This is a genomic window from Leucobacter massiliensis, assembly GCF_002982315.1.
Taxonomy (GTDB): domain Bacteria; phylum Actinomycetota; class Actinomycetes; order Actinomycetales; family Microbacteriaceae; genus Leucobacter; species Leucobacter massiliensis.
Genome location: NZ_MWZD01000019.1, coordinates 1 through 56512, shown reverse-complemented (window position 1 = coordinate 56512; position 56512 = coordinate 1). Strand labels below are relative to the sequence as shown.

57 protein-coding genes, 1 tRNA gene, 4 pseudogenes and 1 other annotated feature (1 of these 63 cut by a window edge) are annotated in these 56512 nt (G+C 64.9%); of the genes and pseudogenes, 43 read left to right on the top strand and 19 right to left on the bottom strand.

Annotated elements, in window-relative coordinates:
- The 4 genes and pseudogenes from B4915_RS11860 to B4915_RS11845 all read left to right on the top strand — a co-directional run.
- Positions 1 to 515: pseudogene (locus B4915_RS11860) on the top strand (alpha/beta fold hydrolase); it begins 343 nt to the left of the window's first position.
- Between the two features lie 30 nt (positions 516 to 545).
- Entirely contained in the window at positions 546 to 1343 is a 798-nt protein-coding gene (locus B4915_RS11855; protein ID WP_105806026.1) for a strictosidine synthase, read from the top strand.
- A gap of 53 nt (positions 1344 to 1396) precedes the next feature.
- The gene (locus B4915_RS11850) at positions 1397 to 2377 is read left to right on the top strand and encodes an MDR family oxidoreductase (RefSeq protein WP_105806025.1); all 981 of its coding nucleotides are present in this window, start codon (positions 1397 to 1399) and stop codon (positions 2375 to 2377) included.
- A 26-nt stretch (positions 2378 to 2403) separates the two neighbouring features.
- Positions 2404 to 3573, top strand: a complete 1170-nt coding sequence (locus B4915_RS11845; protein WP_105806024.1) for a thiolase family protein — start codon at positions 2404 to 2406, stop codon at positions 3571 to 3573.
- Between the two features lie 182 nt (positions 3574 to 3755).
- Here B4915_RS11845 and B4915_RS14730 read toward each other — a convergent pair whose 3' ends face one another.
- From B4915_RS14730 to B4915_RS11825, 4 genes and pseudogenes are all read right to left on the bottom strand, one after another.
- The gene (locus tag B4915_RS14730) at positions 3756 to 4196 is read right to left on the bottom strand and encodes a PhzF family phenazine biosynthesis protein (protein ID WP_181158576.1); all 441 of its coding nucleotides are present in this window, start codon (positions 4194 to 4196) and stop codon (positions 3756 to 3758) included.
- 94 nt (positions 4197 to 4290) lie between these two features.
- Positions 4291 to 4986 (bottom strand): annotated as a pseudogene (locus tag B4915_RS11835) (AAA family ATPase); the annotation flags it as partial.
- 214 nt (positions 4987 to 5200) lie between these two features.
- Entirely contained in the window at positions 5201 to 6637 is a 1437-nt protein-coding gene (locus B4915_RS11830) for a Mu transposase C-terminal domain-containing protein (RefSeq protein WP_105806023.1), read from the bottom strand.
- Between the two features lie 9 nt (positions 6638 to 6646).
- Positions 6647 to 7213, bottom strand: a complete 567-nt coding sequence (locus tag B4915_RS11825; protein ID WP_105806022.1) for a recombinase family protein — start codon at positions 7211 to 7213, stop codon at positions 6647 to 6649.
- A gap of 476 nt (positions 7214 to 7689) precedes the next feature.
- Here B4915_RS11825 and B4915_RS11820 point away from each other — a divergent pair, with 476 nt between their 5' ends.
- The 7 genes from B4915_RS11820 to B4915_RS11790 all read left to right on the top strand — a co-directional run bounded on the left by B4915_RS11820 (position 7690) and on the right by B4915_RS11790 (position 14133).
- Positions 7690 to 8658, top strand: coding sequence for an iron-siderophore ABC transporter substrate-binding protein (locus B4915_RS11820; protein ID WP_181158575.1), 969 nt, complete (start codon positions 7690 to 7692; stop codon positions 8656 to 8658).
- Positions 8655 to 9719, top strand: a complete 1065-nt coding sequence (locus B4915_RS11815; protein WP_181158574.1) for a FecCD family ABC transporter permease — start codon at positions 8655 to 8657, stop codon at positions 9717 to 9719. The genes B4915_RS11820 and B4915_RS11815 overlap by 4 nt, the downstream gene beginning before the upstream one ends.
- Positions 9716 to 10762 carry a FecCD family ABC transporter permease gene (locus B4915_RS11810; RefSeq protein ID WP_105806019.1) on the top strand — a complete coding sequence of 349 codons (1047 nt, stop codon included), beginning with the start codon at positions 9716 to 9718 and terminating at the stop codon, positions 10760 to 10762. The genes B4915_RS11815 and B4915_RS11810 overlap by 4 nt, the downstream gene beginning before the upstream one ends.
- Positions 10759 to 11583, top strand: a complete 825-nt coding sequence (locus B4915_RS11805) for an ABC transporter ATP-binding protein (RefSeq protein ID WP_105806018.1) — start codon at positions 10759 to 10761, stop codon at positions 11581 to 11583. Before B4915_RS11810 ends, B4915_RS11805 begins: the two co-directional genes overlap by 4 nt.
- Positions 11580 to 12827 carry an MFS transporter gene (locus tag B4915_RS11800; protein WP_105806017.1) on the top strand — a complete coding sequence of 416 codons (1248 nt, stop codon included), beginning with the start codon at positions 11580 to 11582 and terminating at the stop codon, positions 12825 to 12827. Before B4915_RS11805 ends, B4915_RS11800 begins: the two co-directional genes overlap by 4 nt.
- Positions 12828 to 13042: 215 nt before the next feature.
- Positions 13043 to 13678: a Type 1 glutamine amidotransferase-like domain-containing protein gene (locus B4915_RS11795; protein ID WP_105806016.1), complete on the top strand. Its 636-nt coding sequence runs from the start codon at positions 13043 to 13045 to the stop codon at positions 13676 to 13678.
- Positions 13675 to 14133: a GNAT family N-acetyltransferase gene (locus B4915_RS11790; protein ID WP_245907482.1), complete on the top strand. Its 459-nt coding sequence runs from the start codon at positions 13675 to 13677 to the stop codon at positions 14131 to 14133. The genes B4915_RS11795 and B4915_RS11790 overlap by 4 nt, the downstream gene beginning before the upstream one ends.
- A 151-nt stretch (positions 14134 to 14284) precedes the next feature.
- On the opposite strand, the pseudogene B4915_RS11785 reads toward B4915_RS11790, so the two are convergent.
- The 4 genes and pseudogenes from B4915_RS11785 to B4915_RS11770 all read right to left on the bottom strand — a co-directional run.
- Positions 14285 to 14617, bottom strand: a pseudogene (locus B4915_RS11785) (PhzF family phenazine biosynthesis protein); the annotation flags it as partial.
- Between the two features lie 80 nt (positions 14618 to 14697).
- Positions 14698 to 15780, bottom strand: a complete 1083-nt coding sequence (locus B4915_RS11780) for an MFS transporter (RefSeq protein WP_105806014.1) — start codon at positions 15778 to 15780, stop codon at positions 14698 to 14700.
- A gap of 167 nt (positions 15781 to 15947) precedes the next feature.
- On the bottom strand, positions 15948 to 16478 hold the full coding sequence (locus B4915_RS11775; protein ID WP_105806013.1) for a PaaI family thioesterase: 531 nt from the start codon (positions 16476 to 16478) through the stop codon (positions 15948 to 15950).
- A gap of 10 nt (positions 16479 to 16488) precedes the next feature.
- Entirely contained in the window at positions 16489 to 17544 is a 1056-nt protein-coding gene (locus tag B4915_RS11770) for an aldo/keto reductase (protein ID WP_105806012.1), read from the bottom strand.
- A 153-nt stretch (positions 17545 to 17697) separates the two neighbouring features.
- Between B4915_RS11770 and B4915_RS11765 the strand changes: the two genes are divergently transcribed.
- The 3 genes from B4915_RS11765 to B4915_RS11755 all read left to right on the top strand — a co-directional run bounded on the left by B4915_RS11765 (position 17698) and on the right by B4915_RS11755 (position 19886).
- Entirely contained in the window at positions 17698 to 18105 is a 408-nt protein-coding gene (locus B4915_RS11765; RefSeq protein ID WP_105806011.1) for a tautomerase family protein, read from the top strand.
- Positions 18106 to 18195: 90 nt separating this feature from the next.
- A complete protein-coding gene (locus tag B4915_RS11760; RefSeq protein WP_105806010.1) occupies positions 18196 to 19338 on the top strand; it encodes an NADH:flavin oxidoreductase in 1143 nt (380 codons plus the stop codon).
- Between the two features lie 62 nt (positions 19339 to 19400).
- Positions 19401 to 19886 (top strand): winged helix-turn-helix transcriptional regulator, encoded by a 486-nt coding sequence (locus B4915_RS11755; protein ID WP_105806009.1) that lies wholly within the window; start codon positions 19401 to 19403, stop codon positions 19884 to 19886.
- Positions 19887 to 19971: 85 nt separating this feature from the next.
- Here B4915_RS11755 and B4915_RS11750 read toward each other — a convergent pair whose 3' ends face one another.
- On the bottom strand, positions 19972 to 20574 hold the full coding sequence (locus B4915_RS11750) for a TetR/AcrR family transcriptional regulator (protein ID WP_105806008.1): 603 nt from the start codon (positions 20572 to 20574) through the stop codon (positions 19972 to 19974).
- A 166-nt stretch (positions 20575 to 20740) separates the two neighbouring features.
- On the opposite strand from B4915_RS11750, the gene B4915_RS11745 reads away from it, so the two are divergent.
- The 13 genes from B4915_RS11745 to B4915_RS11685 all read left to right on the top strand — a co-directional run bounded on the left by B4915_RS11745 (position 20741) and on the right by B4915_RS11685 (position 34075).
- Complete coding sequence (locus B4915_RS11745; RefSeq protein ID WP_105806007.1) at positions 20741 to 21820, top strand: alkene reductase; 1080 nt, start codon at positions 20741 to 20743, stop codon at positions 21818 to 21820.
- 90 nt (positions 21821 to 21910) lie between these two features.
- Positions 21911 to 22624, top strand: coding sequence for an SDR family oxidoreductase (locus B4915_RS11740; protein ID WP_105806006.1), 714 nt, complete (start codon positions 21911 to 21913; stop codon positions 22622 to 22624).
- Positions 22625 to 22715: 91 nt separating this feature from the next.
- Positions 22716 to 23390 carry an organomercurial lyase gene (gene merB, locus B4915_RS11735; RefSeq protein ID WP_105806005.1) on the top strand — a complete coding sequence of 225 codons (675 nt, stop codon included), beginning with the start codon at positions 22716 to 22718 and terminating at the stop codon, positions 23388 to 23390.
- Between the two features lie 15 nt (positions 23391 to 23405).
- Complete coding sequence (locus B4915_RS15130) at positions 23406 to 24287, top strand: helix-turn-helix domain-containing protein (RefSeq protein WP_105806004.1); 882 nt, start codon at positions 23406 to 23408, stop codon at positions 24285 to 24287.
- Between the two features lie 292 nt (positions 24288 to 24579).
- Complete coding sequence (locus B4915_RS11725) at positions 24580 to 25662, top strand: DNA-methyltransferase (protein ID WP_105806003.1); 1083 nt, start codon at positions 24580 to 24582, stop codon at positions 25660 to 25662.
- 72 nt (positions 25663 to 25734) lie between these two features.
- A complete protein-coding gene (locus tag B4915_RS11720; protein ID WP_146120100.1) occupies positions 25735 to 26196 on the top strand; it encodes a hypothetical protein in 462 nt (153 codons plus the stop codon).
- A 400-nt stretch (positions 26197 to 26596) separates the two neighbouring features.
- Positions 26597 to 27556, top strand: a complete 960-nt coding sequence (locus tag B4915_RS14545) for a hypothetical protein (RefSeq protein WP_146120099.1) — start codon at positions 26597 to 26599, stop codon at positions 27554 to 27556.
- Between the two features lie 268 nt (positions 27557 to 27824).
- Positions 27825 to 28706: a bifunctional DNA primase/polymerase gene (locus B4915_RS11710; RefSeq protein WP_105806000.1), complete on the top strand. Its 882-nt coding sequence runs from the start codon at positions 27825 to 27827 to the stop codon at positions 28704 to 28706.
- A 2-nt stretch (positions 28707 to 28708) separates the two neighbouring features.
- A complete protein-coding gene (locus B4915_RS11705; protein WP_245907481.1) occupies positions 28709 to 29440 on the top strand; it encodes a DUF2637 domain-containing protein in 732 nt (243 codons plus the stop codon).
- Between the two features lie 690 nt (positions 29441 to 30130).
- Positions 30131 to 30976, top strand: a complete 846-nt coding sequence (locus B4915_RS11700; protein WP_146120098.1) for a hypothetical protein — start codon at positions 30131 to 30133, stop codon at positions 30974 to 30976.
- Positions 30973 to 32118, top strand: a complete 1146-nt coding sequence (locus B4915_RS11695) for a ParB N-terminal domain-containing protein (protein WP_105805998.1) — start codon at positions 30973 to 30975, stop codon at positions 32116 to 32118. The genes B4915_RS11700 and B4915_RS11695 overlap by 4 nt, the downstream gene beginning before the upstream one ends.
- Positions 32119 to 32215: 97 nt before the next feature.
- Positions 32216 to 32890, top strand: a complete 675-nt coding sequence (locus B4915_RS11690) for a hypothetical protein (RefSeq protein ID WP_245907480.1) — start codon at positions 32216 to 32218, stop codon at positions 32888 to 32890.
- Positions 32891 to 32905: 15 nt separating this feature from the next.
- Positions 32906 to 34075, top strand: coding sequence for a M23 family metallopeptidase (locus B4915_RS11685; protein WP_342747305.1), 1170 nt, complete (start codon positions 32906 to 32908; stop codon positions 34073 to 34075).
- Between the two features lie 27 nt (positions 34076 to 34102).
- Here the strand turns inward: B4915_RS11685 and B4915_RS11680 are convergent, their stop codons facing one another.
- Positions 34103 to 35719 carry an endonuclease NucS domain-containing protein gene (locus B4915_RS11680; protein ID WP_181158572.1) on the bottom strand — a complete coding sequence of 539 codons (1617 nt, stop codon included), beginning with the start codon at positions 35717 to 35719 and terminating at the stop codon, positions 34103 to 34105.
- Between the two features lie 114 nt (positions 35720 to 35833).
- Between B4915_RS11680 and B4915_RS11675 the strand changes: the two genes are divergently transcribed.
- The 9 genes from B4915_RS11675 (at position 35834) to B4915_RS11640 (ending at position 43166) form a co-directional block, all read left to right on the top strand.
- Positions 35834 to 36100: a DUF6112 family protein gene (locus B4915_RS11675; RefSeq protein WP_105806049.1), complete on the top strand. Its 267-nt coding sequence runs from the start codon at positions 35834 to 35836 to the stop codon at positions 36098 to 36100.
- Positions 36101 to 36204: 104 nt separating this feature from the next.
- Positions 36205 to 36528, top strand: a complete 324-nt coding sequence (locus B4915_RS11670) for a DUF6112 family protein (protein WP_105805995.1) — start codon at positions 36205 to 36207, stop codon at positions 36526 to 36528.
- Positions 36529 to 36564: 36 nt separating this feature from the next.
- Positions 36565 to 38013, top strand: coding sequence for a TrbL/VirB6 family protein (locus B4915_RS11665; RefSeq protein ID WP_105805994.1), 1449 nt, complete (start codon positions 36565 to 36567; stop codon positions 38011 to 38013).
- Positions 38014 to 38147: 134 nt separating this feature from the next.
- The gene (locus B4915_RS11660; protein ID WP_105805993.1) at positions 38148 to 39608 is read left to right on the top strand and encodes an SCO6880 family protein; all 1461 of its coding nucleotides are present in this window, start codon (positions 38148 to 38150) and stop codon (positions 39606 to 39608) included.
- A 57-nt stretch (positions 39609 to 39665) separates the two neighbouring features.
- Positions 39666 to 41183 carry an ATP-binding protein gene (locus tag B4915_RS11655; RefSeq protein ID WP_105805992.1) on the top strand — a complete coding sequence of 506 codons (1518 nt, stop codon included), beginning with the start codon at positions 39666 to 39668 and terminating at the stop codon, positions 41181 to 41183.
- A 2-nt stretch (positions 41184 to 41185) separates the two neighbouring features.
- Positions 41186 to 41707: a hypothetical protein gene (locus B4915_RS11650; protein ID WP_146120097.1), complete on the top strand. Its 522-nt coding sequence runs from the start codon at positions 41186 to 41188 to the stop codon at positions 41705 to 41707.
- Entirely contained in the window at positions 41704 to 42252 is a 549-nt protein-coding gene (locus B4915_RS14540) for a hypothetical protein (RefSeq protein ID WP_146120096.1), read from the top strand. Before B4915_RS11650 ends, B4915_RS14540 begins: the two co-directional genes overlap by 4 nt.
- A gap of 48 nt (positions 42253 to 42300) precedes the next feature.
- Positions 42301 to 42594 (top strand): transposase, encoded by a 294-nt coding sequence (locus tag B4915_RS11645; RefSeq protein WP_181158571.1) that lies wholly within the window; start codon positions 42301 to 42303, stop codon positions 42592 to 42594.
- Between the two features lie 38 nt (positions 42595 to 42632).
- Positions 42633 to 43166, top strand: a complete 534-nt coding sequence (locus B4915_RS11640) for a hypothetical protein (RefSeq protein ID WP_105805989.1) — start codon at positions 42633 to 42635, stop codon at positions 43164 to 43166.
- 9 nt (positions 43167 to 43175) lie between these two features.
- On the opposite strand, the pseudogene B4915_RS11635 reads toward B4915_RS11640, so the two are convergent.
- Positions 43176 to 44043: pseudogene (locus tag B4915_RS11635) on the bottom strand (IS5 family transposase).
- Positions 44044 to 44161: 118 nt separating this feature from the next.
- On the opposite strand from B4915_RS11635, the gene B4915_RS11630 reads away from it, so the two are divergent.
- Entirely contained in the window at positions 44162 to 45928 is a 1767-nt protein-coding gene (locus tag B4915_RS11630; RefSeq protein WP_181158569.1) for a TraM recognition domain-containing protein, read from the top strand.
- Between the two features lie 22 nt (positions 45929 to 45950).
- Here B4915_RS11630 and B4915_RS11625 read toward each other — a convergent pair whose 3' ends face one another.
- From B4915_RS11625 to B4915_RS11600, 5 genes are all read right to left on the bottom strand, one after another.
- Entirely contained in the window at positions 45951 to 46628 is a 678-nt protein-coding gene (locus tag B4915_RS11625) for a histidine phosphatase family protein (protein ID WP_105806048.1), read from the bottom strand.
- Positions 46561 to 47861, bottom strand: a protein-coding gene (locus B4915_RS11620; protein ID WP_425436327.1) for an IS3 family transposase whose coding sequence is annotated in 2 segments (ribosomal slippage) — positions 46561 to 47579 and positions 47579 to 47861 — 1302 coding nt in all. Because the reading frame shifts where the segments join, the coding sequence is not laid out codon by codon here. Before B4915_RS11620 ends, B4915_RS11625 begins: the two co-directional genes overlap by 68 nt.
- Positions 47431 to 47583 (bottom strand) — a sequence feature (AL1L pseudoknot). Its footprint overlaps the gene before it by 153 nt.
- A gap of 95 nt (positions 47862 to 47956) precedes the next feature.
- Entirely contained in the window at positions 47957 to 48943 is a 987-nt protein-coding gene (locus tag B4915_RS14795; RefSeq protein ID WP_219845116.1) for a GNAT family N-acetyltransferase, read from the bottom strand.
- Positions 48940 to 49356 (bottom strand): transcriptional regulator, encoded by a 417-nt coding sequence (locus tag B4915_RS11605; RefSeq protein ID WP_105806046.1) that lies wholly within the window; start codon positions 49354 to 49356, stop codon positions 48940 to 48942. The genes B4915_RS14795 and B4915_RS11605 overlap by 4 nt, the downstream gene beginning before the upstream one ends.
- Entirely contained in the window at positions 49353 to 49778 is a 426-nt protein-coding gene (locus B4915_RS11600) for a hypothetical protein (protein ID WP_105805987.1), read from the bottom strand. Before B4915_RS11600 ends, B4915_RS11605 begins: the two co-directional genes overlap by 4 nt.
- A 116-nt stretch (positions 49779 to 49894) precedes the next feature.
- Between B4915_RS11600 and B4915_RS11595 the strand changes: the two genes are divergently transcribed.
- The 4 genes from B4915_RS11595 to B4915_RS11580 all read left to right on the top strand — a co-directional run bounded on the left by B4915_RS11595 (position 49895) and on the right by B4915_RS11580 (position 52570).
- On the top strand, positions 49895 to 50386 hold the full coding sequence (locus B4915_RS11595) for a single-stranded DNA-binding protein (protein ID WP_105805986.1): 492 nt from the start codon (positions 49895 to 49897) through the stop codon (positions 50384 to 50386).
- A gap of 120 nt (positions 50387 to 50506) precedes the next feature.
- Positions 50507 to 51154: a hypothetical protein gene (locus tag B4915_RS11590; RefSeq protein WP_146120095.1), complete on the top strand. Its 648-nt coding sequence runs from the start codon at positions 50507 to 50509 to the stop codon at positions 51152 to 51154.
- A complete protein-coding gene (locus B4915_RS11585) occupies positions 51151 to 51360 on the top strand; it encodes a helix-turn-helix transcriptional regulator (protein WP_059062910.1) in 210 nt (69 codons plus the stop codon). The genes B4915_RS11590 and B4915_RS11585 overlap by 4 nt, the downstream gene beginning before the upstream one ends.
- 34 nt (positions 51361 to 51394) lie before the next feature.
- Positions 51395 to 52570: a tyrosine-type recombinase/integrase gene (locus B4915_RS11580; protein ID WP_245907478.1), complete on the top strand. Its 1176-nt coding sequence runs from the start codon at positions 51395 to 51397 to the stop codon at positions 52568 to 52570.
- Positions 52571 to 52761: 191 nt separating this feature from the next.
- On the opposite strand, the gene B4915_RS11575 is transcribed toward B4915_RS11580, so the two are convergent.
- Positions 52762 to 52835, bottom strand: a tRNA-Pro gene (locus B4915_RS11575).
- Positions 52836 to 53464: 629 nt separating this feature from the next.
- Positions 53465 to 53902: a pyridoxamine 5'-phosphate oxidase family protein gene (locus tag B4915_RS11570; RefSeq protein ID WP_105805983.1), complete on the bottom strand. Its 438-nt coding sequence runs from the start codon at positions 53900 to 53902 to the stop codon at positions 53465 to 53467.
- A gap of 106 nt (positions 53903 to 54008) precedes the next feature.
- Between B4915_RS11570 and B4915_RS11565 the strand changes: the two genes are divergently transcribed.
- Positions 54009 to 54902: an NUDIX domain-containing protein gene (locus B4915_RS11565; RefSeq protein WP_105805982.1), complete on the top strand. Its 894-nt coding sequence runs from the start codon at positions 54009 to 54011 to the stop codon at positions 54900 to 54902.
- A gap of 83 nt (positions 54903 to 54985) precedes the next feature.
- Here B4915_RS11565 and rraA read toward each other — a convergent pair whose 3' ends face one another.
- Entirely contained in the window at positions 54986 to 55456 is a 471-nt protein-coding gene (gene rraA / locus B4915_RS11560) for a ribonuclease E activity regulator RraA (protein WP_105805981.1), read from the bottom strand.
- A gap of 197 nt (positions 55457 to 55653) precedes the next feature.
- Between rraA and B4915_RS11555 the strand changes: the two genes are divergently transcribed.
- Positions 55654 to 56364, top strand: coding sequence for a TetR/AcrR family transcriptional regulator (locus B4915_RS11555; RefSeq protein ID WP_245907477.1), 711 nt, complete (start codon positions 55654 to 55656; stop codon positions 56362 to 56364).
- Positions 56365 to 56512: the final 148 nt, after the last annotated feature.

The window sequence follows — 56512 nt, the reverse complement described above, 5'->3', positions numbered from 1 at the left end:
TGATCGCCCAGGACCTCGTCGTCGCGCACCCCGACCTGGTTCGCAAGCTCGTCCTGACCGGCACCGGCCCGCGCGGCGGGAAGGACATCGACAAGGTCGTGGGCACCACCTACTGGGACATCCTCCGTTCCGTGGTCGCCCGTTCCGACCCGAAGGAGTTCCTCTTCTTCAACCGCGACAAGGTCGGCAAGCAGGCAGGGAAGGCGTTCGTGGAGCGGCTCAAGGAGCGCACCGTGGATCGCGACAAGCCGATGAGCAACAAGGGCTTCAGCCGTCAGTTGAAGGCCATTCAGCGCTATGGGCGTTCTGGCCCGTCCGACCTGTCGGTCATCACCGTCCCGACGCTGATCGCTAACGGCGACAACGATCGCATGGTCCCCTCCGTGCTTTCCGAGGACCTGCACCAGCGCATCACCGGCAGTGAACTGATCATCTACCCGAACTCCGGCCACGGCGGCGTCTTCCAGTACTGGGAGAAGTTCGCCCCCATCGCCGCGAAGTTCCTGACCAACTGACCCCGAGCACTGACCACGAAGGCAGCCATCATGAGCGACACCACGCCAACGAAGCCCAACGTCTCCAAGCACTTCACCTCCTCGATCCTGCTGTGGATGCGAACCGACAAGCCCCGCCAAGACGGCATGGACCGGTGGAAGGGACCGCACTCCGCGATCATCGCCGCCACCCCCGGACAGCTGGAGTATCGGCAGATCCATCTCGCCGAACACAACCCCGGCCGCTGGCCCGCCACCCCCGGCGTGGAGACCGCAATCCCCGCCGATCGCAAGATCGACGGGATCGCGGAAGTCACCTTCGAGAACGCACTGTCACCGCTGGCAGGACGCAAGCAGACCGCGCTGGCGTTCGAGGACGAGGTCAACATCTTCCGCAGTACCCTCCTCCACGCCGGCCCTCCCGGCACCTCCCGCTGGTACGACGTCGCCCCCGGCGAAAAGCCCGGGTCACGGGCGATCATCTACCTTCGCCGCGGCACAGAGGAAGGCACGGTCGCGTTCCACAAGTTCGTCAAGAAGCAGCTCACCCCCGCCCTCATCGCCACCGGTCAGCTCACAGAGCTGCGAACGCAGGTGTTCCTGCCGTGGAACGAGAAGACCTGGGACACCCCAAACGTCGCCCACGACAACCCCGCAGATCAGCACCTGCACGCCTCGATCATCCTCGGGTTCACCGACGACACCGCCCGCGACCGCTTCTACACCGATCACGCCCCGGCGCTTTCGACACTGCTGGCCCCGCACGTCGCCGCGATCCACGCCTACGACGTCACCGACGCCCTCACCTACGTCAAAGATAGCCAGATCCTGCCGCATTACGAGAGCTGATCCCTCACCTCAACTGTTGTCTCCTCTGTCTGTCCTCGAAAGGAAACCGTCTGATGCGTGCCATCATTGCCCCTGCCCCGAATGAGCCCGCCGTGCTCACCGACATCGATGCTCCCCGTCCCGGCGACGGGGAGGTACTGATCGAGGTGTCGCACTCCAGCGTGAACTACAAAGACGGCAGCACCGTGCTCGGGCGTCCCGGATTCGTGAGAACGTGGCCGCTGACCGTCGGCATCGACATTGTCGGCACTGTTGTCGAAACCACCACGGACGCGTTCACGTCCGGCGACCGGGTGACCCTGAACGGTGCCGGTGCCGGGGAGAACCGGCCCGGCGGGTATGCCGAGTACGCCACTGCTCCCGCGGCGTCGCTGGTGAAGGTGCCCGAGAGCATCACCTCGGCGCAGGCCGCAGCGATCGGCACCGCCGGGTTCACCGCGGCCCTCGCCGTGCTCGCGATCGAGGATCACGGTTTGAAGGCCGGAGACGGCGAAGTCCTCGTCACCGGTGCCGCCGGTGGGGTGGGGTCGGTCGCGATCAACCTCCTCGCCCGTCGCGGCTACTCCGTGACCGCCTCCACCGGCCGCAAGGCCCAGGAGCACGCCTACCTCACAGGGCTCGGTGCGTCGAGGGTCATCGACCGTCAGGACCTGGCTGAGCCGGCCTCCGCACCGTTGCAGGAGCAACGCTGGGCGGCGGTGGTGGACGGGGTGGGTTCCCATACTCTCGCGAACGCTCTCGCGCAGACCCGGTACGGCGGGATCGCGGTCGCCTACGGTCTCGCCCAGGGAGCGGACCTGCCGGTCACGGTGCTGCCGTTCATCCTGCGTGCGGTCACCCTCACCGGCGCGAACTCAGTCGACGCACCCCTGCCGCTGCGGCAGCGCGCCTGGGATCTGCTCAGCCACGAGCTCGACCTGGACGCCCTGGACCGGATGAGCACCACGATCGGCCTCGCCGATGTTCTCGACACCGCGCCGCGTATCCTCGCCGGGCAGGTCCGCGGCCGCACGATCGTCGATCTCACCCGCTAGCCGCACCACATTTTGAAGGAGCCATCATGACCGAAGCCGTCATCGTCGACGCCGTCCGCACCCCGCTCGCCAAAGGGAAGCCTGGCGGCGGCGCCTACTCCGAGATCCATCCCGTCGATCTGCACGCTGTCCCGCTGCGCGCCCTCGTGGAACGCACCGGCATCGACCCTGCCGTCATCGACGACGTCATCAGCGGCGCGGTCGGGCAGGTCGGCGAACAGTCCGGGAACACCGCCCGCTGGGCGCTCCTGGCCGCCGGATACCCCGAAAGCGTCCCCGGAGTGACCGTGGACCGGCAATGCGGGTCCAGTCAACAGGCGCTGCACTTCGCCGCGCAGGGCGTCATCGCCGGCGCATACGACATCGCCGTCGCCTCCGGGGTGGAATCCATGTCCCGCATCCCCATCGGCTCGCAGTTCGCCGGGAAGAACTTCGCCGGCCCCACCGTGACCGAACGCTACAGTCCGGGCCTCATCCCACAGGGCATCTCCGCGGAACTGATCGCGACGAAGTGGGGATTCTCCCGCTCCCAGCTCGACGACTACGCCGCCGAATCCCACCAACGCGCCGCACGCGCCTGGAACGACGGCCTCTTCACCGCAGAGACCGTCGCCGTGAACCACCTCGACACCGACGAGACCATCCGCCCCGACACCACCACAGAGACACTCGCCGGCCTTCGACTGGCATTCCAGGACGACGCGTGGGAAGGCCGGTTCCCACAGATCGATTGGAAGATCACCGCCGGCAATAGCTCGCCCGTCAACGACGGTGCCGCCGCCCTGCTCATCACCTCGCGAGAAGCCGCCGAACAGCACGGCCTGCGTCCCCGCGCCCGCGTGCACTCCTTCGCCGTCGCCGGAGACGACCCGATCATGATGCTCACCGGCATCATCCCCGCCACCCACAAGGTCCTCGCTCGCGCGGGTCTCAGCATCGACGACATCGATGTGTTCGAGGTCAACGAAGCCTTCGCTTCCGTGGTCCTCGCTTGGCAGGCCGAGACCGGCGCGCCTTTGTCGAAGGTGAACATCAACGGTGGGGCGATCGCGATCGGACACCCCCTCGGCGGTTCCGGCGCACGCCTGGCAACCACCCTCCTCAACACCCTGGAACAGACCGGAGGCCGATACGGGCTCCAGGTTATGTGCGAAGCCGGAGGCCAAGCCAACGCCACCATCATCGAACGGATTTAGTGTCGTGAGCGTGAAGTCCCGCCGCATTGCGCGGCGGGACTTCACGCCTTCAGGACGTCGCCACAACAGACGTCTCCCATTGAGAGGCCAGAGATCATCCGACTTCCGACACTGGCGACGGTCGTCATCGGCTCCTTGGACGGGGCGTCTTCATTGACCGTGCTCTTGCGTGTAACGTTGGGCTAAAGGCTGATCACTCCGCTCACCACAGTCTGGCTTCGTCCGCCCACCCAGATTCCTTGACTGTCGGTCGTGATCGACACCTCTCCTTGTCGACCGAGCGCGGTGCCTTGACGGACGGTGTAATTGGCGGGCAGATACCCCTCGCGAGTGAGCCAGACAGCGAAAGCGGCATTGAGACTTCCAGTGACGGGATCTTCACCGATCGACGGGGCGAAGGCACGAACCTCGACATCGGTGGAACCCGTGGCGTCGATACCGAGGACCCCCACCGCTAGGCCCGCCATTGCCTCGTAGTTCGGTGTGAGGCTGCGCACCGTGTCCACGGAGTCAAGAACGAGCCCGATCCATCCAGGCCCGTTATCGATCCATTCCGCTCGGAGCACCTGCGCCGGCGTCACACCGATCGACGCGCACGCCCGAGCAAAGATGCTGTCATCCACAGGCCCGGCCCGGAGGAGTTCCGGGGCGCGAAACGCGAGCGCATCACCGGCCGGTTGTGACTTGCGGCGATAAATGTCGTGTTTCCCGCATCGCTTATCGTCCGATGAGGAGTGCTTCTTGGGCGGCGTCGACGGCCTCTGGGATGAGGTGTGTCTGCTTGTTGATGGTGAGTATGCGGTTGACCTGGGTGACGAGCCTGTCGGAGAGGCGAAAGTTGCCGTTGGTGGCGCGAACGATTGCAGCGAGAGCTGCGGTATGTGCGAGACCGGAGTCGTCTGGGTCGGGTGCCGGGAGTCGTTGCGCGATGACGGCGGTGAGCTCGTCGCTTCGCAGCGCTCGGTATTCGTGGGCGAAGCCAATGCGACTGTAGAGCTGGGGGTAGCGGGCGAGGCGTTTCTCGATGCCGGGCATGCCGATGAGGATCACGCCCATCCGGTGGCGGTCGTAGAAGTCACGAATTTGTTCTAAGCCGGCGGTTTTGAGTCGGTCGGCTTCGTCGATGATGAGCAGTTCGGTGTTTCCGCTGTGTTGCGACTCCGCGTGCACGAAAGGATCAACGTGGCCGTGCTGGGCGTAGTCGATCGCCCAGGAGATCTGCTGGCATGCCCGGGGCAGGCCTTGATCGATCTGCTTGATGGTCGCAGCGACGGTAGGTGTGAAGAACGCCGTGCGACTTCGTTGCACCGCTTCGGGCACGGGCGGCAGTGCGCCTTCGCTGCGGGAGAGCGGGTACCACTGCTCCCACTCGTCGGTGCCAGCGTAGTTGCGTGCGGAGCGTGTCTTGCCAACGCCGGGTGGCCCTTAGCCGAGGCCGATGTAGCGATGTGATCGGACGGTGTCTGCGAACTCGGCGAACCGTCGGTGTTCACGGGTGGTTACGAACGCGGGCAAGGTGTCCGCGTGGGGCGGAGGCGCATCGGTGAACTCATCGAAATGACCACCGAGGAATCGGCGTCCGTCGTCGTCAGGCGTGAAGAGAAGAGACTGGGGCGTGCCGTCTGGATCAGTCACTGGCATAGGTTCTCAATCCGTGTCGCGCGGGAGGTGTCGCGAGCTGGTCGGGGGTGCTGTCGGGGGTCGTTGTGATCTCGGGGTGGTGGCGAGTGTCTTCGGGAAGGGACCCTGCGTGAGTGGTGAGCTCGCGGAGTTGCTTTTTCAGGGCACGACGTCGCGCGTTCCTCGCAGTTTGCAGATCAGCGAAGGAGACAGTCTCGGAGGAGCGTTCGGGGGCGATTGCGCAGCAGAGGAATGCGTTGTCGTGGAAGATTCGTACCTCCCCAAGGTCACGAGGGTCATACCGCACCGTGACGTCTTCGCCGACGTATGCGGCGAGGACCGGCGAGATGTACCGGGTCGACGCGAACCGGATCCCGTCACGCTGCACACGGCGGGTCGTCGCTGCGGTGAGTAGAAGCAGATCGATATCTTCAGGGCGGTCAGGTGTTCGAGGGATGAAAGTGTCACTGCGCCATCGCTCGTGCGGGGCAGCACCCGTCGACGAGTGGATGCGTTCGTTGTATTCGTCGACGATGAATCCCTCGAGAACGTCATCGAGCTGGTGCAAGGTCAACGCGGGTTCGTTGATGGGCGATCCGCCGGTGCCGTGCGGTATGAAGCCGGGCAGGTGCGGCAGCAGTTCGGTCGTGATCGTTCGGTAGAACCGTTCGATCTTGCCGCGCCCCTGCGGGACTCCGATCCGTGAGTGAATCAAGCGCACGTGCACGTCGAGGCACACGTGCTCGATCCTGGTCGAGGTGAAGTCGGACCCGTGGTCACTGTAAAGGATGTCCGGGAGACCCGACACCACCCACTTCGGGTTTCGTTTCCGGGCAATGGCCTGGTGGAACGCCAGCGCGGAATGCTCGGCTGTGGGTGTTGCGACGCTGACGGCGTAGCCTGCGATCGCTCGCGAGTAGTCGTCGAGCACGATCGTGAGCCACGGACGGACGGGCTGCTGCCGGTCATCGAGGATCATCACATCCAGCAGAGTGTGGTCCATCTGCCACTGCTCATTCGGCGCGGCGGTTGTGCGGCGGTAGACCAGCTCGAACTTGTCTCGGTAGGCCGCGTCCCCGCCGTCCGCGAGGGCCCTCAGGCCCGGGTCGAGCCCGTGCACGATATCGCGGACCGTGGTGTATCCCGGGGCGGATAGTCCTCGGCCCCTGGCGATATCACCGACACGGCGGTGGATATACGCGATCGTCGGAGCGGGACGCCGCACAGCAAGCGCCTCAACCGCCTTCACCAGCTCGGCGTCGAGGCGTGTCGAACCCTTATCGCGGCGAGGTGCCCGCGAGAGCTGTCCCATTTCCATCCGGGCTGCCCAGCGTTGCAAGGTCCGTACTGCAACGCCGGAGTGTTCCGCAAGGCGCGTCCACGGCACCCCGTCCTGGTGTTGGCGCACAAGCTCGGCTTTCTGCCGGTTGCTGAGGTGCGCCATGATTCCTCGTCAGGCCCTCTCGACGTGCTCGGCCAGGTGCCGGTAAATCGTGGGCCGGGACACCCCGAACGTGTCGGCGATCTCCTGCACGGTGTGGCCGCCCTCGTCGTACATCGCCCGGGCCTGCCGGATCTTCGTCGGCGTCATCTTGAACTTCGGGCCGCCCTTCCGCCCACGGGCGCGGGCGGCCGCGAGGCCGTCGTGGGTGCGTTCGACGATGAGGTCGTGTTCGAACTCCGCGATTGCAGCGAGCATGTGAAAGAACAGGCGGCCTCCCGGCGTTGTCGTGTCGATGCCCTGCGAGAGTGCTTTCAGACCAACTCCGCGCTGTTGAAGCTCGTCCGCGACCTGTTTGAGGTTTCTCACCGACCGGCCGAGCCGGTCAAGTTTCGTCACGACGAGCGAGTCTCCCTCGCGCAGATACCCGAGGGCTTCCGTCAGTGCCGGCCGCTTCGACAGGGTGCCGGATGCGTGCTCGACGAAAATCTTGTCGCAGCCCGCCGCATTGAGCGCATCCGTTTGGCCGTCCGGATTCTGGTCTCGGGTTGAGACTCGGGCGTAACCGATCGTGGCCATGCCTCAGTGTAACGCGAACGCTGCCTTCTTTACATAGATTGCCGACACGGGTCATGAGACATGACTCGCCGATCTGGTGTGGGACAGAGTCAACTGTCTTATGAACGGTCGTTTGTGACTTTTGCTTCAACGACTTCAAGTTCACAGATGGCGAGTCACCGTGCATGTCACGTCGAAGGTTGACACTCTCCGATCTCCCTAGTCCACCGTAAGCAAATTCGTACTGAGTTGTGTGCTCCGCGAGCGTCGCGAAATCTGACTTTCCCCCATAGTGGTATCGAGCCCCTCTCCCCAATCGAGTTTGAAATGATCGCAGCCGCCGTGCTCGCGTCGTAGGAGATGAGTTACTAGAACGCTCAGTAGTCCTGCATGGCAGTCAACCCCGCTACGATGATTAGGTTGCCCTAAGTATCATCTGAAGGATTTCTCTCAAAATGCGCGTTTCTCGACGTCCTCTAGCCTTTGCCTCCGCCCTCGTGGCACTGATCGCACTCAGCAGCTGTGCGACGGGGGCCGCCACGGACACCGCCGCACAGTCTGCCGCCTCGCACGAGGGTTTTCCCGTCACTATCGAGCACAAGCTGGGTGAGACGACGATTTCCGAGCCACCGACGCGCGTGGCGTCGGTGGGCATCGGCGACACCGACATCCTTCTGGCCCTCGGGGTGCAGCCGGTTCTCGCCCCGGTTTGGAACGGCTCGACGGACACCGGGGTAGGCGAGTGGGCGATGCCGCTCGTGACCGGCGATGCCCCCACGCCGCTGGAGAGCGGTACGAGCGAGTTCTCGATCGAGAAGGTCGCCGCCTCGGACCCTGACGTCATTGTCGCGGTCAACAACGCGATCGATGAGACGCGGTATCAGCAGCTGTCGTCGATCGCTCCGACCGTGTTGCACTCCGCCGACGAGACCGACTGGGTACTGCCGTGGCAGTCCCTGACCAGGCAGGTCGGCACGGCGGTCGGTAAGGCCACCGAGGCGGAGAAGCTTGTCGCTGAGACCGAAGCGCTCATGAAGTCCACCGCGGAGAAGAACTCCGACCTGGCGGGCCTCAAGGCTGCGCTGGTCGTCGTGTGGGACGACGACACGGTGAGTGTCTTCAGCAATGAGGCCGCCCGCGGCCAGTTGGTCGATTCCCTCGGTTTCGAGTTCCCCGAAAACCTCAGGAGCGCCGACAACGCGCTGCGTTTCGACCTGTCCGCGGAGAACCTCTCCGAGCTGAACTCGTTGGACGTCCTCTTCGTCGACAACTGGGACAAGCGTCGCGCGCAGCTGGAGAACATGCCGACGTTCCACAACCTCGATGTCGTGCGCGAGGGCAACGTGATCGGACTCGACGCCGTGACGTCGGATGCCGTCTCGATGCCGAACCCTGTCACGATTCCCTATGTGCTGGACCGGTTCGTTTCGCAGATCCGGGAGACTCCCGCCGGCACCGAGGAGTGAGCAGGCTCGCTCCTGCCTCCGGGCGCCCTCCTTCGGGTGCGCTGAGCCGCGGCGGCGCCGCCGGACGCCGCGCCGCGGGCATCGTGCTCGGTGTCGCGCTGGTGCTGGTGCTACTGGTCTGCAGCGTCTGCATCGGCTCCCGGACGTTCAGCCCGGTCGAAGCGTGGCAGGCCGTGACGGCGTTCTCGGGGAGCGATGCGGACATCGTCATGCGCGATGTCCGCATCCCCCGATCGCTGGTGGCGCTCCTTGCGGGCGCGGGGATCTCGGTCGCCGGCTGTGTCATCCAAGCCGCGACTCGAAACCCGCTCGGCGATCCCGGGATCCTGGGCGTCAACGCCGGTGCCGGAATCGCCGTCGCAGTAGCCGTCGGCGTGTTCGGGGTCAGCGAGGCGAAGGGGTACATCTGGTTTGCCTTCGCGGGCGCCCTCCTCGTGAGCGCGGCGGTGTATCTCCTCAGCGCCGTCCAGGGCCGGGGCGGACAGACCTCCCATGCGCTCGGGCTGACGCTCGCGGGGGTGGCAATCGCCGCCGTACTCAGCGGGAGCACGCTCGCGATGACTAGGATCTGGCCGGACGCCTTCGATCAGATGCGGAACTGGGAGAGCGGCTCGCTCTCCGGACGAGACCTCGACACCGTGGCCGCGATCGCCCCCGCGATCGCGGCCGGGGTGCTCGTGGCACTGTTCCTGAGCAGACGCCTCGACGCGATTGCGCTCGGTGACCATATCGCCGTCTCGATGGGCATCGACCCGGGACGGGTGCGGCTGCTGTCCTGGACGTCGGTCTCTGTGCTCTCCGGGGCGAGCGTTGCCGCCGCGGGTCCGATCGGGTTTATCGGGCTGATCGTCCCGCACGCCGTTCGACGATTCACCGGTCCGCACGAAGCCTGGCTGATCCCGTGCTCGGCGCTGTACGGGGCATCACTGATGCTGGCCGCGGACATCGTCGGCCGCACCGTCATCGCCCCCTCGGAGATCCCCGTCGGCGTAATCACCGCGGTGCTCGGCGGTACCGGCCTCGCCCTCATCGCGTATCGCGGAAGCGTGGCCGCCCGATGAACGCCACCACCGCCAGCGCAGGGCGCGCGTATCTGCACCTGCGGATCGGACGGGCGCGCGGGAGGACGCCGCGTCGGCTCGTGCTGGCCTGCCTCGCAATGCTTCTCCTCACGCTCCTCGGCACGGCGGTTGCCCTGAGCCTCGGTGACTATCCGATCCCGCCCGATCAGCTCGTCGCCGCGCTCACCGGAGCGGACGCGGGCTTCACCCGGACGGTCGTCCTCGAGTGGAGGCTGCCGCGCGCCCTCGCCGCGGCTCTCTTCGGCCTCGCACTGGGTGCAGCCGGCGCGATCTTCCAGGCGATCACCCGAAATCCTCTCGCGACGCCAGACATCATCGGCTTCACCACGGGCTCCTACACGGGTGCGCTCCTCGTGATGGTGACGTTCGGATCGTCGCTACTGGGCATCGCCACCGGTGCGCTCGCCGGCGGGCTGGCCACCGCGTCCGTGATCATGGCCCTCTCGATGCGACGGGGGCTGCGCGGGACCCGGCTGGTGGTCGTGGGCATCGGCGTCTCCGCGGCGCTCGCGGGGGTGAACGCCTGGATACTGCGTACGGCCGAGATGGAGATCGCTTTCTCCGCCTCGGCGTGGGGCGTCGGCACGCTGTCGAGGATCCTCGCGCCGCAACTCCTTCTCACCGCCTCAGCGATTACCGTCGCCGGCACTGTCCTCGCGGCGACGGGACGATCACTTGCGCAGTTGGAGCTCGGTGACGAGATCGCCGCCTCATCGGGACTGCGCGTGACGTCCATGCGCGTCACGTTGATCGCGTGCGCGGTCCTGCTGGTTGCCGCGGTGACCGCGTTCGCCGGGCCCATCGCTTTTATCGCCCTCGCGGCCCCGGCGATCGGCCAGCGCCTGACCCGGGCGCCGGGGATCTCGCTCGCAGCCTCGGCCTGTGCGGGAGCCATGCTGTTAACCTGGGCCGACATCGTGGCCCAACACGGCTTCCCGCACCCGCTACCGGTCGGCATCATCACGATCGTGATCGGCGGCGCCTATCTCCTTTCACTTCTCCTCTTCCCACGGACACGATGAACACGCCCCTGACGCCCACCCCTTCGCTCGCCCCCGCGCGCCTGCGCACCGACGCAGTCCGACTCGGCTACGCCGAGACGACCGTCATCCACGATGTGTCGATCAGCATCCCCGACGGTTCCTTCACCGTCATCGTCGGCGCGAACGGGTGCGGCAAATCCACGCTCCTTCGGGCGCTCGCGCGGGTGGAGAAGCCACGAAACGGCGCGATCCTGCTCGACGGCTCCTCCATCGCGACCTCCAGCACGAAGGAGGTGGCGCGCACCATCGGGTTACTCCCGCAGTCCAGCACCGCGCCCGAGGGGATCCGGGTCGCGGAGCTCGTCGCCCGCGGACGCTACGCCCATCAGAGCATGCTGCGGCGCTGGTCCGACGACGACGAGCGCGCGGTGACCTCGGCTCTCGCCTCGGCTGGCATGTCCGAGCTCTCAGAACGCCCGCTGGACGCCCTCTCCGGCGGTCAGCGCCAGCGGGCGTGGATCGCGATGGCGCTCGCTCGCGAGGCCCCCATCCTGCTGCTTGACGAACCCACCACATACCTCGACATCGCCCATCAGGTCAGCGTGCTCGAGCTGATCGCCCGGCAGAACAGGCAGGGCACGACCGTCGCCGCGGTGCTGCACGACCTCAACCAGGCGGCCCGCTACGGCACGCACATGATCGCACTCAAGGACGGGCGCGTCGCCGCCGTCGGACCGCCCGCCGAGGTGATCACCCCCAGCATGGTCCGAGAGGTCTTCGACCTGGAAACGGTCATCGTGCCGGACCCGGTCGCCGGAACGCCCATGGTCGTCGCTGTCGGCGGCGCCGAAGCGACGTGAGCCGCACGAAACGCGGCATCCTGCGAACCTTCCGCGCGCTCCCGGCCCAGGTTCGCCTGATCCTCTTCGCGATGGCCGGATTCAACGCCGGGTTCTCACTGGTCATTCCTTTCCTGGCCGTGCACATGACCGAAAACCTGCACCTTGGCGCGGCCCTCGTCGGCCTCATCCTCGGTGCTCGGATGGCGGCCCAGCAGGGCCTGTTCGCCCTGGGCGGCGCCTTGAGCGACCGCTTCGGCGTGAGACCGATGGTGCTCACCGGCATCGCGCTGCGCATCGTGGGCCTCCTCACCGTCGGCATCGCCACGCATCCTGGCCTCCTGCTGATCGGCATACTTCTGGTCGGCGTGGCCGCCGCGGCCTTCGCGCCGGCGGTGGAGTCGGCCAACGCCAGCTACGGCGCACGGCTGGAGAACGAGGGCGTGCTCCGACGGACCGAGCTGTTTGCGATCGAGCAGGTATTCAGCCGCATCGGCACAGCGCTCGGTCCGGTCATCGGCACGGCGCTCGTGTTCGTTCCATTCATCTGGACCTCCCTCGCCGCCTCCCTGATCTTCGCGGCGCTGCTGATCGCTTTCGCGGTTCTCCTTCCCCGCGCGCTGCGGGTCAATGCGACGCCGGTGAGCGTGCGAAAGGGGATGATTCTGCCGCTGAAGAACCGGGCCTTTCTCGCCATCGCCATCCCGGGGAGTCTCTACCTCGGCGCGCAGAACCTCTTCTACGTCTTCCTTCCCGCGCACATTGCACCCGAGATGATCGGCGCGTTCTACATCGGTTCGGCGCTCGTCGTCATCGCGGGACAGGCTCCGCTGCGCATGCTCACCAGGAATCTACCGACGAAAACCTCGCTGGTCGGCGGGCTCCTCCTCACCGCCATTGCCTTCGCGGTGCCCGGCAGCGCGTTCCTCCTCCCCGTCCAGGACGGGTCTGCGCCGCTCATCGGAGCGCTGATCGTGTGGACGGTCCTGCTGCAGCTGGGCCAGATGCTCATCATGCCCGCGCTCCGAGACCGCGTCGCCCGCACCGCTGGCGAGGGGAACCTGGGCAGCTACTTCGGCATGCTCAGCACCCTCGGCGGCTTCCTAGCGCTCGGCCTGACATGGGCATCGGGCGCCATCGTGGACGTGGCCGGAAACGATGCGCCGGGTGCGTGGCTCGCAATCTCGCTCGTTTTCGTGCTCGCTGGCTTCACCATCCGGGCAACCCTCCACGACGAGGCGAGCGCCCAGAAGCGGCGCCGCTGACGACGCCCGTCGAGTCGGGAGAACTCTATGGGGGCTGTTGGTCATGCTGGACTCCTTGCTCCCTCGGGTCTACGGGGGATGAGTGGCTTGAGAAAGGCATAGACCGAACGGATCGGCTGTCGACCAGGGGAGAGTGCCGCTAACGCAACTCTGCCAGTTCGTCACAAGTCGATCCTCCAATGACCTTGGCGCGTGGTGGTTGGTAGCTTTAATGGATGAACTTGCTCTTACTCTCGATCAATGTCGGCGCGGTGCCCGACTTCTTGAATCAGTGCGTGGGCGACCTCTCCCGCCCCCTACGGCTCGGCTACATCTCAGACGCCGCCGATGGGATGCCCTTCGCTGCGGTCGAGCGCGCAGGCGTAGAAGCCCTCGGGTACGAGGTCGTTGAGATTCGAGCACGATACACCAATTCAACGAAGTTCGCCGAATTGCTCGACTCGCTGGATGCGGTCTATGTAGCGAGCGGTGAAACGTTCGTCTTGCTCGAAGCCTTTCGCTCCAATGGTTCCGGAGACATACTCACTGAACACGTGCGCGCCGGGCTGCCCTACATCGGCTGCAGTGCAGGTTCGATCATCACGGGCCCGTCAGTGACCCCTGCCGAGCTGATGGACAACCGGCAAGCGGCACCGAGGCTACACAGCGACGCTGGTCTGCACCTCATCAATCAGGTCATCATCCCACACGCAGACGGCCAGCTCCCGCCCTATCCCCCAGAACTGATTGAACGCATCCTATCCACCTATAGCGACCGGTATCAGCTACTCGCTCTGCGCGACGACCAAGCACTCCAAGTCACCACTGAAGGCTCAGAAATCATCACCTCGCCGGGAAGAAGAGACACGTGATCTCCATCAAATTGGCGGACTTCAACGATCCAGCTCTGACATCGTTCATACGAGATCACATAACAGATATGAAGCCGACCGCGCCAAATGAGTCGAGACACGCGCTCGACCTCGAGACGCTGCAGACACCCACCGTTCGGCTCTGGACTGCACACATCGACGACGAGATTGTCGGAACGGTTGCACTAGTTGAGATTGATTTGAAACATGCTGAGCTTAAGGCCATGCGGACTGCCCCAAGGTGCCGGAGACAAGGCATCGCGGCCAAACTCTTGGAACATGCCTTAGTAGACGCGAGCAGTAGAGGCCTCAGTCGCGTCTCACTTGAAACAGGTGCCGCGTCTTTCTTTGCGGCAGCTCACGCCTTGTATCGTAAGGCTGGATTTCAAGATTCGGGCCCATTTGGGCGCTACTCGGAAGACCCGCACAGTGTCTTCATGACGAGGACGCTCTGAGACGAACCAGACCACTAGGGGTATGAGAGAAATGCATAGAACGATGCTATGCCAGGCCTTCATCCGATTCCAAGCTATCCCGGGCAGACGATAGCTGCGACAAGAGACGCCCATAGAATCACGACATTTATTGGGGCGAGTAACAGGCCGGTTTCACTGGGACGAGACCTATTCCGCATTCCTGGACGATGCTGTCACCCTTGACAGTTCCGCCTGCGGCGAGCCAAGCGTGGGCGCTACCGAGGGTCGGGTGTCCGGCGAACGGGAGCTCGCCCGCAGGAGTGAAGATCCGCAGACGATAGTCGGCTTCTTCGGTCGTGGGACGAAGGAGGAAGGTGGTCTCGGAGAGGTTCGTCCATCGTGCGAGCGCCGCGAGTGTGACGTCGTCGAGCTCGTCAGCGTCGTGAACGACAGCCACGGGGTTTCCCATCCAGGCGTGCGGGGCAAAGACGTCAACTTGAGAGAATCGCAGAGAGCGCCTCATCGCTCAGCCCTCCCGATTCGGGAAATAACGTGCAGATATCATGCTGGTCCTTTCATCGAGCCAGGTCAGGTCGATCTGATTCATTTCTGACCGTCCGGTTTCGACACGATTCGACGTGCCGTGACGGCTTGCATACCCGCGAGAGTGATGACAACGACACAGAGTGCACCCAGTGCGGCTGCAGCGGCGCCGACCGCTGTTCCGAGGTTGGTCGTGGTAGCGAGGGCGCCAACGCCGATCGCAGTGGCGGCTTGGAGGGTGTAGGCGAGGAGGTAGAGCAGGGAGAGGGTGGCGCCGCGGTGGTGTTCGGGGGCGATGCGATTGATGAGGCCGAGACCTCCGGTGAACGCAAGCGAGTAGGCGATGCCGCCGATCAGGCACCAACCCAGGAACAGCGGCATGGATTGCAGGACGGAAGCTGCGGCCATCAATCCCAGACTGACGAGGGTGAAGATGGTGCCCGCCCAGATCAGGGTCCGGGCGTGAAAGCGGGCCAGGAACAGCCCGGTGAGGCCGATGGAGGCGGAGGACGCGGCGAGGAGGGCACCGACAATGGCGGTGTTCTCGGTGTGGGTGAACTGGTCGATCATATGCGCCCCGAGGGACAGGAAGATCGCTCCCACGCAATAGGCCAGCGCGACCGAGAGAGTCGCGATGACGAACCCGATGCGGATACCTGCGGGTACGAACGGGGCCTGTGGGCTCCACCGTTCCCGCGTCGCCGGTTTGTCGTCGGGCGAGAACAGGAGCGCGGCAATAGAGGCGGCGGCCAGGGCGAGCAAAACGATGTAGCTCCACACCAGCGGCAGCGGGAGATACTCGGCAAAGAACCCACTGATGAACAACGCCAAGGTCAGCCCGGTCGAGGTGGCCACCGTCGCCATCGTGCTGGCGAAGCGGGGGCTAGACGTGGTGTTGTTCTCGATGAGCGACGCGGTCGCCGCCCCCATCGCCAAACCCGCCCCAGCGCCTTGCAGAATACGGCCGACGTAGAGAAACCCGACGTGCGGGGCGAACGCGAACACGAGCGCGGAAGCCCCGATGAGGGCGATGCCGGTAATCATGATGCGACGGCGCCCAAACAGGTCCGAGAGATTCCCGAACAGGGGCAGCACAACCATGAGCGCAAGCTGGTAGGTCGCGAACACGGTCGTCACCCCCATTGGGGAGAGATCCCAGCGCTGCGCTTAGATCGGGTAGAGCACGCTGGGCGCGCCCGAAGACCACAGGGCGAGTGCAAGGACGGACGCTGCCGCCCAGAATGCGCCCCGCTTACCGAACCAGCCCGACGGCCCCGTCCGCTCTCGTGTTCCGGTGGCGTCCCTTCCGGTCACGAGGCGGCGCGGGGGTGGATGATCAGGCAGGTGCTGGACGCGGTGGCGAGGACCCGGCCGTTCTGGTCGCGGATGTCGGCGTCGGCGAACGCGACGCCCTTTCCGCGTTTGGTGACCCAGCCGTGGGCGGTGACGGGGCCGGTGTCAGCTGTGATCGGACGCAGGAACGACACTTTGATCTCCAGGCTCGTGTACCCGACGCCGGCGGGCAGCGTGGTGTGCACCGCGCACCCGCAGACAGTATCGAGCACAGTGGCAAAGAAGCCACCATGGACGGACCCGATGAGGTTGTAGTGCGACTCGTCCGGGACAGCGGTCATCACCACGTCCCCTTCTGCGAGCGACACAGTATCGAGGCCAATGTGGCCACTGATCGGCGGCCCCGGGATCTTGCCTGTGGCGACGGCCTGGAGTTGTTCGAGCCCGGATCTGGCGAATAGGGCTTGCTTGTCGGTGTCGGGCGCGTGGTAGTGAATCGTACGTGAGCGCTCCGCGCTGGCCGGCGTCTCGCTGCTGTGTGATGTCATCTGCGATTCCTTATGCGACCGGCACGACGGGGGCGTCGAACTCTGACGATTGCCCACCCTGGAGCCCATTCAATGCTTTCTGGTTGGCCTGGTGCGGGATGCCGAGCGGGATTTGGCTGACCTCGTCGAGCCGGTCGCACTGCGCGTCGTCGAGGTCGAGGGTGAGGGCGGCGAGGTAGTCGTCGAGCTGAGACAGTCGCCGGGGGCCGATGATCGGAATGCCCGGGGTTACCAGGCGGCGGGCGCGCTCGCGCACCCAGGCGGTAGCAACCTGCGCGGGCGTGCGCCCGACCCGCTCAGCGATGTCGATGACCGCGTCGACGGTGGCGGTGGTCTGCGCGTCGGTCTCCGTGTGCACGAGGTTGCCCCAATCACTCAGGCGTCCCTCGCTCGACTGCCGGTACTTTCCGGTGAGCAGTCCCCCACCCAGCGGCGACCAGAGCGTGACACCCAGACCGAGGGCTTCAGCCATCGGCAGTAGCTCCCGCTCAGCGGTGCGCTCGACCAGGCTGTACTCCACCTGGATACCCGCCACCGGCGCCCACCCCGACACGTCCGCGAGCAGCGATGCTCGGGAAACGCGCCAGGCGGGGAAATTGGAGAACGCGACGTAGAGGATCTTGCCTTGCGACACGAGATCGTCCAGCCCACGCAGCAGCTCCTCAACCGGGGTGAGTGCGTCCGGGTAGTGCACCCACAGCACATCGATGTAGTCCGTGTTCAGCCGAGTCAGGCTCTCCTCGACCGAGATCCGCAGGTTCTTGCGGGCGTTGCCCGTGCGCTGCAGCTTCCGCTCGGGTGAGGCACCGACGGTGAACTTCGTCGCGAGCACCAGGTCGTCCCGGCCCCGGTGGATGAACTCGCCCACGAGCTGCTCGGATTGACCAGCCTGGTAGGTGTCGGCGGTGTCGATGAAGTTCCCACCGGCCTCGACGAACCGGTCGAAGATCGCCTTCGCCTCGTTTCGCTCCGTACCCGCGCCCCACCCGGTGCCGAAATTCCCCGTACCCAGGGCGTACTCACTGACCCGCAAGCCAGTGCGGCGTCCGAACGTGGTGTATCGCATGCGTCGTTCCTGTCCGTCGTGGGCGACCGCCCGAAGTCTCTGGCTCCTTCGAGCCTATCGATGCTAAGTTGGTTATGACAACCCAGCCTGACGTGATCCGTCACGCAGTCAGACACGCGTCGCGGGTGAGACGAAGCGAGGAAGGAGTCCGGCATGCCGGTGTTCGAAGTGCATGTTCCAGCGGGCAGGTTCTCGGCGGAGCAGAAGCGCACGCTCGGGCAGGCATTGCCGGGGGCGCTTTACGAGGCGCTGGGCATCCCGGCTGAGGATCAGTTCGTGTCCATCACGAGCCACGGACCGGACGAGCTGTTCCTGGACCCTGGCTACATGGACATGCAGCGCACCGCTGACGCGGTGATCATCACCGTGCTGTTCACCGCCGAACGACCCCTGGCGGACAAGCGCGCACTCACCGCGGCGATCTGCACGAAGACCACCGCCGCGCTTGGAATCTCCGGCGACGACGTCTTCATCGCGCTAGTACCGGTCCCGAAAGAGAACTTCTCCTTCGGCCGCGGGCATCTGCAACTCGCTCCCGACCCGGATGGTGCGCCGACCTGACGCGGGGCGCACCCCAATATGCTTCGGCCCGGCACTGTCACCGGGCGTCATCTGCGGAACGACCATGACCATCTTGCGGTTGGAGGACACATGACACACCCCGCGACAACTCACGCCCCGCTTACCTCGACGCTGCTCGACGGCGTCGACCCTGCTCCCCTGTTCACCCCGTTCACGCTATCGGGGGTGGAGCTGAAGAATCGGTTCGTGATGGCGCCGATGACGCGCAGCTTCTCACCCGGTGGCATCCCCGGTGATGACGTGGTCGAGTACTACCGCCGCCGTGCAGCCCACCTGGGCCTAATCGTGACCGAGGGCACCTACATCGATCACCCCTCCGCCGGTTCCAGCGACCGTGTCCCCCGCATCTATGGCGACGACGCCACAGCCGGGTGGCGTCGAGTGGTGGAAGCGGTACACGCCGAGGGCGGGCGGATCTTCCCGCAGTTGTGGCATCTCGGGCTCGCGCGCCGCGAAGGCGCCGCGCCGCACCCGGACGCGCCGATCGTGGGACCTTCCGGGATCGGCTTCGACGGATCACCCCGAGGCGAGGAGGCGTCCCTGGCTGAGATCGATGCGATCATCGCCTCCTTCGCCCGTGCGGCTGCGACCGCGAAGCAGATCGGATTCGACGGGGTCGAGCTGCACGGCGCCCACGGCTACCTGCTCGACGCGTTCCTGTGGTCGAGAACGAACCAGCGCACCGACCCCTACGGCGGCAGCATTGCTTCCCGCGCCCGTCTGAGCGCCGAGGTCGTCGCCGCGGTGCGGGACGCGGTCGGCCCAGACTTCCTGGTTGTGTTCCGCTACTCGCAGTGGAAGGGCGCCGACTTCGACGCCCGCATCGCCGCCACCCCCGCAGAACTCGGAACCATCCTCGACCCACTCGTGGCAGCCGGCGTCTCTGGGTTCCATGTCTCCACCCGCCGCTACTGGCTCCCCGCGTTCGATGGCGAGGACCGCACCCTGGCGGGGTGGACGAAGCACCTCACCGGATTGCCGACTATCGCTCTCGGCTCGATCGGCGTTGCGGCCCCGTTCCTGGAGAACGACACCGCAGCGGGGTCGCTGAGCCTGGCGCGTCTGGTGGAGTTGTTCGAGCGGGGGGAGTTCGACCTTGTAGGTCTCGGGCGAGCTGTGCTCTCCGACGGCGAGTGGACGAGCAAGGTCCGCGACGGCCACCTCGACGAGATCCGCCCGTACGCGAAGGAAGACGAGAAGCATCTCCTCTAGAGCCAGGTGCCGAGCACTCGACACCTGGATTGGTTGTGCGGAGTCAGGCTAGAGTTGAGCACATGCCACGCCCCTCTCCGACCCTTGCTCACGCGATCGAGCACCCGTGCGCGATCATCCGCAGCCTCGGGGTGCTCACCGACACCTGGAGTTTCCTCCTGGTCCGCGAAGCCCTGCTGGGAGCGCGCACCTTCGCACAGTTCCGTGACACGCTGGGAATAGCCTCCGACGTGCTGACCGCCCGGCTTGCCTCGCTCGTCGAGCACGGCGTGATGGAGAGGACCCCTTACCAGGAACCCGGGCAGCGCACCCGGGACGCCTATCACCTGACCCCAGCGGGCGAGGAACTGAAGACGGTGCTCGTGGCGATGCAGCAGTGGGGGCACACTCATGTTCCCCAGGACCCGGAACTGCGGGTCATCCCGCTGACCACTGAAGGGCAGCGGCGCGTGCACGCCGAGCTCGTGGACCCCTCAGGGCGAATCGTTCCCGCGGAGGCGGTGCAGTTCATCCGCACCGCACCCAGGCCGGCTCAGGGAGACGCCTGAGGGCAGATTGCACCGAATCAGGGGCGAATGAATGGTTACGTCCATTACCAACACACCGGTGTCAATCGTGAAGATGAATTGGCAGTCATTGGGGAAGGATTGCAGCGACCTGGGTACGGATTGCTGCGACGATCTCCTCGATACTGCTGTCGACATGCTCGCTGGAGGCCATGGTCAGGAACAGGATCGCGGAAATCACCCGAGCCAAAGTGGCGGCACCAGTCTCGTCCAGTCCGAGATGCTGGGCAAGAAGACCAGCGGCGGCCTCTTCGGTCTGCGCCACGATAGTAAGAGCCTCGGCGTGGTGAGGCTCGGCCGGGTCACCAAAGACCATTTCCCGCAGGTAGGTGCGCCCGTTGTCGACCTGCACCCGGTTACACGCCACCACCGGAGCCAGCAGCGCCACCACAGCATCCACGGCCGTGGACTCCCGTGCCGCGGCAGAGCGTCCATGCTTCAGCGCGGTGGCGTAGTGGGCATTCTGCACAAGCAGCAACAGTTCGCCCTTGGTCTTGGCATACAAAAACAGGGTACCGGTGCCGATGTCGGCCGCATCGGCGATCTGCTGCGTCGTGACCTCGTCGACGCCATGCTCTGCGAAGAGTGCACTCGCGGCGGCGGTGATGCGGTCGAGCTTGGCCTGCTTGTTCCGCTCGCGTCGCCCGAGCGGCTCGGTCGCCACTGGCATGGCTCATCCTCCTGGAATAAACTATGACTAAACTCAGTTCTGAGTATAGTCACTGTTGTGTGGGCTCGAATCTGGTTCCCCTCATTCTCCCACGCCCAGCCGGGCACACCACGCATGCTCAGCTGAGAAGTGACACCCTCCTCGATATAAAGGAATGACACCGGTTATGACCTCTTTGGACTCCGTCTGGCAGCCGTTCACCCTCGGCGGGATTGAGCTTGCGCATCGGCTCGCGCTGGCCCCCATGACCCGCAACCGCGCCAACCCCGACGGCACGCCGGGCGAGCTGGCGGCGGAGTACTACAGTCAGCGGGCGTCGCTCGGGCTGGTCATCACCGAGGGCACGCAGCCCTCCGCAGACGGGCAGGGATACCTGAACACCCCCGGCATTTACGCGCCCGAGCACGTGGCCGGCTGGGCCAAGGTCGCCGATGCCGTGCATCAGCAGGGTGGGCACCTGTTCATTCAGCTCATGCATGTCGGGCGCATCTCCCACCCCGACAACACGCCGCATCACCGTCAGCCCGTCGCCCCGTCCGCAATCTCTGCCGAGCAGGAAATGTTCACGGCGGAAGGCCCGAAGAAGACGCCGGTGCCGCGCGAGCTGTCTGCGGCGGAGATCCAGGATGTGATCGGCGAGTTCCGCCACGCCGCCGCCTCCGCGATCGCCGCCGGCGCCGACGGGGTGGAGATCCACGCCGCCAACGGCTACCTGCTCCACCAATTCCTCGCCCCCAACGCCAATCAGCGCAGCGACGAGTATGGCGGCTCTGTTGAGAACCGCGCCCGGTTCGTGATCGAGGTCGCGAAGGCCGTGGCAGAGGAGATCGGCGCGGACCGCACCGGTATCCGCATCTCCCCAGCATTCCCCCTCGGTGGGCTCGACGAGGGCGACACCGAGGCCGTGCGTGCGCAGTACCGCTACCTCGTCGGCGAGCTTGCGAAGCTGAACCTGGTGTACCTGCACGTGCACCACCTCGGCGACTACGAGCTTCTCTCGTCCTTCCGCGAAGTCTGGCCGACCGCCGTGCTCGTGGTCCGCTACGGGCGCGAGCGTGATGGGATCGCCGCCGACATCGACGCCGGGCTTGCTGACATCGCCCCGCTGGGCCGGTTCGCGCTCGCGAACCCCGACATCGTCGAGCGTCTTCGTACCGATGCGCCGCTCAACGACCTCGACCCGGCGACACTCTACACCGGGGGCGCGCACGGGTACACCGACTACCCGACGCTCACCGACGCCTGACCGGCGGAGCTGGCCGGGCGGTACCCGACGCCCGCCCGGCCACAACTTCTCGACCACCCGAACCATCACACGATCAAGGAGATCCATTCCATGACGTCTCTCAACGGCGCTGTCGTCGTCATCACCGGAGCGAACGGCGGCATCGGCGGCCACTTCGTCCGTGAAGCCCTCGCCCGCGGCGCAGCAAAGGTGTATGCCACCGCCCGGAACCCCCGCCAGTGGGACGACGAGCGCATCGTGCCACTCACCCTCGACGTCACCGACCCCGCCTCCATCCAGGCAGCCGCTTCTGAAGCGACCGATGTCACGGTCCTGATCAACAATGCAGGTGCATCGGTCTCCTCGGCAGGCATCCTCACCCACACGGATGAAGAGATCCGTCAGAACGTCGAGACCAACTTCCTCGGCCCCCTGTTCCTCGCCCGAGCCTTCGCGCCGATCCTCGCAGGCAAGGGAGGAAACACCGCGATCATCGACATTCACTCTGCACTATCCTGGTGGGCCGTCGCCGGCATCTACTCGGCCACCAAGGCCGCCCTGTGGTCCGCGACGAACTCCCTCCGCCTGGAACTGCAGCCCAAGGGCGTTCAGGTCGTCGGCGTGCACGTCGGCTACGTCGACACCGCGATGGCCGCCAACGCACAAGGCCCCAAGGTCGATCCCGCCGACCTCGTCACCCAGGTCTTCGACACCCTCGAAGCAGGCGGGTACGAAGTCCTCGCCGATGAGAACTCGGTCAACCTTAAGGCAGGCCTGTCAGCCCCGCTCGAAGCCGTCTACCCACAGCTCGCCGCCAACAACTGACCCGACCGGGGAGGCTGCCACTGTGCCAGCCAAGCGGCTTCCCCGTCCACCGGTCCTCGTATGCGGCACACATCACCCTCAGGAGTCAACGATGACGATCTCAGATACCGCCGAACGCGTACGGCATACGATCTACACTCACCTCGCCCGGACCGGCGCTCTTCCTCCCCGCGACGAACTCGCCGCCAGCCTCGACCTGTCAGCGGACGTGTATCAGCAGGCACTCACGGAACTTGCCGACACCCGCAACCTCGTCCTCAAAAACGGACAGGTCGAGATGGCGCACCCGTTCGCAACCCGCTCCTTCGGGTTCTCCGTCATGGGACCGCATACCCTTTGGTGGGGAGGCTGCGCCTGGGACTCCTTCGCCATCCCGCACCTCGTCCCCGACTCGCCTTCCGTCCTCGTCGCGACCACCTGTCCTGCCTGCGACACCCCACACGCCTGGACGGTCACCAACCAAGCACCGCCAACGGGCGACCAGGTCGCGCACTTCCTTACCCCCGCCGACCAGATCTGGCCCGACGCCGCCCACGCCTGCGACAACCAGCTCATCTTCTGCGACGAGACCTGCGTCAACACCTGGCTCGACCGCCACGGCCACCAACGCGGCTACATCATGAGCCTCAAGACTCTGTGGAACCTCGCCGCCCACTGGTACGAAGGACGCCTGGGCACCCCCTACATTCGCCGCGATCCGACAGCCGCGACCGACTACTTCCGCAGCGTCGGACTCCACGGCTCATTTTGGGGATTCCCGGGCTAGCACAAGGGTCGCTCCATGGATTCGGTCTCCGCTGATCTATCAGCGTCCTCAATAGTTCGGGGTTGCGTCGCGAGTCCTTTGCCGAACAATGAAGGGGACGGACTCGGCCCAATGCGGGTACTCCGCGCCCACGCGAGCCGGAAGGCAGGTCCGACTCAATCGGAAGACGTGAAGCTCGTATACACCGTTCGTGGCAGCACAGAGATCGTCTTCGACAACGGTTCGATCTCTCTGAGACGGGGCGGGATGGCCGTATTGCCGCCTAGGAGACAGTACACATGTGTTCCTTCTACTGCTGTCGAAACCGTAACTCTGTATGTCGATCAGCAGTTTGCGCTCGAGCAAGTTCAATGGCTTCCGTATAGCGGAAAGTTGCTAGGAGACCTCTTCGCAGGTTCGCAGCCTCGTCTTCTCACATTCGCGCCTCGTCATGGCATAGAAATCCGCGAACACCTCGGCACACTCGCCCACCTCGGGACTCTGGTTGCGAAGAACGATCTGGATCGTATGGCGCATCTTGCACGTGTACTTAGTCTCGTTCTTGGCGATGGAGAGACGATGAAGGACCCAGTGCATGTGCACCCGCAGGTTGGGAAAGCTATCGCACTATTGGAAGATCATCTCGATCAACACTGGACCGTCTCTCTCTTAGCGGAGCGAGTGAGCCTTTCGCCGGCGCACCTCACACGACTCTTTGTCCGCCACACTGGCCTTCCGCCATCGAAGTTCCTGCGCGAGGCACGCGCTTATCGAATGCATGAGATTCTCACGCAAGAAGATCGGGGCGTAGCCGCCGCCGCGCGAGCTGTGGGCTGGATCGATCTTTCCCAGGCATCGCGGTCTTACCGGACTGTATTCGGACATCCCCCTTCATCGTCAACGCGCGTGACTCTCTGAGCGACCCTCGGCAGCAACCAGGCCAGATCATGAATTTTCGCGTCCTAGCCAAACGAAGGATGGCTACGCGTTCGTTGATTGCCGATCGTGTGTGGAGGAATGAGAGCACCGGGAATCAGCGAAGCCAGATCGACTCCGGGTGGCTGATTCGAGTGAGGCAAGCGCCGCTGGCTTGATTCTGACGGTGGGGTTGTGGCGCGACAGGGTTGTCGGCGTGGCCCGTACCTGCTGGGTGATCCTGTTCGTCGCACACGAAGGCGGACAGGCCCCGAACAGTAGGGAGCCACCCACCATGCCAGACCCCACCCCGCCGCCCGCCCCCGCGCCGAGGCTCGCTGAACTACCTGCCCCCGTCATAGCCGAAGAGCAGACCACCGTATATCTCGGTGACGCTGTCGAGCTCCTCCCGCTCCTGCCTGAGGCGAGCATCGACGCTCTTGTGACCGACCCGCCCTACGGGTTGAGCTTTAACGGTCACTCCTGGGACGGCGCGTCCGGGTTTCGCGAGTCCCTCCCACACATGGACACGTCTGCAATGACTGCACCGGAAGTGTTCGAAGCCTGGTGCACGGCGTGGGCTGCAGGAGCATTGCACGTGCTGAAGCCGGGTGCGTATGTTGCAGCGTTCGGTGGTGCACGCACGTGGCATCGTATGGTGCGCGGAATCGAGAATGCAGGGTTCGAGATCCGTGACCAGATCGCGTGGCTGCACACCACCGGAATGCCCAAGAGCATGGACCTCGCGCACGCGATCGATAAGCACCTTGGTGCACACCGCACCGATCGGATCGTGCAGACCACCGACCATGACGGGGTGCTCGGTGCAACCCGCACCGTCCTATCCAAAGGCACCCCGGTCACCGATGACGCCCAGCAATGGGACGGATGGGGTACCGCGTTGCGGCCCGCATTCGAGCCCATCATCATCGCCAGGAAACCGTTCGCGGGCACCGTCGTCGGCAATGTTCTTCAGCATGGCGTCGGTGCTATCAACGTCGACGGGGGCAGGTTCGCAGACGATCGGTGGCCGACGAATGTCGTCTTCGATCAGGGGCAGGCCGACGCGCTCGACGTGCTGACGGGCACCTGGCAGGGCGAGTCGCTGTCACGGAAGTTCCCGATCTTCCGTTTCGATCACAAACCCGGTCGCGAAGAGCGGCCCCGCGCGTTCGGGGTCTCCCATTCGACCGTGAAACCGCTAGCGCTCATGCGTTGGCTGATCACGCTCGTCACCCCTCCGCGAGGGCTGGTGCTCGAACCGTTCTCCGGTTCCGGGACGACGTTGCAGGCGGCCGTTGAAGCCCACTACGGGGTGATCGGTGTGGAGAAGGATCCATCGTTCATTCCGTTGATTCGTTCACGACTGGAGGTGTAGCTGGCCTCTCCGCACCTATCCCGTAACGCTCGCGCATGAAGGGCGCGAGCTCTCGCTTGGAAGGACTCCACGATGACCTCTGAACCTGCCGATAGAAGCCAGCTACCCCTGCCGCGTTCGTTGTGGCTGGGTGTGATCGTGTGGTCGGACGACCCTGATGTGGAGCCGACAGTGATCGCGGATCGGAGCCCAGTTTCGCTGGCGCGGACGATGGCGGTGACGATCCACGAGATGCTTGAGGACTCCGACGCGTATGCGGGGGCGACGGAGTTCTTGCAGTCGAACCCGCCGCCCCAGGACTGGGTGGAGCCCCGTGATGTCGATGACTGGCTGGAGGGGCTGCGTGATGCGACACCGCACCCGTCGTTCTCGTTCCACCAGATCCCCATTGCTGGCGGAGCGGACGGAACCAACCACGGCTTCGTGAACCGCTACCTCGAGCAGGCCCTCCAGGAACGAGAACAAGCCCTCGCAGAGGAACCTTCCCCCCGAATCAGGGAAGAGCCACCTGCAAGGACGACGCTCGAACGGTGAGCACGATCTCAGCTTGTCGTTTTCGCGCGTGTTCTTGACCTCACCGCGCATGCCTACCGTAACCGGGGCTTTTCACCGATTCGTATGCCTACCAATAGAACGCGGCACTGCCGCCGCTGTTCGTGTTCATTTCGCTACCGTCTACTCATTCGTGATGGAGTCTGCTGTCATGCCCGAAGATCATTCATTACCGCCAACCGAACCCGGGCTACTGGGCGAGCATCCAGAGCATAATCCGGGTGCTGGGTGGGAGGCGTTCGAAGGGTCCGGGGTTCCGGAGATCGTGGCGCGCATGTTCCCACCAGAACCGCGTCATGATGCGTTCATGCTGCCTGATGGTGGCAGAGACGTTGACGGGTTTGAGGATGCGCATGAGCAGTAGCGCGAGACCTGTTTGCAGTTGGCGTATGCGGCAGCTCGTCTGCCCGAGCTGTTGGAGCGGCTGGAAGACCTTGAACAGGCCCATCAGCAGCAGGCGCAGGTCGTGGCTGCGGAGCGGGTGCGAGATGCCGTGATCGACATGCTGGAGCGAGAACCGCTGCCGGCGCAACCGGTCAAGGACGACTATCTGGTCGCGGTCGCTCCTGCGTATGAGGGCGAGTACAACGATATGCAGTACCGGTGGGATCACTCGCAATGGCGCAGTGAATTCGTCGCGACGGCTCTGCGCCGAGACCACGTGCTTCGAGAGGCGCTCAGTGGGGGTGGGCCGCGCACCTCGTATCTGCCGGAGCAGTTCGCCCGTGCTTGGGCACCGGCCGATCTCGCCGTCATCCACACCCTCCGCGGGCTCGTCGACAGCGGCGACTCCGGGCTGCGTGTGGTGCCACTGGACCGACAGGAACGCGAACAGTTGGAGACGATGCTCAACGCGGCCGACCCAGATGTTCGAGTGCTGGATGCCGATGATCCTGTAGACGGTGAGCTGTTCGCGGGTCGCGCGTCGGAGGCGCACGACTGGATGCCCGCGGGCGTGTACGAGGCGAGCGGAATCGACGGAGAAGGTGAGTTCCGGCTCGTCGTCGGCCCTGTGCCCGGCGACGACGGGGCGACGGCATCTGCGGCGTTCCCAGCAGCAGAGCACGACAGCACGGCAATGAATCAAATCGCCTGGATCCTCGAACACCACACCGAGCACGAACCCCTGACCGAGGTGCTTCACCGCGTGAACGAGCACGTCACCGCTACCGGGCGCACAGGCGCGCTGCCGTCCGACCTGGGAGGGGTGGAGCATGCGTCGCGGCTTGAGCGTGGGGTGCTGCTCAGTGATCTCCTTGCTGAGCGTGAACAGCAGCTGGACAGCGACCGCGACGGACCAGAACAGTCTGATCCTGGACGGGGTGTCGGGCGCGATCTGTAGCACCACCTGCTGTTTGTGCGGTGGAGGCTGAGGTGGGCGTGTTCGACGATTCGACGCATCTTCTTGACGATTTGACGCATCTCTCACGAAAACACTCGACGGCCACGGCTCGGGCCGGGTAGTGGTTGATGGGACTAGGGAATGCTCGAGAGCGGACTCTGCAACCCAGGGTGATGACGGCACTGTTGCCGCCGCACCTTCCGCATGACACCGCACGCTGAGCATCGATGACTGCTCGCGCTGTGTCACCAAAGGAGGTGCCCGACCGATGACCGACCCCACACCCAGACTCCTTCCCACCCGACTGCCACTGCGCTTCTCACACGCGGCAGCCGCATATGCCTCAGCAGGAGTGGCGGTGTTCCCGTGCGTGCCGGGCGGGAAGCGACCCCTCACCGAGCACGGGTTCCACGACGCCACCACGGATCTCGAACAAGTGGGTGCGTGGTGGCGGTATCATCCGGAGGCAAACATCGGGATCCCCACCGGCGTCGGTATCGATGTCCTCGATGTCGACGTGCACGCCACAGGCTCCGGCTTTCCCGTCCTGCGGACGCTGCGTCGGGAGAACCTCGTCGATGGATGGGACGCTGCGGTGCGTTCGCCGTCGGGTGGCCTGCATCTCTACTACCCGAGCAGCCCCGAGCGCGAGGCGAGATCCTGGTCGCGTGGCCGAGCACATGTCGACCTCCGTGGCACCGGCGGCTACATCATCGCCCCACCGTCCGTAGTCAACACTGAACACGGGCCGCGGCGTTACGAGGTGATCGCCCGCGGCAGGAACCCGCGCCCAGTCGACTCGGCAGCGATACGGGATCTTCTCACCCCGACCCCAGCGCCACGAACCAGGCCGAGCTCTGACGGGCCGGGCCGTGATGGTTCGATGGAGGGGCTCGTAGCGTGGGTGGGGACGCTGACAGAGGGGAATCGGAATGCGGGCCTGTTCTGGGCTGCGTGCCGTCTCGCCGAGAGCGGACTGAGCGATGGCGACTCGTATGCGTTGCTCGAGCCCGCCGCTACCCGCACCGGGCTTGAAGCGCGGGAGATCGCAACAACTATCCAGTCAGCCCACCGCACCACCGCGCTGAATCCGGATGCTGCCGTAGCTGAGCCGATAATGGGGCGCTCGTTTGCCGGGATGAGGCGGTAATCGTGAGCGCCCCGGACCTGCACGTACGCGCCGCAGAGGTGGGACGGTCTGGGGTGTCACGCGGCGTGATTGTCCTAGCCGTCACGGGCACGATCCTTCTCGCCCTCGGTGCGTTCTGGTTGTCGTTTACGACGCTGCAGGACCTCGCGGTCCTGTCGGGGGTACCGGCGGGGCAGGCGTGGGTGTGGCCGCTGATCGTTGACGGGGTGATCTTGGAAGCGACGATCTCCGTCGTCGCGCTGCGCAACTCCGCGCCCGCCGCACGCCGGTTCGCCTGGCTCCTGCTCGCTTCCGGTGCTGGGGTGAGTGTCGCGGCGAACATCACCCACGCCGTCGTCGCCTCAGACACTCGTGTGCCCGCGATCATCGCAGCCCTTGTCGCCTCAGTCCCACCCTTGGTGCTGCTCGCAATGACCCATTTGACCGTCGAGCTCACGCGTAACGAAGCCCCACAGCGGACCTCTGAGACTCCGACGGTAAACAGGCGAAGAGCGGCATCGACACCGGTGCTCTCCGCAGCAAGAAGTTCAAGCAACGCCGGTGCCGGGCCTTCTGCGCCAGCATTTGCCCGAGCCAAGAAGAAGGGCTCCGCTGGGCGTGAGCAGGCGGTCGCGTTAGCGTCTCATGGGGTTTCGAGACGGCAGATCGCCACAGAGCTTGGGGTGCATCCGACAACGGTGGGCCGCTGGCTGAGCGCACCTGACCGTCGAGAGAACGGAGCATCTCATGACTGACTCGACACCCGTAAACCCACGCGACGCGGCTGAGAACGCCGCTCAGCTTCGAGCCGAACTGCCAGACCCTCGTTTCCCAGCAAGCGACCTGCCCGAGGTACCCAACGCGACACCCGGCATGGAGACGCGGGAGGCGGAGCGAGCATCGGAGTTCGCCACACACGGCGACCCCACCCTCACCAGGCAGACCTCAGCGCGAGGGCGTACCGGGGTGGAGTGGGTTCGTCCCACTGATGTCGCTGCGCGCGCAGGTGGCGCGATCGTCGGCAAAGGTGCCGAGCTGAACACGCGGCTGCGTGACGCCACCCTTGAGGGCATCCGCGAGGGGCGAGCACAGCTCGCCGAACATTTAACACGCAGGCAGCAGCAGATCGATCCAGACACCACGGTCCCAGCGCAGACGCAAGAGTTGCGGCTCGGGAGGACAGGGGTGAGCCGATGAACGATTCCGGCTCCGGCGCTACCCGAGCACCGGCCACCACCTACCACGACGAACTCTCACACTCCTCGCCGACGTCCAACTGACGCCAGACGAACCCCTGACGGGCTGCCCGCTTCGGGTAGGCCTGACGGTACTCCTTTGCCTATGGCAGGGGGTGGTCTCCGCTGCGACGGCGGGATGAGGGGATGCGTGTCGGGTGGGTGTCACACCTCTCTACCGACGGATCTTCTCTCATCTCAGGAGTCACCATGACACCCCCATTCTCAAAACACCAGAACCCCACACCGGCGCCGGACTTTACTACCGGTGAAGGACTGCGGGCACTCATCACGGAACTCAATGAGCACAATGCCTGGGCGTCGAGCCCGGTCGCGGCCGAGCTCATGGTCTACGTCACTCACAAGTACACGCCCATCGCGAAAGCATGGCGGCGCGCGCCAGAGGACGCTGCATACGAGGCGTTCCTCGCGATGCGGCAACCCACCACGCTCCGCGCCGACGACCCTTGGGCAGTGATCACCCGTGCCGTCGCGCTCGGCATCGCCGCCGAAGTCCACGCGGACCGGAACATGACCAGCCAAGACAAAGCACGCCGACCCTCAAAACGCCCCGCTGAGGAGCCGATGCGGGCGGGACACTATGAAGAGTTCTTCTACGACGTGCACCCCCACGCGCATTCGCTCTACGCGCGAAACCATGAGGGTGAGGATCATTCGGTGGATCGGGTGATCCGCGCGACTTGCGTCTTTCTTGTCCTCACTGACTGGCCTGCCCGCCCCGTCGAGCAAGCCGTGGACTACATCGCCCACCGCATCGCTGGTCTGTCGTCCTCGAGTTCGGCGCTGGAGATCGTGTCGAAGGAACTGCACATCGCGATCCGTCTCGGCTACACCCCAGAAGCCTGGGCATCCTTGGTTCGTCTTGTCGTCGGCACCAAGACCGGCAGGCGCAAGCGCGGGGACTATGGCCTCTTCGCTCGTGTGCTCCTCGGTGACGATGTCGCCGACCTTCTCCGCGATGAAGACCTCGTGGAATCATCCCGCCGGATGGCGTCCGTACCTGACCTGCAGGAAGGGCAAGGAGGTGCTGCATGAGTCGCGGGCATCTGGTGCTGGAACACGCCATCGATCAGATCACCGAGGGCCACTCCTACCGGCGTGACCTGGGGGATCTGGAGGAGCTCACCGAATCGGTTCGCCGGTTCGGGCTTCTCTCGCCCATCGTGATCACCGCCGGGAACGTACTGATCTCAGGCAACAGGAGACTGGCGGTGATGCGTGAACTTGGGCATCGCGCGGTTCCGGTGTGGGTGGTGCAGGGCGTCTCCGACAAACTGTCCACCGTTTTGGCGATTCAAGATGAGAACACGCTGCACAAGATGCTCACCCCGATCGAACAGGCCGAACTGTATGAGGAACTCAAAGTCCTCTACGCCGAAGAAGCGCAACGCCGTGAAGCAGCCACTCAGTTCGGCTCCAGCACCCGCGATCAACGCCTTACACAATCTCTGGAAGACGACGATTCGGCTGGAATCACCGGGGGTGTTGATTCAACACCCCCGCAGGCCGCAGCAATTTCTGGCGGCGGGAAGGCACGCGTACAGGCTGCTAAGGCGGTCACCGGCCGGGACTCCCATTCGATGCTGGACCAGGTCGTCGATCTCAAACAGATCGCCGCGAGTGATGACGAGCATCCCGAGATCCGGCAAGCAGCAGCCGAGGCGCTGCTGGAACTGAACGCAGACGGGAAGGTCAACGGCCGGTACCTGCGCGTCAAACTCGCGCAGACAATCCGCACCCTCACCGACTGGGTGCACGATCCAGACGAATCGGACGCCGTTCGTGCGGCGGCAAAGTCAGAACTTGAGCTCGTGACCGCGCAAGACCACCCCAAGGACGCGTTCAAAGAAGCTACCCGCGCCGTGGCCCGCATCCACCAACTGCGCAAGGAAGCCTCGAGCTCTCAGGTCGCAGGGTGGAAAGACGTAGACCCGTTGCTGCGGGAGAAGCATGCGATCCGCAAGCTCGTGGATCTGCTGCGCCGTGAGCACGGCTGGTGGGACCGCTATAACCCCATCGACTTCGGCAGCTACGCCGACGAGGAACAGTTCGATCTCGTCGCCACCTACGTCACCTCGGCCAACGACTTCCTCCAGCATGCGCAGGCTGCACGCGACACCACGCACGACGAAGCGGCCGAGGAGCTCGAGCCGCTGGGCGCGACGAGCCCTGCATAGCCGAGCGGTCCGGGGGTTTCTGGGCGGGCAGCGCACCTGATGGGTGACTCTGCCCGCCCTTCTCTCTGTTCGGAGGCTTCAAATGTCTGCACCTGTTGTGGATGATCAGCAGCGCCGCAAGCGTCGCCTGATCATCGCCCTCACCGCCACCGGCCTGATCATCGCGATCCTCGCCGGGATCGGCATCTACGGGCTCATCACCGGCCCCACACCCTACGCCACATCAGGGACAACAACGCCGGGATCGTCATCTGGTCCGCCGTCATCGAACGAACAGCCCGGAGAAGCACAGCTGCCGAAGCTGGCCCGGACGAATGACCCGGAGGTCTACGTTCGTTCGGTCGCTGAGGCACTGTTCACGTGGGACACATTCACGCTGCTGACCCCGTCGGATCACCGAGCAGTGTTGATCGAGGACGCGGACCCCTCGGGCACCGAGACTCCGGGCCTCATCGCTGACCTCGACGGTTACTTCCCCTCTGCGTCGACGTGGCGGGATCTGGCGGAGTACCGCACCCGGCAGTCGATCGAGATCGACCGCATCTTCATCCCCGCCCAGTGGGATGAAGCCGTCACCGCCTCTGGCGGGCAGATCACCGAGGGCACGTACGCGTACACGGTCGAGGGCACCAGGGTGCGGGAGGGCGTCTGGTACGACGATCCTGTCGACAGCGCGCATACGGTGGCGTTCACCGCGTTCGTCTCCTGTACGCCGGTGTTCGATCGCTGCCATCTGCTGCGCCTGTCCGAGCTCGACAACCCCCTCCGATAGGGCAAGGGGGCAGTCGTGAAGAAAGCAGCCATCGCAGGGCTTGTTCTCGTCTTGCTCGCGCCGATGCTCGGGCTCCTGACTATCGGGGTGGTCATGAACTCCGCGGTCACGAACCAGGCGAATTGTGTCGCCTCCGATGTGGTGCTCGGGCCGATCCCGGATTCTCTGGAAGTGACGATGAAGGACGGGTACACGTTCACGCTGAACAAGCAGCAGCTCACTCACGCCGGGACGATCATCACCACCGGCGCGAACACTCCCGGTGTAGGGCGGGATGGGATCCTCATCGCACTCATGGCGGCGCTAACGGAGTCCACACTCCGCCAACTCGCGAACACCGGCACCTACCCCGAATCGGGGGACTATCCGAATGATGGCAACGGGGCTGATCACGACAGTCTGGGCCTGTTCCAGATGCGCCCACAGGCCGGGTGGGGCACCGTCGCGGAGCTCATGGACACCACCTACCAAGCACGCGCGTTCTACGGCGGCCCCGACGGGCCGAACTATCCCTCACCGCGGGGACTGCTCGACATTCCGGGGTGGCAGCAGATGGACAAAAGTGAAGCCGCACAAGCCGTCGAGGTCTCTGCTTACCCGGACAGGTACCAGAACTATGAGCCCGTGGCGCGCACCATCCTCGATGCCCTCACCGTTCGCGGAGGCGGGAATGGCAGCGGCACGCCTGGGGATGCGGATACCCCGGAGACGAGCCGTCTGGTGTTTCCGCTGCCGACGGGCACCTACATGCGCACCTCGACATTCGGGCCACGCACCGACCCGATCACCGGTGAGGCGAGTTTCCACTCCGGCACCGACTGGGCTGCCGCTGACGGTACGGCGATCTTCGCTCTCGCGGATGGGGTCGTGACCTATGCGGGCATGGTCGATGGGTTTTCCGGTCAGATCACGATCGAGCACACCATCGGCGGGGAGAAAGTCGCCACAAAATACATCCACATGTGGGCGCACGGCATCCACGTCACCGCAGGCGACCGCGTCATCGCAGGGCAACACATTGGCGACGTTGGCAGCAGCGGCCATTCGACCGGCCCTCATCTGCACTTCCAAGTCCACCCCGGCGGAGCCGGATCGCGAGCGGTCGACGCTGAGCCGTGGCTCGCCGAGCGCGGCGTTGAGGGCATCGAAGCCCCCGCAGGCGGCGGCCCCGGCTGTCGGCCGTGATGCGCTATCGAGCGAAATATGCCGCCGTCACCACTCCCACTTCACGGTGTTGTCGATCATGTGCATCTGGGTTGCTGTCGCAGGGTCGAACAGCAAGGTTGATCGGATCTTCCGCGAGAAGCGCGCCAGTTGCGGCCCATGTGACTCGATGAAGTCCTGCAACGGTTGAATACCCTCGTAGCCTCGCTTTCCCAGAAAATTGACGCGCTCGGGTGACCGCGAAAACTTCGAACCGTTGAGGGTCAATAGTTCCGGAGACTCCGCGGAAGCGTGCTTCTCCCAGGTCGAATAGCGCAAGCCAATGGAAGTGGTCAGATCGATGTCAATCTCGGCAACCTGCCCGGACTGACGGGCATCAGCCCAAACTCCAATATTCGGGTAGCTCCTAGAAAACGGCACGGTTAGATCTCGATGCTTACCATCCCAGGAGAGGGCGCCGATTAGCCCGACAGCTCTCATCGGTTCTTGCTCGATTCGAAATGTTATGGCCAGCCCGGGCGTCAGCTCTTGTAGTTCCACGTCCCATCCGGCGTGAGCGATGATCTGCAGGAAATCCATCGGGTTGTAGATGTGGGCTTGAACGATCCCATCCTGAAACTCCGGCAGTTTCTCGTCCATCCACCTATTGATGATGGTCTTCCACTCATGGTTGGCTCCAAGAACGAGATCGACGTTCTCCCGAAATTCACTCCATTGAACTTTGTTTGCTGGTCGCACCGTAACCGACAGCCTCGAGTCTGAGAGCCCTTTCTTCCATCCCATGGTGTGGCTTTCGAGATGTTCCGAAGGAAACAACCTCTCATCTTCGAACACTCCGGATCTCAGCCAAGCTACGTGTTCCCAGCGGTGCGCATCCTTAAGTGAAGACACTCGATCGGGATCGCAATACTCGAACAGCAGTGTACGATTTGAGATCTGTGTTGCCTCGAGAGCGAGCTCCTCACTCGGATATTCATCGAACTCCATATCTCCCGTCGCCCAGTCTTTCTCCAGTACTTCAATCGCAGCCAAACGCGATTCGTTCCAGATAATCGTTCCAAGGGTAAGCACTAGCTGAGTCGACGTTTCGTCCTCGGTGTCGCGAGTAATTACCTCTCCGACAAAATCAGAGACACCCAGAGCAGTTAAAGTCTTTGACACGGTTGTCCATACAGAATTAACCGACGCGGCATTGCGGGAGGCAATAAGGCGTTGAGACCGAGTCAGAACGCGCTCACCTGGAGGAACCAGCGGCGTAACCTTGATTGTGTGAATCGGCGTGACACCGTCGACATCTACAAATAGCTCGTAACCAGTGATTGGGAAGTCTTCTTTACTCGCGTAGTAGCTAAACGGAACCAGCAGTTCGTTCCACTCGGTGGAAACAATGATGGCGCGAATATTACTCGAGGGGATTCCCTTTTCCCGCGAGAGTAGCTCCATGTACTTGCCAACCTCATGCAGAGCCTCCCGCGCGGCGCTGTCTGAGCGTTTCAGTTCGATGACGACAAGCATGTCAGTGGTGTCGCGAGCCAAGATGTCGACGAATCCTCGCGTTCCCTCAGCGTTCTGAAGGTGAAAGTTCACATCGACTAGAACCAAATCTGCCTCGATCACAGTGAGGCGCCTGGCTAGAACGTCTCGGATCTCATTTTCGTACGCCACCCTCTCATTCTCTCCGATTGAGGAACTCCCTCCCGCCGCTCGCACCTGAACGGCACGCCCGTGTTGATCTCGTCGAGGAGGCCCCACATGCTTGCCGCCGCTCTAATGGATTCCGTGAACGTCTACCCGGATCTCTCCGGGGTGGGAGGTCGCAGCACCCTGATCCCCATCGTCGGCGCGCTGCTCACGATCGTGCTCATCGTGTCCGTGCTCATGCTCGTGGTCTCCGCGATCATCTGGGCAATCGCGTCCTCGAATGGCAACCCCGGTGTCGCGACGAAAGGCAAAGTCGGGGTCTTCGTCGCCCTCGGTGCCGCCGTTCTCGCTGGAGCCGGAGTCGCCTGGATGAACTTCCTCCTGAACCTCGGCGACACCCTCTAACACCCCGTATCCCCGGGCTTCGAGTCGGGTGTTTCGGGGTCGCACCTGACGGGTGACCCCGCAGCTATCTCGTTGCGGGCCGAAGCCTGTGAAGGAGCCCCACCATGCTTGCCGTCCTCGACACCCTCACCACCGTCGCCGCAGTCCTGCCCGCGAACATCAACATCACCCCGAACGACTCCGGCCTCCCCGGAATCGGTGCCCTGCGCACCGTCGTCGGCGCAGTGATGACGATCGGGCTGATCCTGTCCGTCCTCGCCCTCATCGTCTCCGCGGTGGTGTGGGGCTTCGGGTCGAACTCCTCCAACCCGCACCTGGCATCGCGAGGGAAGGTCGGGGTGCTGATCTCCTGCGGCGCGGCGATCATCACCGGCGCGAGCGTGACGCTCATCAACTTCTTCTGGAACGTCGGCCAGACCGTCTCCTAACCCACCACCTCTACCCGTAGAAGGGAGGGGAACCCCGTGGCTGGAATCTGCGACGTCCCCATCATCAGTAACGTCTGCGACGCCGTCGGCGAAGGGGCCGCCACCCTCGTGGCAGCCCCTTTCGACTGGCTCGCACAAGCCATCGGGCAGGCCGCGTCCTGGATCTTCCAGGGCGTGTGGGCGCTGTTCGACTCCACGACCCTGGTCGATGTCACCGGGGCGGGCTACATCGGTGTGTATAACGTGATCTTCGGGATCGCGATCTTCATCATGCTGATCTTCTTCTGCCTCCAACTCATCACCGGCCTAATCCGGCGCGACCCCACCGCACTCTCCCGCGCAGCTCTCGGGCTCGCAAAGAGCGTGTTGGGGTCGTTCCTGGTGATCACCCTCACCGCAACTCTCCTCGAGGTCGTCGACCAGCTGAGCATCGGCATCATCCAAGCCACCGGCACAACGTTGGAAGAGATGGGCGGGAAGATCGGTGTGCTCGTCGCTGGGCTCACCGCGATCAACCTCACCGCACCAGGAGCCGGGGCAATCATCACGATCTTCCTCAGCTTCCTCGCGATCTGTGCCGCAGCAATCGTCTGGTTCTCACTCCTCATCCGGAAGGCCTTGATCCTCGTCGCGGTCGTCATGGCACCGATCGCCCTGTCGGGAGCGTCGTGGGATGCGACGAAGGGATGGTTTGGGAAGTGGGCATCTTTTGTGCTCGCGCTGATCTTCTCCAAGCTGGTGATCGTGGTGGTGTTTCTCGTCGCCATCAACCAGGTCAACGTACCCATCGACCTGGATCTATCCTCGATCGCGGATCCGATCGCGGGGATCGTGCTGATGTTCATCGCCGCGTTCGCCCCGTACATGGTCTACAAGTTCATCAGCTTCGTCGGCTTCGACATGTACCACGTCATGTCCGCCGAACAAGAGTCCAAGCAAGCCATGAACCGGCCCATGCCGTTGCCAGGGAAACCAGACGGTGCAGGCCCGCAGAAGGTACTCGACGGCGGCGAAAAGGGTGGCGGAAGCGGTGGAGGCGGCAATGCGCCACCTCCACCGAGCGGTAAGCCATCTGCGCCTGCGGGCGGCGGTGCAGGTTCCGCAGGTGGTGGTGCGGCGTTCGGCTCCGCGGGCGCTGCCGGGTCCGGTGGCGCGGCAGCAGGATCCGGTGGCGGTGCTGCAGCCGCGGGCGGTGCCGGTGCCGGAGCTGCGGCAGGGCCGATCGGGATCGCCGCGGTTGCTGGGGCGAAGATCGCCAAGGGAGCCGCGGAAGCAGGGCCGAAACTCGGCGGCGCTATTGGTCGCACCGCGGACAACCACGCCGGGGCCGCAAGCGAAGCACAGACCCCGCCACCACCACCGGATCGCTCCACGCCGCCCGCCCAGCCGAGCCCACCGTCCTCGGGAGCTGCACCGAAGACGCCTCCTGCGAAACCTGCGGGTGGGGATGCGCCTCCGCCGCCGAAGCCCGCACCGAAGTCGTGAACATACCTCGCACCTGAAAGGAGAGAAGACGCACGTCCGTCACGCGGGCGGTAACCCAGCACCGGGTTACCGCCCGCTTCTTCGTGTCCGTACCTGACCTGCACGCACCCAACGTCGCCTTCAGGAGGAACCGCATGAGTACCGCATCCACGCAGAACGAGTTCGAACTGTCCCCGGTGAAGTTCTCCCGCCTCACCAAACGCGGCATCATCCTCGGCCTCTCCCTCCCACAGGTCATTGCGCTCTCGGTCGCCGTCGCCGTCTTCATCGCGTCCCTGTACACCGGCGGCCCCGCGGCGCTGTACACCTCACCTATCTGGGGCACCGCGATCGCCCTCACCTGGGTTCCCATCAGCGGCAGGAAACTCGTCGAATGGGTACCGATCACCCTGCACTGGCTCCTCCGCCAGGCGCTGGGGCAGACCAGGTACCGGCGGCGCGTCGTGAAGCCCCGGCCCGCGGGGACGCTCGCGCTCCCGGGGGATGCGGCACCGCTTCGCCAGTACGAGGATCCGGAGACCGGGGCGGTGATGGTGCACGATCCGCACGCGCAGACGTTGACTGCGCTGGTGGAGGTGACCCATCCGTCGTTCATCCTCCTCGACCCCGGCGACCAGGAACGTCGCGTGCACGCCTGGGGACGCGTCCTGTCCACTGCATGCCGCTCCACCCGCATCGCCCGCCTGCAGGTGCTCGAGCGCACCGTCCCTGACTCAGGGTCGGGGCTTGCACAGTGGTGGGCCGAGCACGGCAACGACGACGATTCCTGGGTCGCCCGCACCTATCGGGAGCTCATCGACCGGGCAGGCCCCGCTGGTGAACGGCACATCTCCACCATCTCGCTGTCCCTGGATATGCGGGCAGCAGCCCGCGCGATCCGTACCGCAGGCGGCAGCCTCAAAGGAGCAGCCGTCGTCTTGAGACAGGAGATGGACACCCTCACTACCGCGCTGCGCTCCGCGGATCTCAAACCCACCGCCTGGTACACGCCGGGCCAGCTCGCCATCATGCTCCGCTCCGCCTACGATCCGGCAATCGCCGCGACCCTGGAACGTTCCGGCGAGATCGGGCAAGACCTCGCCGCGGCTGGCCCTGTCGCCGTCGAAGAAACCTGGGATGGGCTGCGCTCCGATAGTGCGCATCACGCAGTGTTGTGGGTCAGCGAGTGGCCACGCTCCCTTGTCTACCCAGGCTTCCTTGCCCCAGTGCTGCTGTCCTCCGGCATTAGGCGCGCATTCACACTGCTGTGTGACCCGATCCGCTCTGACCAGGCAGCCCGCGATATCCGCAAGAAGAAGACCGAATACATCTCAGATGCGGCCCAGCGGCAGAAAGTCGGGCAGATCGAAGATGCCCAGCAGACCGCCGAATACCAAGACGTCCTCCAACAGGAGGCAGACCTCACCAGCGGCCACGGCGTCCTCCGCTACACCGGCCTCCTCGCCATCTCCGCCCCCACGGAAGACGAACTCGAGGCCGCGGTGTCCGCGATCGAGCAAGCAGCGATCCAAGCATCGTGCGAGACCAGGCGGCTCCTGGGCCAGCAGGCGCAGGCGTTCGTCGCGGCGGCGTTGCCGCTGTGTCGCGGCGTATGAGACCAAGGCGTACCTGTCCGGTGTCACCGCAACCCTCGCGCAGGAAGGCGTCAAACCATGGGAACCCAACCCGGACAGAAAAAGCTCTACTCGACCGTCCTCGTCGAGGACGGCACCGGACGTAAACATCGCAGGGCGCGTGAGCGCGCGGCCCGCCAGGTCATCGCCCGCGAACACACCGAGCAGCGCGCCACGGAAAAAGCGAAGCTCACGGCGGAGCGTGCGGAAGCGCGTTCCACGAACTACCTCCCCAAAAGCGGGGAGGCGGGGCCTGAGGGGTTGCGTTCGTATCGGCGGTTCCGGGTGCCCGCGCATCAGGACACGTCTGCTGCGCTGCAGGGCGCGTACCCGTTCCTGGCTGAGGGCGGGCTCGGGTCGCAGGGGGTGTTCGTTGGGCAGGACATGTACTCCGGCGGGTCGTTCGTGTACGACCCGTGGGTGCTGTATCAGCGAGGCATCATCACCGCCCCGAACCTCGTCCTTGCAGGGATCGTCGGTTCCGGGAAATCGTCACTGGCGAAGAGCCTGTACACCAGGTCGATCCCGTTCGGCAGGCGCGTGTATGTTCCCGGTGATCCGAAAGGCGAACACACCGCCGTCGCAGAAGCGGTCGGCGGGAAAGCGATCGTTCTCGGGCATGGGTTGAAGAACCGCCTGAATCCGCTCGATGAGGGGTACCGTCCTGCTGGGCTCTCCGACAGTGAGTGGGCGTCGACGGTCGCCTCGCGTCGTCGGGATTTGATCGGTGCGTTGGCTGAGACCGTGTTGGAGCGGTCTTTGTCTCCGTTGGAGCACACGGTGATCGATATCGCGCTGCAGGCGGTGGTGTCGTCTGCGTCGGTTCCGATCCTGCCGATGGTCGTCGACCGCATCCTCCGCCCTGACGCTGGGGATGATGAGCGGCTCGCTGAGGACGGCAGGATGGTCGGGCATGCGTTGCGTCGCCTGGTCTCCGGTGACCTGGCAGGCCTCTTCGATGGGCCGTCGACGGTGACGTTCGATCCGACGTTGCCGATGATCACGCTTGATCTGTCGCGGGTGGTGGAGAACTCGACTCTGATCTCGGTGCTGATGACCTGTTCGTCGGCGTGGATGGAATCCGCCCTGCTGGATCCGAACGGTGGACAGCGGTGGGTCGTGTACGACGAGGCGTGGCGGCTGATGTCTCACCCGGCGTTGCTGAAGCGGATGGATGCGCATTGGCGGCTCGCCCGCCATTACGGGATCGCGAACCTGCTCATCTTTCACAAGCTCACCGACCTCGACAATGTCGGTGATCAGGGCTCTGCCATGCGATCCCTTGCCAACAGTCTGCTGGCGAACGCGGAATCACGGATCATCTACCGGCAAGAGTCCGACCAGATCGGAACCACTGGCAAAACTCTCGGGCTCACCGGTACCGAGCAGAAACTGCTCCCGTCCTTGGGAACGGGCCAGGGCCTGTGGCGGATCAAGGAGTCCAGTTACGTCGTGCAGCATCAGCTCCATCCCGAGGAGCTGAGGGCCTTCGACACCACCCAGCGAATGACACAAGCGCCACGCACGCAAGTAGCGGATGCGGCTGGCGAGGCGTGATCGTGGATGAGAACGAGGACTTCGAGTCGCAGCAAAGCTCCCCAGCAGTCGCGGGTGCACCGGGCAGGCTCACCGAGGAGCAGTTGTCCCGGAACATGATGGCGCTGCACGATGGGATGAATGAGCTCGGCACCCGGTACGACAAGCACGTCTTTCTCGCGTTCGAAGACCCGGTGACGTTCGGGGCTGGCCACTACGTCTTCTACCCGCTCGAGGGACACGCGTCGAGGTTCGCGGTCACCGAGCTGTACATGGGTACTGATTGGCGAGACGACGAAAGGGTTCCGACGTCCTGGTCGTGGGAATCAGAAGTTCACGTGCCGAGTATGGATGGTTCGTATCCGTGGATGACCATCGCTGAGGGCGAGATCGCGTCCGATGATTACGAGCAACTGCTGCGCGTGACCGAGAACTGGGCGAAGAACACGTACCAGTTGGCCGAGCGCGCAGAGGCCCTCACGATGGAAGCGGTCGATCGCGGAGACCTGAACCGGTCGGGGCCGGGCCGCACCTTCCTGACATGAACCTTCGACGACGTCTCCGCGCACGCAAATCCGACACCCCGTCCTCCAGTGAAAGCCTTTCACGGGTCGTTCCTGCTGTGTTGCCGCAGATCCTCCTCGAAGCGCTTTCTGACACGAGCTTGGTCGTGACGGTCAACGGCGACAAACTTGCCGCCACCCCGATCACCCGTAGTGAGATCGCTGCAACAGTGACCGAGCTCGTCACCCGGTTTGGTGCGCCGACGAGGGTGGAGGTGCGGGAGCTCGACGGCAGTATTCGGGCAGACATCCTCACGCCACCCGCTCCGCAGCCTCGATCTCCGTTCGCTCCGCCCGAAACAGCCGGAGCACCAGTGTCGGTTCCGAGCTTGTTGGAGTTCAAAGCAGAAGGGTTTGTCCCCGGTGAGGATGTCGCCGTGGCGATCGTCGTTCGTCACTCATCAGCCGATCACACCGGGAACGCCCGCGCCTTGATCGACCGAGGCGAGAAGCCCGCGCTCAGCAGCGGCGAGGTCATCCTGCTCGGACGAATCTCAGGCACGACGTCGATCCAAACCATCGACTAGGGCGTGTTGCTAAAGGTTGATTCGTGGTGTGCGGGTGACGCTTGGAGCGTGTCGCGTGCTGAGATCTCCGATGAGGCCTGGGCTGTGATCGGGCCGCTGTTTCCTGCCGTGAAGTCGACGGGGCGTCCGCCGGTGGATCGCCGCGCTGTAGTTGACGCGACCGCGTGGCGATACCGGACCGGCGCGCCATGGCGGGATGTCCCTGAGCGATTCGGGAACTGGAACACGATCTACAAGAACTTCAACCGGTGGTCCGCACAGGGCGTCTGGGCACGGGTGCTCGAGAAGATCGAGGCGAAGTTGTCGACACTGGAATGGGCCAATACCGGCGCGACCTGGTGACCGCCTGCCTATGCCAGGCGGATCGGTAGGCTGGGAGCATGACGGAACTCTTCCGAAGTGCCGCCGGAAGCTTGCAGGAAGCCGGGTGGACGTTTGAGCCGCCGACGTCGATGGAGAACGACGTTCCCTCCCCGCTGCGCGCGGCACCCGAAACGGTGATCCGCTGGGTGTCCTCGTTCTCACTCCTGTCGAGCTCAGACGAGACGGTGTGGTTCTTGTCCCGCGACGACTACTCGACCGGGGCGGAGGGGGCGTTCGCGTGGAACGAGTGTGAACTGCTGAGCATCCAGGCTGCGACGACGGATGATGAGGCGGTCGCGGTCTCCCGTTTCTGGAGGCGCCACGCACCTATCCTGCTTTCCGTTCGCAACGGATACGAGTACCTGGCGGTGCGAGACGACGGAGCAGTCGTCCACGGTTCCGAGCCAGAGTTCGAAGAAGCGGTCGTCGTGTTCTCTCACTTCGAAGATCTGCTGAGGTACACCACCGCGCGGCCGGCCCGGCGCGACCAGGTCTTCGACAGCTTGCTGTTCGGTGCCGCCGACGTCACTGACCCGACGCCAGGCGACTAGGGGGTGTTGCTAAACCCATTGGAGTGTCGCGGCGAGGCAGATGGCGGAGTGGTAGTTGCGGGCAGTCTTGTCTGAGAGCATCGCGATGCCGCGCCACTGCTTGAGCTTGTTGAAGCAGCGTTCGACGACGTTGCGGCGCTTGTAGCGCTCCTTCTGCTCCCGCCCGAAGTCGATGGGGCGGCCGGGGTGCTTGCGGCGGTGGGCGATCTGGTCGTCGCGTTCGGGGATCGTCGTTGCGATGCCTTGTTCGCGCAGCCAGGCCCGGTTCGCTTTCGACGGGTAGCCCTTGTCGGCGAGCACTCGCTCCGGCCGCGACCGCGGTCTGCCGGTGCGTCCGGGGACGCGGATCTCGGAGAGCGTGTCGATCAGCATGCTCGTGTCCGCCGCCTGCCCGGGCGTCAGCACGAACGCCAGCGCCCGGGCTCGCCCGTCGCAGACCAGGTGGTTCTTGCTCGTCAGCCCACCGCGGGAGCGGCCGATCGCGTGGTCAGGAGGCTCGGCGCCGAACTTCTTGTAGTTCGACCGAGCCCCCTGTGTCGCGCTTCAGGGTCGCGCCGTGCTGGTGCACGCGCACGATGGTCGAGTCGATCGAAGCGACCCGGTCCAGTTCGCCTCGTTGATGCGCGAGCGACTGCGTCTTCTCGAGCACCCGTGCCCAGACGCCCTGTGCGGACCACCGGTTGACGTTCTTGTAGATCGTGTTCCAGTTCCCGAATCGCTCAGGGACATCCCGCCATGGCGCGCCGGTCCGGTATCGCCACGCGGTCGCGTCAACTACAGCGCGGCGATCCACCGGCGGACGCCCCGTCGTTTTCACGGCAGGAAACAGCGGCCCGATCACAGCCCAGGCCTCATCGGAGATCTCAGCACGCGACACGCTCCAAGCGTCACCCGCACACCACGAATCAACCTTTAGCAGCACGCCCTAACTCTGGCCCGTACCTGTTCTCCCGACCCCGCCTCTTCCACCTCTGGGGTCGGGAAGGTGCTGTGTCGTGTCTGGACCTGTGCAAGCGAAACCCGCCAACGATCTCTTCGTCAACCTCGCACTCGGTGCGCTCGTCGCTGCCGCCGCGTTCACCGGGCTCCTGCGTATCGCTGGCTCGGTCACGGCGTTCCTGACCGGCCTGCCAGAACCTGCTGGTGGGTTCACCAGCGGGCTCGCGGTTCTCGCGCACCCCACCGATCCCGGTGTCGCTCTCGGTGCAAAGGGACTCAACCCTGTCCTCTACTGGTTCATCGTGCTCGTGTTCCTTGCCTTGCTCGGTGCGGCGGGGTTCTTCGTCGCGCGGGCGATCTACCGGTCTCGGTCGAAGACGGATCCGCACCGGCTCGCGGGGACGGCAACCGCGGGTGAAGTCGCACAGGTCGCTTCCGCGAAAGCCCTCGTGAAGAAATCCGCCACACTGCGCCCGTCGCTCACCGAGAAGCCCAGGCCAGAGGAGGTCGGGTATCTGCTCGGGACGGCGAAGGGCGGGCAGGTGTGGGCGACTGTGGAGGACTCGATTCTTCTGATCGGCCCGCCCCGTTCCGGGAAGGGCCTGCATGTGGTGATCAACGCGATCCTCGACGCACCAGGAGCCGTCATCACGACCAGCACTCGTCCTGACAACCTCACCGCCACGATGAAGGCCAGGGAACGGAAAGGGCCAGTGGCGGTGTTCGACTCGCAACAGCTCGCCCCTGGCCTGCCTGCAGGGATGCGGTGGTCGCCCGTGCGGGGTTGTCAGGACCCGCTGACGGCGATGATCCGCGCGAAAGGCCTCGCCACCGCGACCGGATTCGGCGGGGTCCAAGACGCGGGCTTCTGGGAAGGAAAAACCACCGCCGCAATCCAAGGCCTCCTCCACGCGGCGGCCCTCGACGGACGCGATGCGAAGACCCTCTATCAATGGGCGCTCAACCCCACCCTCGCAGCAGACGCAGTCCGGGTCCTCTCCTCGCATGCGGGGGCGGCGGAAGGGTGGGCAGACAGCTTGGATGCGATGGTGCAGGCTGATCCTCGCACCCGTGACTCCATCTGGCAGGGCGTGTCCCTCGCGTTCTCCGCTCTCGCGGACCCCCGCGTTCTCGATGCCGTCAGCCCTGCACCGGGTGAAGAGTTCGACCCCGAGACGTTCCTCCTCGGCAATGGGACGCTCTATCTCCTTGCTACGGGTGCTGGGGCGGGCGCATCGTCTGCGCTGGTGGCGGCGTTCATCGAAGACCTCGTCGAGACCGCGAGGAAGATCGCCGCACGCTCACCGGGCGCACGCATGGACCCACCGTTGCTGCTGGCTTTGGATGAGATCGGGAATCTCGCCCCGCTGCCGTCACTGCCGACGTTGATGGCAGAAGGTGGCGGCACTGGCATCACGCCCTTTCCGGTGCTGCAGTCACTCGCGCAGGCGCGGGAGAAGTGGGGTGAGAACCAAGCGAACGCGATCTGGGATGCCTCGATCGTGAAGATCATCCTCGGCGGAGCATCCAACAGTCGCGATCTCCAGGACCTCGCCACGCTCATCGGTGACCGTGACGAAACCACGGACTCCATCACCACCGACGCGTACGGTGCGCATTCCAGCCAGCGCTCGATCCGTCGAGTCCCGATCCTTCCACCCGACGTGCTGCGGACACTCCCGTTCGGTACCGGTGTCGTAATGCTCCGCACCGCCCGCCCGATCATCACAAACCTCCGCCCGTGGCCGTCGCGCTCGGACTCGAAGCAACTGCGCGCCGATCGCAAGAGCGTCGAACAGGCGTTGCGGGGCGGATCACGGTGACGGGAAGCCCTCTTTCTCAGGGTTACTGCAGTAGCGCTGAGTTCAGTTCAACGAGGGTGCGGTTGTGGAAATAATCGTCTTCTCGCAGCACGGTGATGCCTCCTGGCTCCGCGCGCAACCGCATGTGTTGGAGAGCGTCGATGGGCAGGCGCAAGAACGCGGCTGCGACAAAGGTGAGTGCTCCACCGTGAGTGGAGATGACCTGGTGTTCGCACGGCTTGTCGAGGATCTCGTCCATGGCTTCGTAGATGCGGGTTGCGAACCCGTGCATGGTTTCTGCTCCTGCAATTCCCTCATTGTGGCGGAGCCGTTCACCGGTACGAGGTGGCGTGCGGAAGCGTTCATTGAGCCATGACTGCGGTTTCCCTTCCGCGATTCCGTAAGATTTCTCCCGCAGCCGCGCATCGACCACCGCTGGGATGCCCAGATAGTTGGTGATGGCCTGGGCGGTCTGCGCGGTGCGCCGCAGGTCTGATGAATACAACTCGACAGTTTCCCCGGGTGGGATTCGTGCTGCGAGTGCGGCACCGATCCGGTCAGCCGCTTGTAGCCCTTGGGCGGTGAGCTCGGAGTCGTACCAGCCTCCGACTAAACCGTTGACGTGAAGCGCCCCGGGTTTTGTGGAGGCTCGGTTATCTGGAACCGGCTCCGATCGGAACCTGCTCGTGAGCGTAGCGGGCCGCGTCGTGCGATGCCCAATGCGACTGCTCGAACTCGGCCGGCGGGACGTGCCCGATCTCGCCGTGGAGACGCCGCTGGTTGAACCAGTCGACGTATTCGGCGACGGCGATCTCGACGTCGCCGATGGATGCCCAGCCGCCCTTCGGACGCATCGCTGGGTTGCGGATGCACTCGCCCTTGAACAGCGAGTTGAACGCCTCGGCCATCGCGTTGTCATACGAATCGCCTTTGCTTCCAACGGAAGCAACGGCATCGGCTTCGGCGAGGCGCTCGGTGTAGCGAATGGCGCGATACTGGACTCCTCGGTCGCTGTGGTGGATGAGCCCGGTCGTGTCCTGCCCGTTTCTGCGGCGCTGCCAGAGCCCCATATCGAGCGCGTCGAGCGCGAGTTCCGTGCGTAGGCTCGTGGACACCTGCCAGCCGACGACGAGCCTGCTGAACACGTCGATCACGAACGCCGCGTAGACCCATCCGGCATGGGTGCGGATGTAGGTCAGATCCGCGACCCAGAGCTGATTCGGTGCTGTCGCGGTGAACGCTCGTTCGACGAGATCCGCTGGCCGCTCCGTCTCCGCAGTATCACCCGAGGTGGTCTTGATCGTCTTATCGCGCCGGAGCCCCTGCAGCTCGAGCTCGCGCATCAGTCGCTCGACGGTGCAACGGGCAACCGAGACGCCCTCTCGATTCAGCTCGGCGTGGACCTTCCGCGCCCCGTAGACGCCGAGATTGTCGGCATGGACAGCCGCGATGTCCGCTTTCAGTTGCTCGTCTCTGACCGCTCTGGCCGAGGGCGGGCGCGTCTTGGCGGCGTAGTAGGTGCTCGGGGCGATCTTCAGGCCCGCATCACGCAGGACATGGCAGATCGGCTCGACCCCGAACCGGTCGCGGTGCTCATCGATGTAGTCGACGAGCACCGCGACCGGCACCCCGGTTACCTCAGCTTGCGGTCGAGCTCCGCGGCCGCGAAAAAAGCCGACGCGGTCTTCAAGATCTCGTTCGCCCGCCGCAGCTCACGGACCTCTCGTTCGAGGTCGGCGATCTTCTGCGTGTCCGCGGTCGTGGTGCCTGGCGCGTCGCCGGCGTCGATCTCGGCCTGCCTCACCCAGGTGCGCAAGGCCTCGGGATGGATATCGAGCTGGTCGGCGATCCGTTTGATCGCTCCGGTCTTCGTCGCGGGGTTCTGGCGCGCGTCCAGCGCCATCCGCGTCGCGCGCTCCTTGAGCTCCTCGCTGTACTTCCGTGGTGCTGCCATGACTCTCATCCTTCACTGGATTGAGAGCCTCCATCAGACCCGGGGCGCTTCAACGTGGTGTGTGGCTTCGGGGTGGGTGACCACATACAGCGTCCTCATGCGTCTGTTTCCTGATGTAGATCTCCGGGTGGGAGGGAACTGAGATGCTCGTGCGTGAGTCGCCACCCGTGCTCGGTTCGCATGAAGACGTTCGTGGCACGCCCGGCACCGGAGCGCATCTCGCCTCCTATGGTGCCTTTCCAGTGGTACGTGTAGGTCGCCACAGCTGCCTGTTCGGTGTCAGCCACCCATTCGATGTCTTCGGCCCAATAGTGCTCATCGGGGATCATCGCCCAGGTCCGCTCGAAATAGTCGCGCACCTGGGTGACACCGATACAGGTTGCGTCACCGAAGAAATAAACGGCATCAGAGGAGAGAAGTTTCTCGATCTGGTCAAAGTCGTGCGTATTCGTAGCCGCCAGATACGCACTCAGAGCTTCGGCAGCCGTTGTTTCTGGTGGACGCCCCTTGCCTGGCGCATGAGGGAGGTTCGCCCTCATCTTCCACACCGGAGGTCCTCCGCCCGCGCCGGTATGGGTGATGGTTTGAAATCCGTGCCGCTCATACAGGCGGACGTTGCGGGGGTCAGAGGTGTCCAGCTCCACTGATGCACCGCCTCGCCTGGCCGTTTCAGTCAGCGCGAACGACAACAGGGCAGACGCGATCCCGCTGCCTTGGGAGTTGGGATGCACGCCAAGAGTTTCGAGCCGCCATGCTCCTGTCGGTGGATCAGTAGGTAAGTCAGCGTGGTCGAGTCTGTCGATCCGGTCGCCGTGCAAGCGCACGATCTCGTCGATCATCCCTGGGTCGGGTTCGGGAGCATCGGGCGGCAGGAGCGCGATCACGCCCTCGCTGTTGCCCACTACGGCGACGATCCCATGCATGTGCGCATACTCGAGATACAGCAACTGTAGATCGTGTAGCCGCTGATCATAGTTCTCTTCAGGAATCACGTGGCGCGTCCACGGATAATGTTCAAACGCAGCAGCAAGACTGATTGCGCTCGTGGGGAGGTCGTCGACGCTAGCTAAGCGGGGTGTCATTGGGATTCTCCTGGTTGTCCAGAGGCGGCGGCTTGTCCGCCGTTGCCTTTATTGCCTGAGGAGCCTGGGATACCTGAGTCGACAATGGCCTGCAGCGTGGCAAGGTGTTGTTCGAACGCGGTACGCCCGGTCGTTGTGATGCCAACCCAGGTGCGCGTGCGTCTGCCCACGGTTTCTTTACGCACGGTCACCAGGTCAGCATCTGCGAGCACGGTGATGGTTTGCGAGAGTGTGGAGTCGCTCACCTCCAGGAGGTTTGCGAGAAACCTGAAGTCAACATCTTCCAGGTTCCGCAGCGCGGCCAGTAACGAGAACCTCACCGGGGAGTGGATCAGCGAGTCAAGCTCTTTGCGCGGGTGGCCCCCAGACTTGGACTCAGGCTGCCCAGCCCCCGTCGTATTGGGTGTGGTCATCGGCGTGAGCTCGCGAACAGGCACGCCAGAATCGGCGTGATCGAAACAATTCCGGCGAGCACCCACCACCACGGCGAAGACAGGCCAAACAATTGCAGCGCAGGGTCAAGCATGAGGGTGTAAAGCGCGAACCAAGTCGCCACCGCGATGCCCATATTCCGCAAGCCGTGGCGCGGGATCGACTCTCGATATCGGAACGCGATCATCCAAATACAGAGCGTGACGAGCATGAACGGCGCGAACGCCTTCCAATAGTTCACCTTGGCAATGTCAAGCGAAAGCGTAAAGGCCAGCGCATACGCGGCCTGCATGACCACGAAGACACGGAACCATCGCGTGGCTCGCCGCGCATCCTGCGCAGCCTTCGCACCCACGGCGACTAGACGAGTTGCATCTTCAACAGAGAACTTGTTTTCACTCATGCAACTACATTATCAATCCTAAAGTCGTGGTGTCCAGTCGCCACGATCACGGCCCGCACCTATCTCGTAGCCCCCTCATGTCCTGTGCAGGGGTGAACCGATAGGAGTACCCACTGATGAGCATCCGCACCAAACAGTCCCTCGCAGGGTTCGTCGCCACCGATCCGGAGCTGACGTTCACCAGTAACGGCGACGCACGCGTCTACATGCGCGTCGGGCAGCCGCAGGCCCGGTTCGAACAGGACGGCACGTTCACCCAGCTCGACCCGGAGTTCACCGACCTGGTGATGTTCCGCAAGTCCGCCGAGCTCGCGCACGAGCAGTTCCGCAAGGGCGACAACTTCATCGCCGAAGGCGAAACCCGCACCTACACCGGCGACGACGGCGTGGAGCGGGAGCAGTTCGTCGCTTCCCGGATCGGCCACGACAACAACATCACCCGCTACACCGTCGACCGCGGCGCACCCGAACGCGAGACACCGCAGCGCGAAGCTCCTAGCCGGGAGCGGGTACAGCAGCAGCTCGCTCAGCGTGAAGCAGACCTGGCCCCTGAACCACCCGTCGCGACCGGTACGGGCTCGGTGGAGCGCGAGGCCATCGCCCGCTGACGGGTGCGGCGATGCCAGCCGGGTGCGGCGGCCATCCTCACACCTCCGCCAGGTCGCCGCACCCGCCCCTCTTCGTTCTCGCGCCGCCGCAGCGGCGCGTCTCTCACTCAGGAGCATGTGATGAACAGTGAGCAGCCACCCCAAGGTGTGCCAGAGCCGGACGTCGACGGCACGGATTTCGGCGACCTCCCGCCCGGTGTGGAGAAGAAGACGCGCGAGTTCGCGAAACAGGCCTACGCCAGTGATCTCGCGGCGGCGCTGGGGCAGGTGCCGCGCCCGATCAACTGGCGCGCCCTCCCACCCAGTGACCTCGAACATGAACTCCTCGAACTCAACGGATGGGTGGACTGGCTCCGCCACACCTACGGCCTTCCCGCGCAGGTGGTCCCTCCGATGTGGCACCGCCACCCGGAACTCCTCTGGGAACTTTCAGCCCTGAAGCAGCACTGGCTGTTCTGCTTCGACCCACAAGCCAAAGGCAACCAGGCCCTCGCCTGGCACCACGACTTCCAGGTCGCCCGCGAACGCCTCCGCGACTGGGTCACGATCTCCGGGACACGCCTGGACCGTGACCGCCCCACCCGCATCACCGTGTGGCCGGGAGGCGAAGCAGACGGCTGGACCGAACCCTCCACGGCAGAGGCACCGGTGACTGAGCGGACGAAGGATTTCCTGGCGTTCGTCGAAGAACAGGTCAAGGCGCGGACTGCGGAACAGGACGCGACGATCCGGGAGATCGTCAACATCGATTGGAGTGAACAGTCATGACCGAGCAAACCAGCGACGTCCTTGTTTCACCGCTGCGGGACAGCCGCGAGATCGCGGCGTTCCTGCGGGTATCGGAATCGACACTGTCGAGGTGGCGGGCGGAAAAGAAGGGGCCGCCGTTCATCCGAATCGGCGGCGTGACGAGGTACCGCATCGAACAGGTCGAACAATGGCTCACCTCCCTCGATACCGATGAGCACGCCTGAACCCACCGCCCCACTCCCGGTGCCACCCATCGGGGTGAAAGTCACCACCGATCTTGAACACCGCACCTCCGGAATCCGCGCCCGTGCCCGCTGGATCGACCCACACACCCGCAAACGCGTCACCCGCGCACTCGTCGTCCCCGACGAGGAAGCAGCCGACGAGTTCTTCCAGTACCTACAAGCCTCCGCCGAGCTCGGGATCGATAAACGTATCCTGCTCTCCGACTACGTCGACATGATCGGAGACCGGTGGCAGCGTGGCCTTGACCCCACCTCCACCGTCGACGGCTACAAACTCGGCCTCCGCCTCCGCGTGCTCCCCGCGCTGGGGCATTTACCGTTGTCCCAGATCACGGCCGGGATGATCGACCGCACCATCGACCAGTGGGAGACCCAGCACTCCGCGTCAACGATAAAGAACACCATCGCACCCCTCGTCCGCGTTCTCGATGAAGCCGTCCGCGACGATCTCCTGCCCAGCAATCCCGCCCGCAACCGCTCCCGGCGCTCTCTCGGTAAATCGGCCCTCAACCTCAAAGAGAACGACTTCTCGCCACGCGTGCACGCACTCAAAGACCTCGCGACCCTCACGACTCTGGCGGATCGGTGTGGGGAGGTGCATCAGAGCTACTCCGATTTCGTGATGCTCGGCGCTCTCCTCGCCGCGCGAGGCTCCGAGATCTCAGGCCTCCAAGTCGGCGACATCGACTGGGATCAACGCATCGTCACGATCCGCCGCCAAACCTACCCCGGCGCAGGCGGCCTCGTCACCAAACAAACCAAAGGCCGAGACATCCGCCACGTCCCTATCCTGCAAGCCCTCGCTCCCGTGCTGGAACGCCTCACGCACGACCGTGAACCCGACGAGCGGCTACTGACTGGTCCTCGCGGGGGCGTGCTCACCACAGCATCGGTGCGGGATGCGACGAAGTGGGACCAGCTCGTCACCGAGCTCGAGCTCCCCAGCCTCACCCGGCACGGGCTCCGCCACACCGGAGCGACCTGGCTCGCCGACGCAGGCATCCCGCTCCACGTCCTCCAAGGCATCCTCGGCCACAAATCGATCGAGACGACCCGCGGGTACCTCCACCCCGACACCAGGCACCTCACCGACGCTGCCGCACGCGCCAACGCGTTCCTCGACGGACACGAGAATCCCGATCGTGAGAGCCCCGCAGCGTCCAGTCGGGCGACGGCACCTCGGCGATGAAAAGGCTGCCGATCGCGGCCCAAAACGGGCCCCAGGTCCCGGCCAGGTCCCGGCTCGTCGCAAGAGCCGCAATCGAGGCATCCCGGAAGGCATCAGCACCCGCGGCCGGGTGCTTCCATAAACCCCTCCGAAAAGGACAACAGAAACGACGAAGCCCAGGTGAGAAACCTGCTCTCACCTGGGCTTTTCTGTCGGGATGACAGGATTTGAACCTGCGACCCCTTGACCCCCAGTCAAGTGCGCTACCAAGCTGCGCCACATCCCGTTGTTCTGTTTTCGAGCCGTACCGAGTCGTTACCGCACTTGACCCCCAGTCAAGTGCGCTACCAAGCTGCGCCACATCCCGTTGTTCTGTTTTCGAGCCGTACCGAGTCGTTACCGCACTTGACCCCCAGTCAAGTGCGCTACCAAGCTGCGCCACAGCCCGTTGCCACCACGCCTTTGCGAAGCAACCCCTCTATCTTACCCATACTCGGGGAGCGAAAATGACCACCGCCGGAAGCCTGGGTGAGGACGCGCACAGACGGACGCGAGTCAGCGCGGAGAGCCGATCTCATAACTCGCGAAAACTGTGGTGAGAGCGCGCGGACGGAGCCGGGAAAGAGCCCGGGACAGCACCTGGACCCGTGGCGCTGTCGGAGCCCGCGTCTACTCACAACTGAGGCGCGCGCACGACTGTGCGGTGAAGAGCTGGCCCGGGGTCGCAATAGGAACCGGGCTCACAGCCGGGAACCGGCACGAACCACCAACGCCCGTACCAGCACCGGAGGGAGGGACGAGGAAGGGAGCCAGCACCGGGCTTCAGCGCCGTGTCGGCACGGGAAGCTAGCGCCCGACGCCGAAGCCGGCCAGAGCCAGGCGACCCCGCCAGACCCCGCCCGACCAACCCAAGCCTCACCCCTCCTGGTGGTCCTCCAGCGGCGCTTCCTCGCCGTAGCGGTAGTCGCGGCCGGTGACCTCGTCGACGTCGATGCGGACGAAGGTGGGCTTGTAGGTGGGGAGGTAGGGGCGCAGCGGCAGCTGCGAGGCGGCCAGGACCTCGTCGGAGTGCTCCAGCGCCCGGGCGTTGCCGCGGACGACCACGCTCCAGGCCGCGTCCTCCCCGATCTCGTCGACCTCGAACAGCACGGAGCTGTTGATGGTCAGCTCGACGAGCTTGCTGCCCGCCGCGGTGCGGAACACGATCGAGCGCCCGTCGACGACGTAGTTGATCGGCACGATGTCGATCACCTCGCCCACGCGCGTCACCAGGCGGCCGACTGCCTGCGTCTTCAGGCGCTCCCAGCACTCCTGCTCCGACAGCACCTCGTTCGGCTTCTCGTTCTCGCTCATACCCCCATTCTCACCCCATCGCCCGGGGAACGAAAGGCGTGGCGCGCTCCCGTCACCCCGCGCAAGATCCCGCCCACGCCCGGCCGCTCCCCGATACGCTGAATCCATGAGCGAGCTTCGAGATCCCGGCGACGCCTGGGTGACCGCGGCCGATGGGGGCCGGTACTGGGGGCGTTTCGGGGCGGCGGGGCTGCTCGCCTACGACACGGCACTGGGCGCCGTCCTGCTGCAGCACCGCGCCACGTGGAGCGACCACGGCGACACCTGGGGGATCCCGGGCGGGGCCCGCCACGAGGGCGAGAGCGCAGTGGACGGCGCGATCCGCGAGTCGCAGGAGGAGGCGGGCATCCCCGACGGGGCCGTCACCCCCCGCTACACCCACCTGCTCGACCGCACCGGCTGGACCTACACGACGCTCATCGCGACGGTTGCCACCCCCTTCGAGCCGCGGATCACGGACGCCGAGAGCCACGCCCTCGCCTGGGTGCCCGCGCCCGACGTCGCATCCCTCCCCCTGCACCCCGCCTTCGCCGAGCACTGGCCGCTGCTGCGCCCCCTGCTCTCCGCCCCTCCCACGGTCGTCGTCGACGCGGCGAACGTGGTGGGCAGCGTGCCGGACGGCTGGTGGAAGGATCGCCGCGGCGCGGCGGAGCGCCTGCGCGACCGGCTGGAGGCGCTCGCGGTCGAGCCGCACGGGATCCGGGCCGGCTTCCTCGACCTGCCGGAGACGCGCGTGCCAGGGCTGGATCGCGCCTACCCGGAGTGGGTGATGGTGGTGGAGGGCGTGGCGCGCGGGATCGCGGGCAGCGCGCACGTGCGCGTGGTCGACGCCCCCGGCCTGGGGGACGACACGATCGTGGACGAGGCCGCCGTGGCCGCCGCGCTCGGCGGGGTCGTCACGGTGGTGACGAGCGACGAGGAGCTGCGCTCGCGCGTGCAGGCCGCCGGGGCGGGCACCCGCGGCGTGCAGCATCTGCTGCGGATCCTCCCCGAGCTCTGAAGCCCAGGCCCAGGCAGCCCAAAACACCCGGGGGGCGACCCCAGAAAAGTGACGCCCGGAACCCCCTCAGACCCCCGCGGCGGTCACGCCTCGACGAGGATCCCGTCCTCGTCGCACCACACGAGCGCGCCGGGCCGGAAGGTCACGCCGCCGATCTCCACGGGCACGTCGAGCTCGCCCTCGCCGGTCTTGCCCGACTTGGCGGGGTTGGAGCCGAGCGCCTTCACCCCGAAGGGCAGGGTGCCGATCGCCACGCGGTCGCGGATCGCGCCGTGGACGATGAGCCCCGCCCAGCCGTTGTCGACGGCGAGGCTCGCGATCACGTCGCCCACGAGCGCCGACTCCAGCGAGCCGCCGCCGTCGATGACGAGCACGGAACCCTCGCCAGGCCCGCTGAGCACTTCCTTGAGCAGTGCGTTGTCGCGGAAGCAGCGGACCGTGCGGACCGAGCCCGCGAATCCGCTCATGCCGCCGATGTTCTGGAACTGGAGCGACACCGAGTGCAGCTCATGGCCCCGCTCGTCGTACAGGTCGGCAGTGCTGATCTGCGACATGGTGGTTCTCCCCTCGGTTCCGGGCCGGGAGGCCGGATGTGACCCACGCTACCCGCAAGCACCGACAAACGTGACAGCCGACGCCACGCGGCGCAAAGTTGCCGCGCGACGCACATTAATGTACAAATGTACATGTACATATGTCCACTAATGGCTGCCGTCCCGCGCGGCCGCTCAGGCGCACCCGGGAGGCCACCGTGACGACACCAGCCACCCCCCGCCGCCGCGACCCCGAGGCGCGCCGCCGCGAGATCCTCGCCGCCGCCGCCGAGCTCATCGTCGAGGACGGCGTCGCCGCCCTCACCCACCGCGCCATCGCCGCCCGCGCCGGCGTCCCCCTCGGCTCGACCACCCAGCACTTCGCCTCCATCGACGCGCTGCGCGAGGCGGCCCTGCAGCAGCTCTCGGACGAGATCGACGAGGAGCTCGCGGCCATGGAGCCCCACCTGCGCGACCTCATCGCCGACCCGGATCGCGCCACCCGCGATCTGCTCGGCTACCTGCACGAGACCCGGGTGGTGCAGGCGGACATCGCGCTGATGACCACCGGCGTCACCGACGCGCGCCTCCGCCCGCTCGCCCTGCGCTGGAGCGACCGCCTCATCGAGATGCTCTCCCCGCACATCGGCCCCGCCCGGGCGGTCGCGATCGCCGCCTACATCGACGGCGTCACCGTGCACGCCGGGCTGCACGAGCATCCGCTCCCCCACCACGAGATCGCGGCGGCCCTGCGCGCCCTGGCCGCGATGCCGCTCGACGGCGACCCCGGCGACCCCGGCAGCGTCCCCGGCCCCCCGTGGCCGACGGCCGGCGATCCGCCGCAGGATCCCGGCCGGGCTCAGGATCCCGAGCAGCAGCAGGATCCCGAGCAGCCGCAGGATCCCGAGCGGCTTCAGGGTCCCCGGTAGCTTCGGGATCCCGGCCGCTTCGGCCCCTTCCGGGCGCGGGATCGCTCCCCGCGCACCGCATCTCTTCCTTCGCACACCCACACCCTCAGGACGCATCATTTTTTCTTTTTTTTTTTTTTTTTTTTTTTTTCTTTTTTTTTTTTTTCAA

What these genes read in the sequence shown, in the direction of transcription:
- B4915_RS11660 (WP_105805993.1), top strand. Translation starts at nt 38,148, where the DNA reads ATGAGTACCGCATCCACGCAGAACGAGTTCGAACTGTCCCCGGTGAAG.
- B4915_RS11745 (WP_105806007.1), top strand. Translation starts at nt 20,741, where the DNA reads ATGACCTCTTTGGACTCCGTCTGGCAGCCGTTCACCCTCGGCGGGATT.
- B4915_RS11700 (WP_146120098.1), top strand. Translation starts at nt 30,131, where the DNA reads ATGACACCCCCATTCTCAAAACACCAGAACCCCACACCGGCGCCGGAC.
- B4915_RS11805 (WP_105806018.1), top strand. Translation starts at nt 10,759, where the DNA reads ATGAACACGCCCCTGACGCCCACCCCTTCGCTCGCCCCCGCGCGCCTG.
- B4915_RS11855 (WP_105806026.1), top strand. Translation starts at nt 546, where the DNA reads ATGAGCGACACCACGCCAACGAAGCCCAACGTCTCCAAGCACTTCACC.
- B4915_RS11600 (WP_105805987.1), bottom strand. Translation starts at nt 49,778, where the DNA reads ATGAGTGAAAACAAGTTCTCTGTTGAAGATGCAACTCGTCTAGTCGCC.
- B4915_RS11565 (WP_105805982.1), top strand. Translation starts at nt 54,009, where the DNA reads ATGAGCGAGCTTCGAGATCCCGGCGACGCCTGGGTGACCGCGGCCGAT.
- merB (WP_105806005.1), top strand. Translation starts at nt 22,716, where the DNA reads ATGACGATCTCAGATACCGCCGAACGCGTACGGCATACGATCTACACT.
- B4915_RS11710 (WP_105806000.1), top strand. Translation starts at nt 27,825, where the DNA reads ATGACCGACCCCACACCCAGACTCCTTCCCACCCGACTGCCACTGCGC.
- B4915_RS14540 (WP_146120096.1), top strand. Translation starts at nt 41,704, where the DNA reads ATGAACCTTCGACGACGTCTCCGCGCACGCAAATCCGACACCCCGTCC.
- B4915_RS11760 (WP_105806010.1), top strand. Translation starts at nt 18,196, where the DNA reads ATGACACACCCCGCGACAACTCACGCCCCGCTTACCTCGACGCTGCTC.
- B4915_RS11585 (WP_059062910.1), top strand. Translation starts at nt 51,151, where the DNA reads ATGACCGAGCAAACCAGCGACGTCCTTGTTTCACCGCTGCGGGACAGC.
- B4915_RS11725 (WP_105806003.1), top strand. Translation starts at nt 24,580, where the DNA reads ATGCCAGACCCCACCCCGCCGCCCGCCCCCGCGCCGAGGCTCGCTGAA.
- B4915_RS11670 (WP_105805995.1), top strand. Translation starts at nt 36,205, where the DNA reads ATGCTTGCCGTCCTCGACACCCTCACCACCGTCGCCGCAGTCCTGCCC.
- B4915_RS11795 (WP_105806016.1), top strand. Translation starts at nt 13,043, where the DNA reads ATGAACTTGCTCTTACTCTCGATCAATGTCGGCGCGGTGCCCGACTTC.
- B4915_RS11720 (WP_146120100.1), top strand. Translation starts at nt 25,735, where the DNA reads ATGACCTCTGAACCTGCCGATAGAAGCCAGCTACCCCTGCCGCGTTCG.
- B4915_RS11770 (WP_105806012.1), bottom strand. Translation starts at nt 17,544, where the DNA reads ATGCGATACACCACGTTCGGACGCCGCACTGGCTTGCGGGTCAGTGAG.
- B4915_RS11825 (WP_105806022.1), bottom strand. Translation starts at nt 7,213, where the DNA reads ATGGCCACGATCGGTTACGCCCGAGTCTCAACCCGAGACCAGAATCCG.
- B4915_RS11830 (WP_105806023.1), bottom strand. Translation starts at nt 6,637, where the DNA reads ATGGCGCACCTCAGCAACCGGCAGAAAGCCGAGCTTGTGCGCCAACAC.
- B4915_RS11605 (WP_105806046.1), bottom strand. Translation starts at nt 49,356, where the DNA reads ATGACCACACCCAATACGACGGGGGCTGGGCAGCCTGAGTCCAAGTCT.
- B4915_RS15130 (WP_105806004.1), top strand. Translation starts at nt 23,406, where the DNA reads ATGGATTCGGTCTCCGCTGATCTATCAGCGTCCTCAATAGTTCGGGGT.
- B4915_RS11740 (WP_105806006.1), top strand. Translation starts at nt 21,911, where the DNA reads ATGACGTCTCTCAACGGCGCTGTCGTCGTCATCACCGGAGCGAACGGC.
- B4915_RS11845 (WP_105806024.1), top strand. Translation starts at nt 2,404, where the DNA reads ATGACCGAAGCCGTCATCGTCGACGCCGTCCGCACCCCGCTCGCCAAA.
- rraA (WP_105805981.1), bottom strand. Translation starts at nt 55,456, where the DNA reads ATGTCGCAGATCAGCACTGCCGACCTGTACGACGAGCGGGGCCATGAG.
- B4915_RS14795 (WP_219845116.1), bottom strand. Translation starts at nt 48,943, where the DNA reads ATGACACCCCGCTTAGCTAGCGTCGACGACCTCCCCACGAGCGCAATC.
- B4915_RS11755 (WP_105806009.1), top strand. Translation starts at nt 19,401, where the DNA reads ATGCCACGCCCCTCTCCGACCCTTGCTCACGCGATCGAGCACCCGTGC.
- B4915_RS11695 (WP_105805998.1), top strand. Translation starts at nt 30,973, where the DNA reads ATGAGTCGCGGGCATCTGGTGCTGGAACACGCCATCGATCAGATCACC.
- B4915_RS11775 (WP_105806013.1), bottom strand. Translation starts at nt 16,478, where the DNA reads ATGACATCACACAGCAGCGAGACGCCGGCCAGCGCGGAGCGCTCACGT.
- B4915_RS11640 (WP_105805989.1), top strand. Translation starts at nt 42,633, where the DNA reads ATGACGGAACTCTTCCGAAGTGCCGCCGGAAGCTTGCAGGAAGCCGGG.
- B4915_RS11655 (WP_105805992.1), top strand. Translation starts at nt 39,666, where the DNA reads ATGGGAACCCAACCCGGACAGAAAAAGCTCTACTCGACCGTCCTCGTC.
- B4915_RS11780 (WP_105806014.1), bottom strand. Translation starts at nt 15,780, where the DNA reads ATGGGGGTGACGACCGTGTTCGCGACCTACCAGCTTGCGCTCATGGTT.
- B4915_RS11570 (WP_105805983.1), bottom strand. Translation starts at nt 53,902, where the DNA reads ATGAGCGAGAACGAGAAGCCGAACGAGGTGCTGTCGGAGCAGGAGTGC.
- B4915_RS11765 (WP_105806011.1), top strand. Translation starts at nt 17,698, where the DNA reads ATGCCGGTGTTCGAAGTGCATGTTCCAGCGGGCAGGTTCTCGGCGGAG.
- B4915_RS11810 (WP_105806019.1), top strand. Translation starts at nt 9,716, where the DNA reads ATGAACGCCACCACCGCCAGCGCAGGGCGCGCGTATCTGCACCTGCGG.
- B4915_RS11590 (WP_146120095.1), top strand. Translation starts at nt 50,507, where the DNA reads ATGAACAGTGAGCAGCCACCCCAAGGTGTGCCAGAGCCGGACGTCGAC.
- B4915_RS11850 (WP_105806025.1), top strand. Translation starts at nt 1,397, where the DNA reads ATGCGTGCCATCATTGCCCCTGCCCCGAATGAGCCCGCCGTGCTCACC.
- B4915_RS11750 (WP_105806008.1), bottom strand. Translation starts at nt 20,574, where the DNA reads ATGCCAGTGGCGACCGAGCCGCTCGGGCGACGCGAGCGGAACAAGCAG.
- B4915_RS11595 (WP_105805986.1), top strand. Translation starts at nt 49,895, where the DNA reads ATGAGCATCCGCACCAAACAGTCCCTCGCAGGGTTCGTCGCCACCGAT.